Here is a 55,037-nt window from a genome sequence, read left to right as displayed (position 1 = left end):
CACAATGGGCGGCCAGACCCAACGCCGTAATCTCCGCGGCGGCCGGCTAGCTCGGTCGGCGTTGGTGGCGGTGCTGATCTCGGTCTCGGTCGCGGCCTGCGGCGGCAGTGGGACGGGCAGCAACGACTCCGCCGGCGCGCCGCCGCTGACGGTGCCGACCACGAGTGCGGTCAAGCCGTCCACACGCCACAGAGTCTCTGGCACAAGCGCCACGAACCTGACCGGGAGTTCGTCTACAACGCCCGCGGCGAGCGGGGCGCCGGCGACCACGACGCCAGCCGCCGGTGGCACGAGCGGCGGCTCGAGCGCCAGCTCCAGTGGCGTCAGCTCGAACGCCCCCGGCACGGCGGGCGCCGGTCAGGCCGGTCTGACCGCCGGCTCGTCGGGCGCCGGCACCGGCGCGGGCGGCGGGGCTGGCACGGGCGCGGGCGGCGGGGCCGGCACGAGCGCCGGTGGCGGCACCGGTGGGGGTGGTGCAGGGACCGGCGCCGGCACGGGGGCCGGCGCGCCATCAACCGGTGGCGGCGGCGCCAATACGACCAGCGCCCCTCCGACGGCGACCTCGACCACCGGTGGGGGAAGCCTCTAAACCCGCTCGGGTCCTAGCTGCCCGGCTGCCGCGACAGGGCCAATCGGGCCAGAAGGTCCTGAAGCATCCGGGCGGTGGCGCCCCAGATCACCGCGTCGCCGATGACGTAGCTGTCGGCTCTGATCGAGATGGGCCCGCGCCTGAGCGGCGAACGGCTGTGGACGCGCTCGAGCTCGCTGAGCTCGACCTCGAGCACCGACTCCACCTCGGCTGGATTGGCCCGGTACGCGAATGTCGCGGGGATCAGGCCGACGAACGGGTAGACGGCGTGATCTGATACCACCGTCGGGATCGGTTCGAGCGCGCCGAGGATCGCAACCTCGGACGCCGGCAGGCCGATCTCCTCGTACGCCTCCCTCAGTGCCGTAGCGATGAGGCTCGCGTCGCCCGGCTCACGCCGACCGCCTGGGAACGAGATCTCTCCGGCGTGGCGTGGCAGGTTGTGGTGGCGCCGTGTGAGCAGCGTGCTGAGTGTGCCGTCGCGTTCGCGCAGCGCCACCAGCACCGCCGCCTGGTGTGAGGCTGGCAGCTCGATCGCAGCGGCCTGATCGCTGGCGAGCAGCCTGTCGCTCAGCGCCGCGCGGACCGATGCGGCTGGTGTCCGATCCTGCAAGTCAATCGACAAGCGGATTGAACAGCAGGCCGGTTGGTACCTTCGGAAAGAAGTAGGTCGACTTGGGTGGCATGCTCTCACCGCTCATCGCCACGTCCCGGACCCTGGCCACCGGCACCGGCGCCATGAACAGCGCAACGTCGTAGGTGCCGGCCAGAACGAGCTCGGTGGCATGCTGCGCGTCGCGCGCGTAGCCCAGGCCCTCCAGGTGGTCTATCTGGTCGTCTGTCATGGCCAGCGCGCCCTTCAACAGCAGCGCCTCGGTGACAGCTGTGTCCAGCCGACGGTATGGCTCAGCGTGGCCCGCGAGGCTCGTGTCGGCGCTCGCCTGGCTCTTGAGCCGCAGGCGGTAGGGGCGCCGCTCGCGCGTGTCCAGGTAGCCGATGTCAACCGTGTCGTTGGTGTCGGGTGGCAGCTGGTCGAGTTCGTCAAGGGGCGCGACCTCAAAGTCGGCCTCGATCGTGGCGCGCAGGTTGCGCCACTTCTCTTCGGTCAGGTCGCCCAGTAGCCGGTGTGTCGGGAACACGGTCAGGCCGGGATCCTCGATGGCGACCAGGCACATCAGCACGTAGCGATGCGGTCCCTCGCCACCGATCTCATCGGCGTAGGCGCGCGCGGTTTCGTAGCGGTGGTGGCCGTCTGCGATCAGCAGCTCTGAGCCGGCTGTAGCTCTCTGAACGGCCTTGATGGCAAGTTCGTCGTCCACGCGCCAGATGCGGTTGACCGTGCCGTCCGGGTCGATGGTCTGGGCCCACGGTGCCCCTCGCGTACCGCCCTCAAGTGCCGTCCACGTCTGCTGCTCAGGGTCCGAGTACAGCGCGAAGATCGGCGAGAGGTTGGCTCTGGTTGCGCGTGTCAGGCGCAGGCGGTCATCCTTGGGGCCGGGATGCGTGCGCTCGTGGGGTCTGACCTTTCCCGGACCGTAGTCCTCGACTCGCACACGTGCCAGGAAGCCGCGGCGTGTTCTTGTCAGCCCATCCGGTCCCGTGTAATCCTGCTCGATTGGCCAGACTGCCTGCGTCTGGTCTCTGATCACGACACCTTCGGCACGCCACTGGTCAAGCATCGCTGCGGCGTGCGCGTACGGGTCGCTGCCGTCGATGGGCAGCGGCAGGTCGATCTCGACGACGTTGTAAGGCGAGCGCGCGATTAGATCGGCCCGACCCTCCGTATAGATCACGTCGTATGGCGGGGCGACGACGTCCTGCAGCCCTCCGGTTTTCTCCGGGTCGTAGTGGAGTGCACGCAGTGGCTCTACATCTGCCATCGGCTCGCAGGCTAGCGGGATCGGCATCAATCCGCCGACCACTAGACTGTCGTAGGGCATCGGGGCGTGGCGCAGCCTGGTAGCGCGCTCGCTTTGGGAGCGAGAGGTCCCGGGTTCAAATCCCGGCGCCCCGATCGGTTTGGGCGGGCATAATCAGGCGGTGCCCACCCGCCGTCAGCCCGCCAATGTAGGTAGGCGGCGGCAGTCCCGCTCTGAGGTGTTGCAGGAGCAGGACCCAGCGCTCCGACGCCGCCTCCATCGCGCGGTGGCGCTGGGCATCGGCGGTGTACTGGTGCTCGGCTGCGCCGCTCAGCTGGACCGCGGCGTCGCCGCGGCCAGGCTGTCGGTAACTTTGCCCAAGCGAGCCGTCGTGCCCGGTGGTTCGCTCCGGCTGCCATGGCCGAGCGGCGGCTCGGCGGCTGTGGCCGTGGAGGGGGTCGGAAGCCTTGGTGGGGTACGGGCCGATGCCGTGATGCCGCTGGCCAGCGTGACGAAGCTGGTCACCGCGCTGGTCGTGCTGGCGCATCATCCGCTCGCGCCCGGGCAGAGTGGGCCCGCGATCCACTTCACGGCGGCGGATGCCGAGGCCTACCGCACCGATCTCAAGCAGGACCAGTCGGTGCTCGCGGTGACCGCGGGTGAGACGCTCACCGAATTGCAGGCGCTTGAGGCCATGCTGATTCCCTCCGCTGACAATGTCGCGCGTGTGTTGGCACGCTGGACGGCCGGCAGCGAGCCAAGGTTCGTGGTGGAGATGAACCAGGAGGCTGCGAGGCTCGATTTGCGAGGCGTCCACTTCGTTGGGCCATCTGGCCTCAATCCAGGTAGCGTCGGAACGGCCGTGGCGATGGTCCGGCTGGGCGCTGCGGTGATGGCAAACCCCGTTTTGCGTCGCATCGTTGCAATGCCTTCGGTGACCTTGCCGGTGGCTGGCACGGTGACCAACTACGACTCGGTGCTGGGTCAACAGGGGATCGTGGGTGTCAAGACCGGCTCAACCAGTGCGGCTGGCGGCAACTTCGTCTTTGCCGCCATTCGCCGTCGCGGGGGCCGCAGGTTGACGATCATCGGTGCGATCCTGGGCGCTGGCGGCGTCGACCCGTTGCAGACGGCGCTTGACGAAGCAGTCGAGCTCGTCGCTGCGGCCACCGCCGCAGTGCGGCCGGTGGTGGTCCTGCCCGTCGGCAGCACCGTTGTCAGGATACGGGCCGGATGGGCTGCGTCAGTGACCGTCCATACCACCCGTGCCTTGCAGGTCATCGGTCTGCCCGGCCAGCGCCTTTCGCTGCGCGTCGTGCTCTCACGAGCCGGGCGCGTTGGCAGGACACGCGGGTTCAGCGCCGGTGAGCGGTTGGCCAGTGTCATGCTGAGCGATGGCCAGCAGCAGGCTTCGGTTGCGGCGGTGGCCGCGAGGCGCCTCGCGGGGCCCTCGCTGCTCTACCGGCTCACGCGCCTTTAGTGCACGTCAGCGCTCGTGCGATCTGCCGTGCGACCCGGCTTGCATCCTCGCCGGCCTGGACCTTGAGCGCGGCTTCGTCATCGTCGGGAGGCTCCAGGTCGCTGAGCTGCGAGTCGAGCAGCGACGCCGGCATGAAGTGGCCGGCGCGCTGGGCCAGCCGCCGCTCAAGCTCCGCTCTGGGCACATCCAGGTACACGAACAGCACCTGGCGGCGACGGAGTCGGTCGCGGTAGGCGCGCTTGAGCGCGGAGCAGGCGATGACACCATGGCGCTGGTTGGCTATCTCTGCGTCGATCCACCCGGCGATCTGGTCAAGCCATGGCCAGCGGTCGGCGTCGGTGAGCGGCACGCCCCTCGCCATCTTGGCGACGTTGCTGGGTGGATGAAAATCGTCGCCGTCCGCCAGATCCCAGCCGAGCTCCGACGCGAGCGCGCTGGCGACGGTGGACTTGCCCGCGCCGGAGACCCCCATCACGACCGCGACGGCAGCCGGCTCGTCGTTTGCTGCATGCGGCTGCTGGGCCATCGTTACCTCAGCCCAGCAGCCCCTGTGGCGGAAATGCCTCGCGCGCCAGGCTCAGGAACTCTGCGGCGGCTGGCGGTAGACGACGCCCGGACCGCCAGGCCAGGGTGATATCGCGCGTGAGTGGCGGCTCGACCAGGCGCGCGACCGCAATCGGGTCGTTGGTGCCAACACCGATCGCGTGTGACCTCGGCAGGATTGCGACTCCCAGGCCACGCCCGACGAGCCGGCGGATGCGACGAGTTTGGTTGGACTCCAGGAAGATGCGTGGGCTGAAGCCGGCCGTGGCGGCGGCGCCGACCAGTAGCTCGCGCAGCCGCGCGCCCTCGCGGTGGCTGATGAAATCCTCGTGCTCGAGGTCGATCATCCGGATCTCCGTCCGGCCCGCCAGCCGATGGTGTTCGGGCAGGACCACCACCAGCTCCTCGCTGAGAATCTGCTGGAGGGCCAGCCCATGGCTCTCGACCCGCTCTGTGACCGAGAGGAACGCCAGATCGACCGCGTCGATCCGGAGCATCTCGGCCAGGGCGTCGCTGTCGTCTTCGCGGATCGTCAGGTCGACCGCGGGGTGCAGCTGGTGAAAGCTCGCCAGCAGGGTAGTGATGTCGACGGGCCCCATCGTGTTCATAGCCCCGACCTTCACCTGGCCCGTCTGGATACCGCGCACCCGGTCTAGTTCCTGTCGCGCTGCCTCGAGCTCGGTGAGTACCCGTCGCGCGCGCGCCACAAGCAGGTTGCCGGCGTCGGTCACCGCTACGCGTCGTGTGGTTCGCTCAACCAGGGGCACGCCGACCTCCAGCTCGAGCTTCTGGATCTGTTGAGAGAGCGCTGGTTGAGCGATGTGTTCGCGCTCGGCGGCGCGTGTGAAGCTCTGTTCCTCGGCGAGCGCGACGAGATAGCGCAACTGGCGGACCTCCATAGTGCAAGCTTATATGTCTTTGACCGTTCTTGTCTTGGACTTCTGGACGCCCCGGGTGCATCATTCTTAGCGCAGCACCCTCTCCTCCCTCAGAGCGCGCTCCGTTCCGGCCTCATATCCCGCCGAACGGAGCGCTCTCACTTTAAGCAGCGGCTAAAACCCTGCAATTCAGCGAGCAACCTGTCAGGATGCTGCCGATGGCGCATACAAGCAGCACCGATGTCCAGGCCATGCCGCGGCGCGTCGACAAGCCATGGGGATACGAGATCTGGTGGGCAGTCACCGATCAGTATGTGGGGAAGATCCTCCACGTCAACAGGGGCCACCGGCTGTCGCTGCAGTACCACGAGCTCAAGGACGAAACGAGCTATGTCCTCTCGGGGAGGCTGATCCTGGTTCAGGGCGACTCTCCGGACTCGCTCAGCGAGCATGTCGTCAGCGTCGGTGACGTCTGGCGCAACCGGCCAGGGACGATCCATACCATCGAGGCGCTCGAGGACTCCGACGTGCTTGAGGCCTCGACGCCCCATCTCGAAGATGTCGTTCGCATCAGCGACAACTACGGTCGCGAGGGAACCAGCACGATCTGAGCGCCGCCCAAGTCATTGGGCGACAATTGCAGTTCGCGCGCTTGGCCCCCGTAGCTCAGTTGGATAGAGCGGCGGACTTCTAATCCGTAGGTCGCAGGTTCGAATCCTGCCGGGGGCGCTATAAAAGCCCTGGTAAATGGGCATTTAAGGCTCATCAAGATCGTGGCGACTTGGCGTTCTCAGCGAATGCAGCTGCGTCGCCATTCCGATCGCGAGCGGCCAGCGGCCCAAGCGTTGAAAGCGATTGTGATCGAGTGCCTCCGTTCCGCGCCCAGTGGGTGTCTCGGGCACGGGTTGGAGATACCTCGGCCGGCGAGAAGGTGAGGTTCGTAGGCGCGCGCGATCGGTTTGACTTGGTGTGTGCGTACATGTGGCGTACACTGCTGTTGATGACGGAAACGAAGAGTCAACGGATGCATCTGCGGGTCGCCGCCAGCGACGATGAGCTTTTCCGCAGCGCCGCTGCTGCCGCGCACGAGTCGCTCTCGGAATTTCTTGTTGAGAGCGGCCGCGAACGAGCGCAGCGAGTGTTGGCTGACCGCACCCGGTTTGTGCTGCCGGCCGCGCAGTGGCGGGCGTTCACAGACGCGCTGGACCGTCCAGCTCGTGTGGTTCCCGAGCTCGGCGAGCTCTTCCGGCTGCCGCGTCCGGAGTAGTGCCCCGCTTCGGCGACCCCGAGCCGCTCACCTCAGACCACGTTCTGGATGGTTTCGTGTGCGGACACCCATCGCTTGACCAGTGGTTGACCCGTCACGCGCTCCAGGCGGGCGCTGCCGGATCGGCCCGGACCTACGTCGTCCTCGACAGCGAACAACACCGTGTCGTCGGCTACCACGCGTTGACGGCCGCTGGCATTGAGCGCGAGGCGGCAATAACCCGCGTCATCAAGGGGATGCCGCGCTACCCCATTGCTGTCGTGCTGCTGGCTCGGCTCGCGGTCGACCTGGCTGTCACCGGCCGCGGTATCGGCGCATGGTTGCTGCGCGACGCGATGCTAAGGACACTGACCGCGGCAGAAACGATAGGTGTGTGCGCGATGCTGGTTCACGCACAAGACGAGAACGCCCGCCGGTTCTACCTAAAACACGGGCTTGAGCCCTCGCCCACCGACCCGTTGCATCTGATGGTCCTGCTCAAGGATCTCGCGGCCTCAATCAGCAGCAACAGCCGATAGCCCGGCTGACCCATCCGCAGCAGTGCCGCTCCCATCCGCCGCAAACGCGACAGCGGGCCAGGGCACTGGCGTGGAAGCGGTGGGTCGCGGTAGTATCCAAAGATGTCTTTGGATATGCATGCTGCTGGCAGTCCTGGGAACGATCCCCGGGAGTTAACCGACCCGCGCCAGATGCGGGCGCTGACGCATCCGCTGCGTCTGGCGTTGATCGAGCTTTTGTGGCGCGAGGGTACGATCAACGCGACTCAGGCCGCCGCCGAGCTTTGCGAGTCGCAGGCGAGCTGTTCGTTTCATCTGCGCCAGTTGGCGAAGTTCGGGTTCGTGCAGGAGGTCGATGGTGCGCGTGGGCGGGCGCGGCCGTGGCGGCTGTCGCGACGGGGTATGCGGGTCGCAAACGTGCAGGACGATCCCAGGACGGCGATCGCTTGGGCGGGCCTTGAGCGGCTCATGAACGATCGCCAGCTCGATCGCTACCGCGCGTGGCTTGAGGGTCGCTCGGGCTACCCGCGCGAGTGGCGCGAGGCCGCGTATCACAGCCACAGCATCGCGTGGCTGACCCCCGAGGAGCTCCACACGGTTGCCGACCAGATATCCGAGCTGCTTGCCGGCGTGTTTGCCGAGCGGCGCGATGACCGTGCTCTCCGTCCGCCGGGCGCGCTGCCGGTCGAGCTCTGGTCGATCGGATACCCCACAGCACCGGCCGCCGAGTAGGCCAGCTCCGACGCGCTGATGGCGGCGCTTCGTCACCTGAGCTTCCGGTTGCTGCTCGCCGGTGAGCTGATCTCGAACTTCGGTGACGGGATTTTCCTGGTAGCTCTGCCCTTGTTCGTGCTCGCACACCACGGTGGAGCGCTACGCCTCGGCACGGTGCTGGCCGCCTACGGGGTGCCGCGTACCGCGCTTTTGGTCCTCGGCGGGCACGCAAGCGACCGCTACCGGCCATGGACAGTGATGCTGGCCGCCAACTGCGCACGTGGTGTTGCCGTGGCCGCCTTCGCCGCAACAGCCGCGACCGGCACGGCCAGCGGCCTGGTTTTGATCGTGATCGCGGTCGTGCTTGGAGCCGGCGAGGGTACGTTCATCCCAGCATCGCAGGCGATCGTTCCGGCGCTGGTTGCAAGCGCTGAGCTGCAGGCCGCAAACGCGCTGATCTCCGGCACCACACAACTCAGCCAGCTCGCCGGCCCGGCGATCGGCGGTGTGCTCGTCGCGCTGCTCGGCCCGGCTGAGGGCTTCGCGATCGACGCCGCCACATTCGCGATCTCCGCGCTCACGCTCATCGGCGTTCGTAGCGACGCGCCCACGACACCCACCCCGAGCCCCACAGGCCCGGTGAGCGAGACGGTGACCGTGCGTGAGATGCTGGGCCAGCCGATCGTGGCACTGATGCTCACCACAGACGCGCTGATCAACCTCGGGTCAGCCGGCATGGGCAGGGTCGCTCTACCCGCGCTCGCAACGGGGCCGATGCATCTGCACGCCGCCGGCTACGGAGCACTCAGCGCCACCATGGGAGCCGGCCTATTGCTCGGAACGCTCATCGCCGCGAGCATCCCATCGGCCCGCAGACCGTTCCTGCTCGCAAGTCTCGTGCTCCTACCAGCCGCGCCACTGATCGCTGCGCTCCCGAACGGTGGCGGATTGTTCCCAACAGCCGTCATCCTGATGGCCGCGTTCGTGCTCATTGCGATCGGGAACCTGCAACTGATCACCGGCCTACAAAGGTGGGCACCACCCGAACTCCTCGGCCGCCTCACCGGTGTGCTGATGCTCGCCAGCGTGGGAATGATGCCTCTCTCGACCCTGGTCGCCGGCGTCGTAATCCACCTCACCGGCCCGCGAGCCTACTTCCCGCTCGACGCTGCCACCCTCGCAATCGCCGTCACCATCCAGCTCAGCTCGCCAACCTGGCGGCAATTCGATCCCACCAAACCAAGGCCGATCACGACCAGCACCTGACCGGCTTTGCTCTCGGCCCGCGCCCTGGGGCGGACCGGGTTTGACGGAGGCGCGGTTGGTAGGTTTTGGGGGGTTGGTGGTGGTCAACACAATCTCGTCACTGAGACCAGCTTGAGAGCTTTCGTCGGCTGGCTGGTCGGGCGCGCGCTCTCATCGACGTGTCCCGGGAAATGTCCCGAACTGTGCAGTTCTGACCTCGCGGAACTCAAGTGAGCTGCGCGAATCGGCCCGTAACTAGTGCAATTAGCCTGTAAATGGGCAACTTCTAATTCGTAGGTCGCAGGTTCGAATCCTGCCGGAGGCGTTACAAAAGCCCTGGTAATCCCGCATTTGGGCGCTGTAGGGGAAGCGCACCAGCTGCCTCAAGCGCCGACGAGATCAGCTCCGGGCAGCCGGTGGGCAGCTGAGATCTTGTCCCGGGCCTGCATGATCGCCGCCGCGGCGTCGCTGTTTGGCCCGTCGTCGAGCTCGTCGATGTCGTGCCCGTAGGCCCTAGAGAGCACCCCCACGGGCTCGTGCTCCAGTTGCCCCACGCGGTTCCGCTCCAAGCCGCGCCGGCCGGCCCGGGGAAGAGCAGCACATTTGAGAACGGAGCTCTGCGGCTGGCGCTCGTGCTGAGGTGCGACGTCGACTTTCCGCACATGCGCGGCGGGCGCTCATGGAGCGGTCCAGTGGCAATCTATAGGCATGCGGATCGCCATCGACTCGGCCGGTCGGCTCGTGGCTCCGAAGGCACTGCGTGACGAGCTGGGATCGACCGTGTCCGGCGGTGATAGCGCCGGACACGAGCGTCACCGTTCGGGCGGCCGTACCGTGGCACGTGGCCCACGAGTCCGCGTTCTCGGCGATGGCTGCCAATGAGTCGTCGCTGATCGCACGCGTCGCTTTTGAGACCACGGCTGCACTCAGCCGGATGCCGCACGGTCGCAGGGGCCTATCACGGCCAACAACTCCTCAGCGCCGACCGTCGTGCCGCGCACATATACGCTGCGCTCGGCATCGACGTTGTTTTTCTCGAGGCAACCTGAGGGTGTTGCGTGAGCGGGGGCTCACGAGGCAAGGAAGCGCTCGATGTCAGATGCTTCACGGTCAAGCATGGCGGTTGGTGCGGGTTGTGCGAACCATGCGGGCTGTGGACGGCCATTCTTGATCGACCAGGTGCCTGTCACGACTCCGTCGAGCAGTGCGATGGGTTTGAGCATCCCGCCACCCTTGAGGATGTGATGGTCGTGCGCGGCAGCAACGAACGGCTGGCGGGTCTTGTGTCCGAGCATGAGGGTGTCAAAGGCGGCCAGCAGCAGGCACGGCGGCGGGTCATGTGTGGGCCACGCGTCAATGTCGCGCTGCGGTCCGGCGGCGTCAAGCGCACGCCGCGCCCGCGTGATCGGCAGGGATGACCACTTCGCGAGGTCGGCCGCGTCGCACGGGCCGTAGCCTTGGCAGTAGCGGTCCGCGAGGATTGCGAGCGCCTCGTCGTGATCGACGCGCGGTGGAGGGTCGGCCGCGTGCAGCAGGCCGTCAATGTCGGTGACGATCAGACCTTGGGCCGAGAGCCATGGAACGAAGGTGTTGATGGGGCCCTGCTCGAGCGATGGGTGGCCGCGCTCGAGCAGGGCACGCAGCAGCGCCGCCCGGTCACGGGGCCGCTGCGCGCAGAGCTCAACGGCGTCGCGGCGCATGGCGTTGACCTCATCGACGAGGCCGAAGCGCTCAAAGCGCGCGCCGAACACACGCGCGTTGCGCTCGGCCAGCAGCGCGTGCAGCCAGGGACGGTCGGAGACGGCGATCAGGTGCACCGTGCCACGGACCGTCCAGGTGCGCAGCAGCGGTGCGGCGCGCACGTCGCCGCGAGTCAGGCCTGGCACACGCGAGCGCAACGCAAGCTGCGCAGCACGTAGATCCTGGGCCTGGACACCGATCACGGCGCGTGCCGCCTCCTCGGCACCGCTACATGCCGCTTGCGGTGTCAGCCGCTGTGCTGCAAGGCGGGCCCGCCGCAGACGCTCCTCATCGTCCATACGGCAAATCCTTGGGATCGTCACAGGAACTGTGTAGGCATCAGCGAAGGAGATCGCATGCCTACCACGACGAAGACCATGAGCAGTGATGTGTTGTTGGCCCAGCCCCCGTTCGGGGTGATGTCTCCCGCGCCTGGGTTGGGCGGGGAGGAGCGAAGCGACGAGCCGCCCAACCCAGGCGCGGCGCGGCCGGTGCCGGGGCTCGAGGAGGCGGTCGAGCGCGCGATCGCGCGTCGGCGGGTCCGTTGCGCGGTTGGGGGCGTTGAGGAGTCCTTGATCTCCGACGAGGTGATCGACGAGCTGCTGGCTGGCGCCAGGACCGAGGAGGAGATCCTTGGGTCAGGCGGGGTTCTTGGCCGGCTGACTAAACGGCTGGTGGAGCGTGCGATGAACGCGGAGCTGACCTGCCATGTCGGCTATGAGCCCCACCAGGAGCCCGCTGGCGGCGCGGCCAACCAGCGCAACGGGACGAGCGTAAAGACGCTCGTGAGCGATCACGGCAAGATCGTGATCGACGCGCCCAGGGACCGGGCAGGCACGTTTGAGCCGCAGATCGTCAAGAAGCGTCAGCGGCGCCTTGCCGGGATCGATCAGAAGATCCTCGCGCTCTACAGCCGTGGCCTGTCGACCCGTGACATCGAGGGCTACATGCAAGAGCTCTACGGCACGGGTGTGAGCCGTGAGCTGATAAGCCGCGTGACCGACCAGGTCGCAGACGACGTGCGTGAGTGGGCCAAACGGCCGCTTGAGACGATCTACCCCGTCGTGTTTTTGGACTGCATGGTGCTCAAGATCCGTGATGGTGGCAGCGTCGGGCACAAAGCGCTCTACATAGCGCTCGGGATCACCCTGGACGGCGACCGGGACGTGCTCGGCATGTGGTTTCAGGAGACGGAGGGCGCGAAGTTCTGGATGCAGGCGCTCAACGACCTGAAGACCCGTGGTGTGCGCGACATCCTGATCTGCTGTGTCGACGGGCTCACAGGGTTCCCTGAGGCGATCGAGGCGATCTTCCCGAAGACCACGGTCCAGACATGCATCGTGCACATGATCCGCTCAAGTCTCAAATACGTGCCCAGACGCGACCGTGAGCAAGTCGCCCGCGACCTCAAACCGATCTACACCGCGATCAACGCCGAGCAGGCATGGGCCGCACTGGAGGCCTTCGATGAGAAGTGGGGAGCGCGCTTCCCGATCATCACCCGGCAGTGGACCGCCGCCTGGGAGCACATCACACCGTTCCTCGCCTTCCCCGCCGAGGTCCGCCGGATCATCTACACCACCAACGCGATCGAGGCGCTCAACCGGCAGCTACGCAAAGCCATCAAAACCAAGGGCAGCTTCCCCAACGAGGACTCAGCCCGCAAGCTCGTCTACCTCTGCCTCCAGAACGCCGTCCCGCAATGGACCCGCTGCCGGAACTGGACAGCCGCGCTGCTAGCGCTCAAGATCCACTTCGGTGACCGGATCCCGGACGCAAGCTGACCACCACCCATTGACACGACGAGAGTAACTGTTAACCTGAAGAAACCACGCTTACACAGTTAACGTGACGCCCTCAAATCCTTGCACGCAAGCCGTCTGGCGGGAGAGGCGCAGGTCCCGGGGCTGGCCTGGGGCCTTGGCACGGGCGGCTGCGCGGACGCGCTTGGGCCGCTTTTCTCCGCACCGCTCTTGCTGCCGAAGCGTCGGCAAGAGCGAGCCGATTGCTGCGCAGATGGCAGCCCGGCTGTCCCGGCAGCCTCCGAAGGCGAACGCGATCGGGAGGCGGACGGAAGGGATCGTTGGGCAATCCCCACGCTGCGCGTTGCACCCAGCAGTGCGGTCAAGGCCAGCCTGGTCGCAGGGGCGAGATCTGTGAGCTGATCATCACCACCGGGCCACTGCAAGCCGCCGCTCTCACCGTGTTGGTAGCGGCAGCGGTGTTCCGCATCCCGGCGGCGTCAGCGTCATCTCGCGCGGCCGCTTTCGACACCGTCGACAGAGCCGGGGTGCGGGCTCATTCGGCTGAGGATCAAGTGTGCGGCGGCGAGCCCTCAAAGTCCCAGGTCGCTGAGCCCCGGATGGTCGGCCGGCCGGGGGCTGCCGGACGGCCAATGGAATTGGCGTTCCGCCTCGTCGATCGCCAGGTCGTTGATGCTGGCGTGCCGCACGGCCATCAGGCCGTCCGCATCGAACAGCCAGTTCTCATTGCCGTAGGAGCGCCACCACTGTCCGCTGTCCGAGTGCCACTCGTATGCGAAGCGCACAGCCAGCCGATCGCCCGTGTGGGCCCACAGCTCTTTGATCAGGCGATAGTCGTGCTCCCGCGCCCACTTGTCGGCCAGGAATGCGACGATCTCTGCGCGCCCGTTGATGAAGGTTGACCGGTTGCGCCAGCGACTGTCGGACGTGTAGGCCAAAGACACCCGCTCGGGATCGCGGCTGTTCCAGGCATCTTCAGCGGCCCGCACCTTGCGCACGGCGCTGTCGTGGTCGAATGGTGGAAGCGGCGGCCTGCTCATATGAGTTCCTCTGGTTGAATCCTCAATTTCGGCCCAACCGCAAGGCGCGAACAGCGGGACGGGCATTGCGTTGCAAACCCGATCCGGTGCGGACCCAGATCATCAGATGCCAGGCGGCAGATCTGGCGCACCGCTTTGGTTGTGTGTCCGCGTCTTCGGGCCGGATTTCGCGTATCACGGTGAGGATCGTGCGAGCCTAAATGCGCCCGAAGAGCCTGTCAATAGCGGCTGCTAGAGGCCGCCGCGCAAAGTTACGTCAGCCTCGAGCCGGGCGGTCTGCAAATGGGCACGGGTGGTTTCGAACCACCGACCTCTCGCGTGTGAAGCGAGCGCTCTCCCGCTGAGCTACGCGCCCTATGTCCTGCAGATGCTCGGTTTTGGCCCTCTGCTCGCCACCCGGGAGGAGCTCTGTGCGCATCCCTGGATACCGCCCCACGTAGTCACCGGTTGACGTTTCCCGTGGGGTGCAGCTGGGTCAGGAGCATGACTTTAGCGTGGCTGCCTGTGTGCTGAAACCTCGTCGACACCTGTCTAGCCGCGCGCATCGGATTGCCTCTGTGTCCAATGGTCAGCTGCTTCCCCTTGGCTCCGCCGTAGGCCGAGGGCCGCGCGGCGTTACGGGCGCCGCTCGCTTGCGATCTTTCCCGTACGGTGCCGTACGCTTTCGGTGTCATTGTGACCATGGGCACCGTCAAGGCCGATGAGGTCCGGATCCCGAAATCCGTTCGTGATGCGGTGTCTCGCCACGAGCGGGTGCTTGTCCTGAGCCGCGACCATCCGGTGCTGGCGATCGTTCATCTGGACGATGCTCCGGGGTTGCCGGCACCGCGTCGCGTGCCCGTGCGTGAGCTTGGGTTGAGGCTTGCGTCGTTGCCGGTGGCGGACGAGGAGTTTGCTGCGGACATGGCTGAAGTGCTTGGGCTGGCTGGTGAGGCGCCCGAGGATCCGTGGGGACAGTCCTAGACACGACGGTGTTCGTGGATCTTGAGCGCCAGGCGCACGCGACGCTGCGCGCTGACGTCGGTGTGCTGCTGGCTGAGCGTCTCGCACAGGCGGTCGGCGAGGATGAGGAGGTCGCGATCGCGACGATCACCGCCAGCGAGTTGCTGCACGGTGTGCATCGCGCATCCGCTGAGCACCGGGGTCGCCGGCAGGCGTTTGTCGAGACGATCCTGTCGGTCATCCCCGCGCTTCCGTTCGACCTTGTCACTGCGCGCGTGCATGCACGCCTGTGGGCGGAGCTTGCGGCCGCCGGGAGCGATGTCGGCGCGCACGCTCGTGTTGTCGCGGCGACAGCGATGAGCTCCGGGTGGTCGGTTGCGACAGGCAACCTTCGCCAATTCCATCAGATCGCTGGTCTGCGGGTCATCGAGTTCACGTGACCATGCCCGATGAGCCCGCTGGTTGACTGACCGCTCGACGTGGGCGACCCCGATCGCCAGTCGCGACTCTGGACGCAGTCCGCGGATGACCAAGCGATCTGGGGTAGCCGGTATCTTCAGTGTGCGGCCTCCCGGTCCGATAAGTGCCAAAGGGCGTATACATGTCTTCTGCCAGGCAAACTGCAAGCCGTGACTCGCTGGGCTGGGGGGCTAGCTCCCGTGGTCGCAAGCCGCGCGCGGCCCCGCCGCGGGCGGCTCGTGAGCTCACGGATCTGGCCGCTGGCGGAACGGCGGGCGAGTTCGATCTGGTGGGGTCGGCGGATCAGCTGGCCGCTCGACTCGATGTGGCACGCAGGAGCTTCCCTGAGGATCCAGAGGGGGCGCTCGCGATCACGATCGCCGCTTGCGAGTGGGCTGATGGCAACCAGGCGGCGACGCTGATCGCGCGCGGGCGCACGATTGAAGGCCACATACATCTGCACCGCGGCGACACCCGCAGGGCCATGGCCCGTGCGCTCGAGGCTGAGCGGTTGCTCGACGACGTGGACGAGTACAGCGCGGTCGCTGGGTGTGAGCTCGCCGCTCTGCAGGCGCAGGTGGCGTTCTTCACGGGGGCCTACGCACAGGCACTCGCCGGCGCCGAGCGCGCGATCGGCCTGGCGGACGCCTGCGGTGAGCCGGATCTGCGCATCTTCGCCCGGCGCTGCGCCACGCTTGTGCTCGGCAACGTTGCGGTGGAAGGATTCGATAGACGCCTTGACGAGACGCTCGAGCTCGCGCGTGCGTCCGGGAACCTCTGGGAGCAGGCGCTCACCCACAACGACATCGCCGTGCATCACGAGAGCAACGGTCGTGTGCAGCAGGCGCGCCGGTCGATCGAACTCGCCCTGGAGCTCGCCCAGCAGTCGCAGCCCAACGCCTTTGCGCTGGCGGTCATCCACGCCACGCGTGCCGAGATCGAGCTGCGCGCCGATGATCCGGCGCGGGCGCTCGCTGAGGCCAGCCGCTCGCTGGCGCTGATCGCCGCGGTTGAGCGGCCAAACCCATATCTGCTTGGCGCGACCGTCCGTGCCGAAGTGGTCGCCCGCATGCAACTCGGGCAGTACGAGCACGCCCGCCAAGCCGGTGAGGGCGCGCTCACGTTGCTTGGCGAGCGCATGCCCCACACCCGCAGCATGATCCTCGCCGCCGTGGCCGCCGCGCTGCGTGAGGCCGGTCAGCCCGAGCAGGCCTATGAGATGCTGCTGCGCTCAGCGGAGCTTGAGCGTGAGGCGTTCACGGAGATCACCGAGTTGCGGATCGGTCTCGAGCGTGCCGTTGCCCAGGCCAGCCGTGCCAGCTGCGAAAGCCGCGCCCTGGCCGAAAAGAATCGTGAGCTGGCCAGGGCGCACGCGGAGCTTGAGCGCCGCGCCGGCCAGCTCGAGCAGCTGCAGGAGCAGCTGCTGGACCAGGCCGATCGCGATTGGCTGACGGGGGTTCACAACAGGCGTTTTCTCGCCCGCAAGCTGGCCGGGCCCGCGGGTGACGATGCGGCGACGCTGCTCAGCGTCGCGGTCGTAGACCTCGACCACTTCAAGGAGGTCAACGACCGTCACGGTCACAGCGTCGGTGACCGCGTGCTGGTTCGCGCCGCGGACCTCATGTGCGGCGTGCTGCGCACCAGCGACACGGTTGTGCGCAGCGGTGGGGAGGAGTTTCTGGTGTTGATGCCGTTGACCGACCCGGACGCTGCGGTCCAGTGCGCGGAGCGCATACGCATCGCGATCGCGCGGGAGCCGTGGTCGCAGATCGCCGCCGGGCTCACGCTGACGGCGAGCGTTGGTGTGGCCACGTCGGCAGGCGCCGACGACCTCGACCAGCTCATCAGGCTGGCTGATGCTCGCCTGTATGCGGCCAAGCACGGCGGCCGCGACCGCGTCGTCGCCGCCTGAGCGCCGCCAGCCAGACTCATCGCCTGTCAGCGCGTGGGCCGCGGCAGCTTCTTGCCGGGGTTGAAGAGGCCCTTGGGGTCAAGTGCCTGCTTGACGTGCTCGTGTGCCTGGACGGCCGCCTCTGACCACTGGCCGAGCAGCTGGCCTGCCTTCAGCAGACCCAGCCCATGCTCTCCGCTCACGCTCCCACCGAGCGCTCGCGCGAGCTCGAAGAGTTCCAGTGCCGCAGCCTGGACGCGCTCGGCGGTCGCCGTGTCAGCCGGGTTGTACATGAACGTCGCGTGCAGGTTGCCGTCACCGGCGTGGCCCCAGGATGTCGTATCCAGGCGGTGGCGAGCGCCGATCTCAAGGACCCGTTCGATCGCCTCGCCCAGCCGGTCGAGCGGCACGACGATGTCCTCGGAGAGCTTCTCGCCGAGCGCGGCCCGCGCCGCCAGCGACACGCCGCCGCGCCAGCGCCACAGTTGGGCCGGCGCGCAGCTGAAGGCACCTTCGCCGAGCGCCTCGAGCAGCGCGCTGCGCTCGGCTTCGGACTCCGCTTCGCAGATCACCAGAAACCGCGGCGGCGTGTCCAGAAACGGCGGTGGCGCGAGCTGCAGGCAGCGTCCCTCCAGGTACTCGAGCGTCGCCGGGACAACCCCGCTGGCGAGCACGGTCGCGACCGCGTCGACGCCAGCGGCGATCGAGTCGAAGCCGGCCAGCACCGCAGTCGCCTGCGACGGTGCGGGCATCAGCGCCAGCCACGCCGCGGTGATGATGCCAAGTGTGCCCTCGCTGCCGATCAGCAGCCCGCGCAGGTCGTACCCGGCCACGTCCTTGCGCACCGGGCCGCCGAAGCGCACGAGCTCGCCGGGCGCGATCACCGCCTCGACGCCCATAACCCAGCGCGAGGTCACACCGTACTTGAAGGTGTGCGGCCCGCCCGCGTTGGTCGCCAGGTTGCCGCCGATCTGTGACTGCTCGGGTGCGCCCGGGTCGGGTGGGAAGTAGAGCCCGTTCTCGCGTGCGAGTCGCTGCACGGTTGCGGTTCTGACGCCCGCCTCGACCTCCATGCGCCACAGCAGTGGGTCCAGCGAACGCACCCGGTTCACGCGCTCCAGCGAGATCGCCAAGCCCGGGCCTTGGAATACTGGCACGACACCACCGCTGTAGCCGCTGCAGCCACCGACCGGCAGGATCGCGACGTCATGTGCGTAAGCCCAGGCCACCAGCGCGCGCACCTGCTCGGCGTCCGCGGGCCGGGCGAGCACCGGCGCCACCCCGACCAGCCCGCTCATGTCTGTGATCGGCACGTCCTGCTCGACGTGCGCGCCGCCGACGATCCTCGCTGCTGCGCCCACCAGGTCCATGGATGGGTTATATCGCCGCACCGAGATCTCCTCGCCGCTGGCCCGCTGGCCAGCGGCGCTGCTGTAGCGCCCCCGGCTGCTAGAGCCGCACGATGTTCGACGCCGCGTCCAGGTGGCGGGTGACGCCGCGCAGGTCCACGAACAACGCTGCCTCCCGCGCGATCCGCTCGTGGTCGATGCCCGGGTGGGCGGTCACGAGCACAACCGCGTCGGCGCCGTCGGTCGCCTCCGCCAGCGGCAGGCTGCGCAGCCCGCACTCCTGAAGCGCCGGCACGAACGGGTCGTGATAGACAAGCGCCGCTCCGCGCCGCTCCAGCACCTCGATGATCCGCAGTGCCGGCGACTCGCGCATGTCGCCGATCCCGCCCTTGTAGGCGACGCCGAGCAGCGCGATCTTCGAGCCCCTGATCGGCTTTGACATGTCGTTGAGCGCCAGCTCGATGCGCTCGACGCAGTAATGCGGCATCTGCTGGTTGATCTTGCCGGCGAGCTCGATGAACTCGGTCGACATCTGGAACTCGCGCGCCCGCCACGTCAGGTAGAAGGGATCGACGGGCAGGCAGTGGCCGCCCATGCCGGGTCCCGGCTCGAAGCGCATGAAACCGTAGGGTTTGGTGGCTGCTGCGTCCACCACCTCCCAGATGTCGATGCCCATCCGCTCGGCGACCATCGCCAGCTCGTTGACCAGGGCGATGTTGACCGAGCGGAAGATGTTCTCGAGCAGCTTGGTCAGCTCCGCCGCCTCGGGTGTCGACACCCGCTGGATGTGTTTGCAGACGCGACCGTAGAGCTCGGCGGCCCGCTCGGTGCAGGCGGCCGTGATCCCGCCCACGACCTTGGGCGTGTTCTCGAGCGTGAAGTCGGTGCGGCCGGGATCGACACGCTCTGGCGAGAAGGCGACGTTCAGGTTCTCGCCCACGCGCAGCTTGCCGCCGCGTTCAAGGGCCGGCACGAGCAGCCCGCGGGTGGTGCCCGGATAGGTGGTCGACTCGAGCACCACCAGCTGCCCCTCCCGCACCACCTCGGCGAGCCCTGCCGCGGAGGCCTCGAGCGGTGTGAGGTCGGGTTCGCGGTTTGCGTTCAGCGGTGTGGGCACGCAGATGACGATCGCCTCCGCCTCTGCGAGGGCAGCGTAGTCCGTGGACGGGCGCAGTTTTGGTAGCACCGAGCCCAAAAGCTCCGACGGGATGTCCTCGACGTAGGACTCGCCCCTGGCGACCGCATCGACCTTGGCGCTGTCCGTGTCGACCGCGATCACTTCCTCGCCGGCCTGCGCGAACGCGACCACCAGCGGCAGACCGACATACCCGAGACCCACGACTCCGATTGACATGGCTGTCAGAGTATCGGCGCCCAAGATAAAAGCTCCACTCGTGGGTCGCGCCGCACGCCGCGCCGCTCAGGCTCTAGCATCGTGGGTGGATCGTGCTAGGCGGGGCGCTAGCGGTGCCCTGTAACCCGCAAGCCGCTTCAAGCGGGGCTGAATTCCCCCCCGAGGGGTGGACGTCCACGGAAAGCATCCCGCGCGTGGCGGTGATGGTCCGGTCCCAAAGCGATGCAGGCCCGTGAACCAGGTCAGGTCCGGAAGGAAGCAGCCTTAAGCGGTCACCCGCAGGCGCATAGGGGGTGCCAGACCGGAGTCACGCTCAGGAACGCCCCGGGGGCCAACACCACAGAGGGGGGTGCACGATCCACTCCGGGGCGCTCACGCCAAGGACGCGCGAAGGCCCTGGCGAGCCGCTTCAGTCAAGCCTCTCGAGCACGAACACCGGGATCAGCCGCTCGGTCCGCTCCTGATACTCGGCGTACGGCGGAAAGGCCGCGACCGCGCGCGTCCACCACAGTGAGCGCTCCTCGCCGCTGATCTCCCTCGCCACGCGGTCGCTGCGCTCGGGCCCGTCCCAGACCTCAACCTGCGGGTTGGCCCGCAGGTTCGCGACCCAGGCCGGGTTCTTCGGAGCGCCGCCCTTGGAGCCGACCGCCAGGTAGGTCCCGTCGTGCTCGACCCGCATCAGCGGTGTGCGGTGCAGCTCGCCACTGCGCGCGCCGCGGTTGACAACGATCACCACCGGCAGCCCACTGTCAGACAGCGTCGTGCCCTCGGTGCCCCCGGAGCGCTCCCAGCGCTCGATCTGCTCGCGTACCCAGTCGGCGGGGTCGGGCGGTGCAAAACGTCCTTCAAGCGGCATGCGCTGATCCTACAGGCCGGCGCCGTCGGCTCGGCGCGCAGGCGGCGCCGTGGACGCGCGCACAACCAAGCTGGTGGCCAGGTCGAAGCGCTGGTTGAGCGGGGCGTCCGGGTCCTCGCTCATGCGGATCAGCATGCGTGCGGCGGTCTCCGCCATCTCGCCCAGAGGCTGGCGGATCGTGGTCAGCGGCGGCCCGACCCAGCGGGCGAAGCGCAGGTCGTCGTAGCCCACGACCGAGAGATCCTCGGGCACTCGCACGCCGCGCGGCCGTGCCGCCTCATACACACCCAGCGCCTGCAGGTCGCTGCCGGCGAAGATCGCGGTCGGTGGGTCCGGAAGATCGAGCAGCTCTGACGCGCCGCGGCGGCCACCGTCGACGTGGAAGTCGCCGACGCGGACGAGCTCCGCGTCAAAGCTGACACCGGCGCGTTCGAGCGCCGAGCGGTAGCCATCGACGCGCGCCACCGAGCAGAGCATGTCGTCGGGGCCGCTGATCATGCCAATGCGCCGGTGGCCGAGCGAGAGCAGGTGCTGGGCGGCCGCGAAGCCGCCGGCCCAGTTGGCTGAGCCGATCGAGGCGACGTCTGGCTCCGGCTCGTCGGCCGGATCGACCACCACAAAGTTCACGCCGCGGCTGCGCAGCTTGTGCTTGGTCTGCGGGTCGAGGTCCGAGAAGACCAGGATGACGCCGATCGGCCGCCGGCTCAGAACGCCGTCGATCCAGGCGTGGCCGGGGCTGTGACGGTCGCCGCTCTCGGTCACGATCAGGCTGATGCCGGCCTGCCTGGCGACCCGCTCGACACCGCGGATGATCTCGATCGCCCACTCGCTCTCGAGCTCGTGGAAGAGCAGCTCGACCATCCTTGCGCTGCCGCTGGCGACAGCGGTGGCGCGCCTCAGGTAGCCGTGGCTGTGCAGCAGCTTCTCGACCCGCGCGCGGGTCAGCTCTGAGACGTCGGAGCGGCCGTTTAGGACTTTCGAAACGGTTGCGAGAGACAGACCCGCCTCCGTGGCGATGTCTGCCAGTGTCACGCGCCGCTGAACGGCGGCGATTGGATCCGTCTGATCGGCTCTGTCGGTGGTGCTGGACACGTCTTCTAGCTCTCCTCAACCTCTCCTCAACCAGATCTTTGCAGTTCTCAGCTTGACAGACCGCACCGTCGATCGCTAGCCTCGCCACGGCGACGTAGTTTCGTTAAATACGTCGAAACTTTCGGAGAGGAGATGCATCTCAAATGGTAATTTCCCGTCAACGGCTGTGGCACGGCGCCGCAGTGAGTGGTGCGGCGCTGCTGGCTGGCGTGGCCGTGTCCGCCTGCGGCGCGAGCGCCAGCGCCAAAACGACGATCAAGGCCAAGGCTGCCTCGGCACGCCCCGCTGGCAAGATCACCGTGCTGGTCTACGGTGACGCCCAGAACTCGGTCGAGAAGTGGGAGGTCGCGCAGTACAACAAGACCCCCGAGGGCCACAAGGTCAAGGCGGTCTTCGAGTCGATCCCCGGGGCTGACTACCAGACCAAGCTGCAGACGATCATGAGCACGAGCAGCGCTCCCGACATCTTCTTCAACTGGGGTGGCGGCTCGATCGAACAGTTCCAGAAGGCGGGCCTGTTGATGCCACTGAACGGCATGATGAAGGCCAACCCGAAGCTCAAGACGAGCTTCCTGCCGTCGATCCTCAACGCGGCGAAGATCGGCAAGAACTACTACGGCATCCCGATGCGCGGAACCCAGCCGGTCGTCCTCTTCTACGACAAGGCGCTGCTCCGCAAGGACGGCGTGCCGGTGCCAAAGACCTGGGCGCAGCTGCTCTCAGACGCCAAGACCCTCAAGCGCAAGGGCGTCTCGGTGCCGATCGCCGACGGTGGTGGCGACCAATGGCCGACGCAGATGTGGTTTGAGTACGTGTACGACCGCATCGCCGGTCCGAGCCTGGTCACCGATGGCCTGGCCGGCAACCGCAAGGTCTGGGCCTCGGCCGCCAGCAGGAAAGCGCTCGCCTACATCAAGCAGCTCGTGCAGTCAGGCGCCTTTGGGCCTGCCAAGAGCTGGGATTCGGTCAAGTTCACCTCCGGCCAGACCGCCCAGATGATGGTCAACGGCATCTCCGCCTTCGAGCTCATGGGCTCGTGGGATTACTCGACGATCCAGAGCCAGGGTTCGACGGCGACGGGCACCAACCCGCCCAACGGTCCTGGCGCGGCGTTCGTGAAGGACGGCAAGCTGGGCTGGACGGCGTTCCCGTCGATCCCCGGCGGCAAGGGCAACAGCGCGGACCTGGCCGGCAACACCGAGAACTACTACTCGGTGCTGGCCAAGACGCGTTACCCGCAGGCGGTTGCCGACTTCCTGAAGATCATGTACACGCCGGCGTTCGTCAAGAACGAGCTTGCGCTCGGCAACCTGACCACCACCAAGAACACCCCGAAGCTGATCAGCGGCCCGTCCGCCGGCTGGCTGAGGTGGCAGTACGAGCTCGTCAACCACGCGCCGCACTTCCAGCTCTCCTGGGATCAGGCCTACCCGCAGACCGACACCAACACGATCCACACGGCCGTCGCCAACTACTTCGACGACCTGAACGCAAACCAGTTCATCAAGGCGATGGAGAGCCTGCGGCCAGCCGCCTAGCGGATCCGCAGGAACCTCACGGCAGGGCTGGAAAGCCACGAGCATGACCACGCTCACGCCAAGTGGGCGAACCGGAAGGAACTCGGGCGGCGCGCGCATCGGCCGCCCGAGCTTCCTCTGGTCGATGCCCGCGATCACCTTCTTCGCGCTGTTCGCGATCGTGCCGCTCGGCGTGGTCGCCTGGCTGTCCTTCACCTCCTGGGACGCGATCGGCTCGCCGCACTGGGTTGGCACGGCGAACTGGTCGGCGATGTTCTCCGACCCAATCTTCCTGAAGAGCTTTCGCATCACCGCGCTGCTGACGGCGCTGGGGATCGTCACCCAGACGCCCGTGAGCCTGCTGATTGGCGTCTGGGCAGCGGGCCCGCAGCGCAACCGCGGGATCCTCTCGGCGCTCTACTTCATCCCGCTGCTGATGTCATCACTGGCCATCTCCGTGGTCTGGGTTTCACTGCTGAACCCGTACTTCGGGCTGCCACACGAGCTGCACGCCGTGTTCGGTGGGGGCCTGTTCAACGACGGCTTTCTGTTCTCCAGCCCGACGACGGCGATCGGCGTGCTCACCTTCGTCGGCATGTGGCAATGGACGCCGTTCCACACGCTGATCTATCAGGGCGGCGCCCGTGCGATCCCCGACGTGCTCTACCAGGCAGCGGCCATCGACGGGGCCGGGCGCGTGCGTCAGTTCTTCTACATCACGCTGCCGCAGCTGCGCAACACGATGATGACCTCGATCGTGCTGATGCTCGTCGGAGGGCTGACCACGTTCGACACGATCCTCGTGCTAACCCAGGGTCAGCCGGGAACCTCGACCACGTCGGCCGCCTACTACATGTACACCAAGGCGTTTCAGAGCTTTCAGTTCGGCAACGCCAGCGTGATCGCCGTCGTTTTGGCGGTGTTCACGACACTGGTCTCGCTGGTTGTTGTACGCGTCTCCGGCTGGGACAAGATGCGCAGCACGCAGGAGGGGGTCTAGGTGGCGGCTGTGGCCAGCGCCGGCGGTCCGGAGGAGCTCGCGGGCGCGCTCATGACCCCGGAGCAGCCGCGTGCGCACTGGCGTCGCTCGCACACCGTTGCGCGTCCCAACTACATCGCCGGCGTGTTCGCGCTCGTCTGGCTGGTGATCGTGCTCGCGCCGGTGTACGTGCTCGTCAAGGGCTCGCTGCAGAACCAGGCGCAGTACACGGCCTCCGGTCCGCTGTCGGTGCCGGGTCAGTTGACCACGGCCAACTTTGCGCTCGTCTTCCAGCAGGGCTTCCTGCACTTCTTCCTGAACACGGCGATCATCACGGTCGCCGTGGTGGCGATCGTCGTGGTGCTGGTGCCGCCGCTCGCCTTTGCGATCGTCCGCAACCGCAGCGCCGTCGTGACCGTCGTCTTCAGGGTGATCCTGCTCGGTCTGGCGGTGCCCATCGTCGCGGTGATCGTCCCGATCTTCTACCTGATCTCCAAGGCCGGCTTCTACGACACGCTGCCGGCGGTGATCCTGCCGACCGCCGCCTTCAGCATCCCGCTCTCAACGGTCGTGATGACCGGCAGCATGCGCGATATCACGACCGACATGTACGAGGCGATGGCGATTGACGGCGCCTCCAGCTGGCGCATCTTCCGCAGCCTCGTGCTGCCGCTCTCGCGTGGCGGCCTGGCAACCGTGATCATCTTCTCGGCGCTGAACGCCTGGAACGGGTTTCTCTTCCCGCTGATCCTGACGCAGTCGGCGAGCGTTCGCGTCTTCACGCTGGGGCTCTACGACTTCACGACTGCAAACGCCGTGGACGCACCGGCGGTGTGCGCGGCGGTGGTGCTTTCGGTCGTACCGATCCTGGTCGTCTATCTGCTCGCGCGCCGCGCCCTGATCCGCGGCCTCATGGGCGTCGGAGGCAAGTGATGGCAACCGATTCGACGCCACGCGAGGCGCCGGCGCTCTGGCACGACGCGACGCTCCCGGCGGCCGACCGAGTGCAGGCACTGATCGACGCGATGAGCCCGCGTGAGAAGCTCGCCCAGCTCTATGGGATCTGGGTCGGCGCCTCGCCGGTCGGTGGCGACGTGGCCCCCTTTCAGCACGAGCTCACCGACGGCGTCGACTTTGACGCGGCCATTACCCACGGCCTCGGCCAGCTGACCCGTCCATTCGGCTCGGCGCCGGTGGACCCGGCGGTCGGCGCCCTGTCACTGGCCCGCACCCAGCGTCGGATCGTCGAGTCGGGCCGGCACGGCATCCCGGCGCTCGCTCACGAAGAGTGTCTGGCCGGCTTCACCGCCTGGGGCGCGACCGCCTACCCGGTACCGCTGGCGTGGGGTGCCAGCTTCAACCCCGCGCTGATCGAGGAGATGGCCGGGCGGATCGGTGAGAGCATGCGCGCGGTCGGCGTCCACCAGGGACTCGCGCCGGTCCTCGACGTCACCCGCGACCCGCGCTGGGGAAGGACCGAGGAGACGATCGGCGAGGACCCCTACCTGGTGGGAACGATCGCCACCGCCTACGTGCGCGGACTCGAGGGTGCCGGTGTGATCGCCACGCTCAAGCACTTCATCGGCTACTCGGCCTCGCGCGCGGCCCGCAACCTGGCGCCGGTGTCGATGGGGCCACGGGAGTTCGCGGACGTGATGGCGCTCCCGTTTGAGATGGCCGTTCGTGAGTCCGGCGTGCGCAGTGTGATGAGCGCCTACACCGACGTGGACGGCGTGCCGGCAGCCGCCAATCACGCGCTTTTGACGGGCCTGCTGCGCGACACCTGGGGGTTCACCGGCACGGTCGTGGCGGACTACTTTGGCGTCACGTTCCTGCGCACGCTGCACGCGCTGGCGGCAAGCGACGGGGACGCGGCCGTGCAGGCGCTGAGCGCTGGCCTGGATGTGGAGCTGCCGACCGTCAACGCCTACGGTGAGGCGCTGCTCGAGGAGCTCGAGGCCGGTCGCGTCGAGATGTGCGTGATCGACACGGCACTGCGGCGGGTGCTGGCACAGAAGCTCGAACTCGGTCTGCTTGACCCCGACTGGGATCCGCTGCCAGAGGGCTTCACGGAGGCCGACCTCACCGACGTGGAGTCCGCGCGCGGGCGCATCACGCTCGACAGCGACGAGGACCGTGCGCTGGCCCGCCGCGTGGCCGAGCAGTCGGTGGTGCTGCTGCGCAACAACGGCACGCTGCCGCTCGAGCGCGCTGAGCGACGTCGGATTCTGGTCGTTGGTCCGACCGCCAACGACCCGGTCACGATGCTCGGCTGCTACTCGTTCCCCGGGCACGTCGGCTCGCTGCACCCCGATGTGCCGCTCGGGATCGCGATCCCGACCGTGCTCGATGCGATCCGGACCGAGTTCCCGGCGGCCGCGGTCACGCACATGCGCGCGGTCAGCGTCGACGGCGATGACAGTGCCGGCATCCCGCCGGCAGCAGACGCCGCCCGCCAGGCCGACCTCGTGATCGCGGTGCTCGGAGATCGCGCCGGGCTGTTCGGGCGCGGGACATCGGGCGAGGGCTGCGATGTGGGGGCCATGCGCCTGCCGGGACGCCAGCAGGAGTTGCTCGAGGCGCTGCTTGACAGCGGCACGCCGGTCGTCGCGGTGCTCGTCGAAGGACGGCCCTACGCGCTCGGCAGTGCCCCGCGCCGCGCCGCCGCGATCCTCGCCGCGTTCTTCCCCGGCGAGGAGGGGGCGAGCGCCATCGCGGGGGTGCTTAGCGGCCGCGTCGAGCCCTCCGGGCGCCTGCCGGTCAGCGTGCCGGTGACCCCTGATGGGCAGCCCTACACCTACCTCGGTGCAGCGCTGGCCCAGCGCAGCGACACATCGAGTCTGGACCCGACCCCCTGCTACCCGTTCGGCCACGGGCTCTCCTACAGCGAGTACGAGTGGGGCGAGCTGACGGTGCCGGTTCAGAGCGCCTCGACAGAAGGCACGCTGGCGGTGTCGCTGACGGTCCGAAACACCGGCCAGCGGGCCGGTGTTGAGGTGATCCAGCTCTACCTGCATGACCCGGTCGCCTCGGTGGTGCGGCCGGTGAACAGGCTGATCGGCTACGCCCGCGTCCCGCTGGACGCGGGCGAGAGTGTGCGCGTGCGCTTCGACGTGCCGGCCGACGTGGCCGCCTTCACCGGTGTGGATGGGCGCAAGGTGGTGGAGCCCGGCGTGCTCGAACTGCGGCTCGGAGCCTCGAGTGCCGACATCCGTCTGGCGGCGGTGGTGCAGCTGACCGGGCAGCGTAGATTCGTGGACCACACGCGCAGGCTGCACTGCGATGTACAGGAGGAGAGGATGGTATGGCGACCGTAGTTTTCGACCACGCGACGCGGGTCTACCCGGGGGCGGCGGAGCCCGCCGTCAACGAGCTTGACCTGCGGATCGCCGACGGCGAGTTTCTGGTGCTCGTGGGGCCGTCGGGGTGCGGCAAATCGACCTCGCTGAGAATGCTCGCCGGGCTCGAGGACGTGAGCTCAGGTCGCATCCTGATCGGCGAGCGCGACGTGACCTACATGGCGCCCAAGGACCGTGATATCGCCATGGTGTTTCAGAACTACGCGCTCTACCCGCACATGTCGGTCGCCGAGAACATGGGCTTCGCGCTCAAGATCGCGGGTGTCGGCAAACAGGAGCGGGCCGCCCGCGTGCTGGAGGCGGCGAAGCTGCTCGACCTCGAGCCGCTGCTGGATCGCAAGCCCAAGGCGCTGTCGGGCGGGCAGCGCCAGCGTGTGGCGATGGGACGCGCGATCGTGCGCGACCCGCAGGTGTTCCTGATGGACGAGCCGCTCTCCAACCTCGACGCCAAGCTACGGGTGCAGACCCGCTCGCAGATCAGCTCGCTGACGCGGCGACTGGGCGTGACGACCGTCTACGTCACCCACGACCAGGTGGAGGCGCTGACCATGGGCGACCGCATCGCCGTCATGCGCGGCGGCGTGCTGCAGCAGATCGGCCCCCCGCGCGAGCTCTACAGCGCCCCGCGGAACGTCTTCGTGGCCGGTTTCATCGGCAGTCCGGCGATGAATCTGTTCCCCGCCAGGGCGGTGGAGGGCGGCGTGCAGATCGGTGCGACGGTGGTGGCGGTGGAGCGCGCCGCGCTGGCTCAGGCCGGAGGCGAGGTGACGGTTGGGGTGCGGCCCGAGGACCTCGTGCTCAGCGTCGAGGGGGTGACCGTTACGGTCGACCTCGTGGAGGAGCTGGGAGCCGACGGCTACCTTTACGCGCACACTGAGGCCGACGGCCGCCGCCTGGACCTCGTCACCCGTGTGGCTGGCGGCGAGTACCCACGGCCGGGGGAGAGCGTCACGCTCGCGGCCAGACCGGATCGGCTGCATGTCTTCCACCCCCAGACCGGTGAGCGGCTGAACGGGCCGGTGGGAGCCGCCGCCGCGCCTGCGCCGGCAGCTCTCGCCACCGGCTGAGGCTCCGGCCGCTCGGTGCGCTGCTCAGTCCTGCGTCAGCAGACGCGCGACGTCAAGCGCCGTGTGCTGGGCCTTCACGTGCTCGCGCGGCTGCAGCCAGGCCTCGGGGTCTGCGGCGCCGCCATCGCTGGTGTAGACGTGCCGGTAGGCCAGGCGGCGCAGCTGTTCGAGCACGGCGTCGTTGTAGGTGCCGTAGGCGATCGCCAGCGTGTCGACCGTGGTCCCGGTGAGCTCCTCGAGCAGTCTGCGGCCCTGGGTGATCTCGTGCTCGAGCCTAGCGGGGTCGAGCTTGGTCAGATCAAGATGGGCCAGTCCGTGGTTGCCGATCCGCATACCGGCGCTGACCAGCTCACGCAGGTCGTGGCGGTCGATGAAGCCCGGCTGCCCCAGGCGGCCGGCGTTGATGAAGAAGGTTGCGCTCAGTCCGTGCTCGCGCAGGGCCGGCAGGACCACGGCGATGTCCGACCAGTTCCCGTCGTCGAAGCTGAGGCTCACGTCGCTGCGGCGCACGCATGCCTCGAGCGTGGCCTGGAAGAGTTTGGGGCTGACCCAGTAGTCGCGCTCGCCCACGCCGAAGTCACGCCCGATCGGGTGGCCGATCCCGTGAAAGCCGAGGTTGACGAGCTGTGTGCGCATCGGTTGCAGCGATGTTCGCAGGTGCGCGACCACCTAGACTGAATAGCTCTGTGTCAGCAGGTCCTTCGCTCTACCGCCGCCACCGGCCACGTACCTTCGCCGACGTGGTCGGCCAGGAGCATGTGGTGCGCACACTGTCGCACGCGGTGGCGCGCGACCAGGTGCACCACGCCTACCTGTTCGTGGGCTCGCGCGGCACCGGCAAGACCAGCATGGCCAAGATTCTCGCGGCCTGCCTGAACTGTGTTGAGGGCCCCACGGTGAGCCCGTGTGGGCGCTGTGAAGCGTGCGTCGCGATCGCCTCCGCCACCTCGCTGGACGTGATCGAGATGGACGCGGCGTCCAACAACTCGGTTGACGACATCCGCGAGCTGCGTGAGACCGTCGCCTATGCGCCGGTCTCCGGCCGCCACAAGGTCTACATCCTGGACGAGGCGCACATGCTTTCCACGCAGGCCTGGAACGCGTTCCTGAAGACGCTCGAGGAGCCGCCGCCGCGTACCGTCTTCGTCCTGGCGACGACCGAGGCTCAGAAGGTGCTGCCGACCGTAGTCGACCGCTGCCACCGCTTCGACTTCGGTCGGCCAACCGCGGCGCAGGTGGCGACCGTCGTGCGGCGGGTCGCCGCGGCTGAGGCGATCAAAATCGACGATGGCGCCGTTGGGCTGATCGCGCGCCATGCGACCGGATCCTTCCGCGACGCGCTCGGCACGCTCGAGCAGCTCGTGACCTATGCGGGCGACGCGGAGATCGCCACCGAGGACGTGCTCGCCGTGCTCGGTGTCGCCGACGGCGAGCAGCTGTTCGCGGCCGTCGACGCGGTGGCCGCCCGCGATCCGGCTGGGGCGCTGCGCGCGGCGGCTGCGCTTGCCGCCACGGGTCGCGATCCTGGGCAGATGCTGCGCGACCTGGAGGCGCACGCGCGCGAGCTCTTGACAGCGCAGGTGCTCGGTGAGGTCGCGCCCGAGCTGCGGCTCACCCCTGAACACGACCAACGGCTGCTTGAGCAGGCGGGCGCGCTCGCGCCCTCGGATGCCGTGCGGCTGCTCGATCTGCTTGCGGATGCGTTGCAGGCGAGCGCGGGTGGTGCCCAGCCGCGTGTGCAGCTGGAGCTGGCGCTCGTGCGCGCAGCGGCGCCTGAGATGGACCCCTCGATGCGTGCTCTGCTGGCGCGCATCGAGGACCTGGAACGTGGTCGCCCGCAGCCCATACGACAGGACGTCCCGCCCCCGGCCACGCCGGTGACGGCGCTGCCTGACCCGAGCCCCACGCCGGTGACGGCGCTGCGCGGCGCCAGTCCGGTCACGGAGCCGGAGCGCCCAGCGCCCGGCCGTGACGAGATGACGCTCGCCGACATGCAGCGCCTATGGCCGGCGGTGGTGGACCTGGTCAAGGGTGCGAACGCGATGTTGGGCGTGCTGCTCGATTCCGCCAGCCCGGCTTCGCTCAGCGACCGGGAGCTGGTCCTGAGCTTCCCTGCCGAGGCGGCCTTCTACAAGCGCAAGGCGGAACAGGACGACTACCGGCGGAGCACCGCGGAGGCGGTACGCAACGTCACCGGCCGAACCCTCAGCCTGAGCTTCGAGCTTGCTGAGGGCTCGCTTCCGGCGGAGCCCACCGACCTGCCCGCACCAGCTGAAACGCTGAGCGGCGACGAGCTTGTGGCGCGCCTGGTCGCTGACTTCGACGCCGAGGAGATCGTTGACCACGACCAAGAGGGGGAGCACTGATGCCCCAGCCGGGAATGCCCAACATGCAGCAGATGATGAAGCAGGTGCAGAAGATGCAGGCCGACATGGCCAAAGCTCAGGAGGAGCTGAAGTCGGAGGTCGTCGAGGCGGCCGCGGGCGGTGGTGCGGTGAAGGTCGAGGTGAGCGGCGAGCTCGTATTTCGCTCGATCACGATCGCGCCGGAGGCGATCGACCCCGACGACCCGGAGATGCTCTCAGACCTCGTGCTGGCCGCTGTCAACCAGGGCATAGAGGCCGCGCAGGAGCTTGCGGCTCGCAAGCTCGGCGCCGCGACCGGCGGTCTGGCCGGGCCTGGCGGGCTCGGCGGCCTGGGGATCCCCGGCTTCTGAGAGCCGGCGAGCCAGGAAGCGGCGGCTGAGCGCGGTGAACACCTACGCACCTGCACTGCAACGGCTGATCGCCGAGCTGTCAAAGCTGCCCGGCGTCGGCGGACGCACCGCTCAGCGGCTCGCCTTCCACCTGCTGCGCGCCAGCGAGGAGGACGCGCTGGCGCTCGCCGACGCGATCCGTGAGGTCAAGTCGCGGATTGGTTTCTGCGAGATCTGCTTCAACCTCGCCGAGGGGCCGCGCTGCCGGATCTGCGCCGACGAGCGCCGTGAAGGTGACGTGATCTGCGTGGTTGAGGAGCCGGTCGATGTGATCTCGATCGAGCGCACCCACGAGTTTCGCGGCCGCTACCACGTGCTCGGTGGGGCGCTTTCGCCGATCGACGGGATCGACCCGGAGGATCTGCGGATCGAGCAGCTCTACGCGCGTCTGCGCGATGGCGAGGTCCGTGAGGTGGTGATCGCCACCAACCCGACAACCACCGGGGAGGCGACGGCGTTGCACATCGCCGCCGGCATCCGCCAGCTCGCGCCCGCGACGGCGGTGACGCGGCTGGCCTCGGGCCTGCCGGTTGGCTCCGACCTCGAGTACGCCGACGAGCTCACGCTCGGCCGCGCGTTCTCCGGCCGCCGGGCGCTCTAGACCGTGTCGCGCCAGCAGCCGGCGCCAGGGTTCGCGGCCAGCGGGCCGCGAACCTCCTAATCTGCCAGTTGATGCTTGGCCAACCGACGATCGTGATGAAGTTCGGCGGCACCTCGGTGGCCGACGCCGAGCGGATCAAGCTTGCGGCCCGCCGGATCGTCGCCCAGCGCGAGTCAGGAAAGCGCGTGGTCGCGGTGTTGTCGGCGCGCGGTCATACGACCGACGAGCTGATCCGGGCCGCGGAGGAGGTCTCTGCCAACCCGGACCCGCGGGAGCTGGACATGCTGCTCTCCACCGGCGAGCGGATCTCCTGCGCGCTGTGTGCGATGGCGATCAACGACCTCGGCCACCGGGCGATCAGCCTGACCGGTTCGCAGGCGGGGATCGTGACCGACACCTCGCACACCAAGGCGCGCATCCTGGACGTGCGCGCGGATCGCATCGTGCAGGCGCTGGACGAGGACATGATCGTGCTTGTCGCCGGCTTTCAGGGTGTCTCGACCAGCCGCGATGTGACGACGCTCGGTCGTGGCGGCTCCGACACCACCGCGGTTGCCGTCGCAGCCGCGCTCGGGGCGGAGGTGTGCGAGATCTACACCGATGTCAGCGGTGTGTTCAGCGCCGACCCGAGGCTCGTGCCCAACGCCCGCAAGCTGCCGCTGGTCAGCTTCGAGGAGATGCTCGAGATGGCCGCCTCCGGCGCCAAGGTGCTGCAGCTGCGCTCGGTCGAGTACGCGCGCACGCACGGCGTCAGGATCCACTGCCGCTCAAGTTTTGAGGATGGTCCCGGTACCGTTGTGATTGGAGAAGAAGAGACGATGGAGCACCCGCTGATCACCGCTGTGACGCACTCCACCGAGGAGGCTCGGATCACGGTTGTCGGCGTGCCCGACCGCCCCGGTGCCGCTGCGGAGATCTTCGAGGCGCTGGCTGCTGCCAACGTCAACGTGGACACGATCGTGCAGAATGAGCCCCGCACCGACGGCTTTGACGCAGAGGTCTCGTTCACCTGCGCCACCGATGATCTGCGCGGCGCGGAGGCAGCGCTGGCCGGTGTCATCGCCGGCTTTCCCGGGGCGCGCCTGGAGAACGATCCAGAGGTCGGCAAGGTTTCGATCATCGGGGCTGGCATGCGCTCGCATCCGGGCGTGGCCGCCAAGGTCTTCCGCGTGCTGGCCGACGAGGAGATCAACATCGAGCTGATCAACACCTCGCCGATCAAGATCACCTGCCTGATCCGCGCAGCCTCCGTGACACGCGCGGTGCGCGCGCTGCACGACGCCTTCGGCCTGGGTGAGGGTGACATTCGGGCCGAGGGTGGCCTCGGGGGCGAGCCGCGATGAGCGCCGTCCGGCGGATCGCCGTGGTCGGTGCCACCGGCGCCGTGGGCACGGTGATGCTGCGCTGCCTGGCTGAGCGCGGGCTGGATCGGGAGAGCGAGATCGTGCTGTTCGCCAGCGAGCGTTCGGCGGGCCGCGTGATCGATGGCCGCACCGTGCGCGCGCTCGATGAGCACGCCGACCTGTCCGGGATCGACATCGCGCTGTTCTCGGCGGGCGCCGGCACCTCCAGGGTGTGGGCGCCACGCTTTGTGCAGGCGGGCGCCACGGTGATCGACAACTCCTCGGCGTTTCGCCGTGACCCGGAGGTGCCTCTGGTCGTGGCGGAGGTCAACCCGCATGCGCTGCACCTCGGCGAGGAGGATCGGCCGAGGCTGATCGCCAACCCGAACTGCTCCACGATGCAGCTGATGGTGGCGCTCGCGCCGATTCACCGCGAGGCCGGGATCGCGCGCCTGATCGTCTCCACCTACCAGTCGGTTTCGGGTACCGGCCAGCGCGCGCTCGATGAGCTCGACGCGCAGGCGCGCGCCTCACTGGAGGGCGAGCCGGCCCCGGCCCCGCAGATCTATCCGGAGCAGATTGCGTTCAACGTGATCGGCGCCGCCGGCAGCTTCGCCGACGGTGACGACCACACCGACGAGGAGCGCAAGATGATGTTCGAGACCTGCAAGATCCTCGAGGACGAGCAGATCGCGGTGGCCGTCACCTGCGTGCGCGTGCCGGTGCGTATCGGCCATTCGGAGGCCGTCAACATCGAGACCCGTGCGCACCTGCCACTGGAGCGCGCCCGCGAGCTGTTGGCCGCGGCGCCCGGCGTGATCCTTGAGGATGTGCCCTCGCCGCTGCGCAGCGAGGGCCGAGATGAGGTCTTTGTCGGGCGCCTGCGCTTGGACCGAACGCACCCCAACGGGCTGGCGATGTTCGTGGTGGCTGACAACCTGCGCAAGGGCGCGGCAACCAACGCCGTGCAGATCGCCGAGCTGCTGCTGGCCGAGGCCGGCAGCGGGCGCCGCGCGCCCACCGCGGCGCTGTAGGGCCAGCGAGCACCGCTCTCGCGGGCCGGCTTGCCCGGCGCGGGCCTCCGCGGGCCGGACGCTGTGACCGCCCGGCGGTGTGTGTGGCGCGGCCGTGACCGCCGCGCGGTGTGTGTGGGGCGGCCGTGAGCGCCGCGCGGTGTGTGTGGCGCGGCCGTGACCGCCGCGCGGCCCCAATGCTTCGCGCCTGCCGGCAAATTGTGCATCTGGGGTGACTGGAGCGCGCAGGATGCACAAAGCTCGTCGCCGCCCAGAGGTTTGGGGGGCAGCGGCAGGTGCCGGGCCCTCACCGCCCCACGGCGGGCCTAGCGAGCGGCCGGCGCGGCCGTCAACGTCTGCATGACCCTGCGCACCTGATCGAGCGTGAGCACGCCGGTGAGCGTGTCATCGGCGTCGGTGGCGATCACCGCGCCCAGGCGCCCCAGCGAGTCGAGTGCGAGTACCTCGGTCAGCGGGCGATCCTCGCCGATCGCCAGGCGTTCGCTGCCGGGCTCGAGTATCGATCCCACCGTCGCCTCGCCCTCTCCGGCCCTCACCAGCTCGTCGGCGCGGTTGCGCCGGGCGATCCCAATGAAGTGCCCGTCGCCGTCGATCACCGGCAGCCAGTCGCGTTGGTAGCGCAGGAACACCTCATCGTAGGCCTGCTCGACGGTGCTCGTGCCGTGTACGACAACCGGCTCGTGGTCCATTACGTCGGATACGCGCACGCCACTGACCCGGCTGACCTGGGCCGTGCCGGCGAGCGCCACACGCGCTGACTGCCAGAGCATGAACGCCAGGAACATCAGCCAGATGCCCACGAAGCTGCCGCTGTTGAGCGTGAGGAAGAGGCCCAGGCCGCCGAGCAGCACGCCGAAGCCCTCGCCCAGACGCGCTGCCATGCGGGTGCCTCGCAGCTTGTCGCCGGTGACCCGCCAGACCACGGCGCGGGCGATGCGGCCGCCGTCCAGGGGGTAGGCAGGAACCAGGTTGAAGATCAGGATCAGGACGTTCATCGCCAGCAGCCAGCTCAGCGCCAGGAGGACCGGTGTGATCTGGATGTTGCCGTTCAGCAAGATCGCGTCCAGCAGTCGGTGGCTGCCAACGAGTGCCAGGTCAAGGCCAAGGCAGACCAGCACGAACAGCAGCGTGCCGAGCGGACCTGCGGCGGCGATGCGGAACTCCTCGCCCGGCGTCTGCGAGTCGCGGCTCATGAAGGTGGTGCCGCCGAACAGGAAGAGCTCGATCCGCTGCACCGCGATCCCCTCGCGCCGGGCGGCGAGCGCATGGCCGAGCTCGTGCACGATCAGTGAGCCGTAGAACAGCAGCACCGTCGCGACGGTGGTCATGTAGGCGACGGTGCTGGAGGAGCGCAGCGTGCTCTGAAATGAGCCCGAGAGCAGGAAGATCAGCAAGAACAGCATGACGAACCAGGTCATGTCGACGCCGATGCGGATGCCCGAGACGGTCATCAGGCGAAGCGATCTGGTCCCGCGGAACATGCTGCAATGGTGGCATAGGCCGGTCTCCTCTACTGAAAGGTGTCTGATGCAGCACGCGACAGAGCAGCTCCGGGAGCGTCTGGCCGAGATCTCGGACCTGGAGCGCATCCGTCAAGTCCTGAACTGGGAGCAGAGCACCATGATGCCGCCACGCGGCGCTCCGGCCCGTGCGCGCCAGCTCGCCACGCTCGCCAACATCACGCATGAGCGCTTCGTCGCGGCCGAGACCGGTGAGCTGATCGCCGCCGCCGAGCAGGAGCTGACCGGCCTCGGGCTACCTGCCGACTCGCTCACCGTGCGCCTGGTGGCTCAGGCGCGCCGCCTCTACGACAAGGGCGCGCATGTACCCGCGGAACTCGTCAAAGCGCGGGCGCAGGCCGCCGCAGATGGCTACCGCGCGTGGCTCGCCGCACGGGCCGCGGATGACTTCTCCGCCTACGCGCCGGCGCTTGAGCGGAACTTTGATCTGGCACGCGAGTATGCGAGCTGCTTTGACGCGCAGGCGGACCTCTACGACGCGGTGCTCGACGACTACATGCCTGGCATGACCGACGCGACCGTCAGCGTGCTGTTCGACGAGCTGCGCGGCGAGCTTGTACCGCTCGTCGACGCGCTCGCGGGCCGGCCGATCGACACCGCCGTACAGCGGGCTCGCTACAGCATCGCCGCGCAACGCGGTCTCGTCGCCGAGGTGCTCGGTTGGCTGGGCTTCGATGCCTCAAGCTGGAGGCTCGACGACACCGCTCACCCTTTTCAGACGAGCTTCTCGGTGAGCGACATCCGGCTGACGACCCGCTTTGAGGCCGACTACTTCCCGGGGGCGCTCTATGGGGCGATGCATGAATGCGGTCACGGGCTCTACGAGGCCGGCATCGCTCCCGAGCTCGAGCGCACGCCGCTGGGCCAGATCTACTCGCTGGCGATGAACGAGTCACAGAGTCGTCTTTGGGAGAACATGGTCGGTCGCAGCCGCGCGTTCTGCGATGCGCTCGCGCCAGTCCTGGCGGGCCACTCCGAGGGCGCACTGGATGGCCTCGACGGTGCCAGCCTGTTTCGTGCGGTGAACGCGGTGCAACCTTCGCTGATCCGCATCGAGGCCGACGAGACGACCTACGGTCTGCACGTGGTCCTGCGTCACGAGCTCGAGCGGGCGCTGATGAGCGGCGAGTTGGAGGTGAGCGACCTGCCAGAGGCCTGGAACAGCCGGATGCGTGACTACCTCGGCGTAACGGTGCGCTCGGATGTCCAAGGCGTTATGCAGGATGTTCACTGGAGCGAGGGGTTGATCGGCTATTTCCCCTCATACGCGATCGGCAACCTGATCGCCGGCCAGCTCTGGGAGCGCATCGCCGCTGCTCTGCCGGACCTGGACGCTCAGTTGCGCCGGCACGATCTGAGGCCGCTGCGCGAGTGGCCGACCGAGCACATCTACAGGCACGGCTCGGCCTTCAGCGACGCGGAACTGCTCTCGCGTCTGGTCGGTGCGCCATTGCAGGTCGCGCCGTTCGTGCGCTACCTGCGCGGCAAGCTCGGCGACGTGTACGGCATCGAGTTGGCGTAGGCTGAGGTGAAGCTTCTAGGCCATCACGACACTTGGAGAGAAGATGAGTAAGACACCAGTCAAGGTTGCCGTAACCGGCGCCGCCGGGCAGATCGGCTACGCGCTTGTGTTCCGCATCGCGAGCGGGGCACTGCTGGGTTCGCAGACACCAGTGATCCTGTCCCTGCTCGAGGTGCCGGCGGCGGTACGCGCTGCTGAGGGCACGGCGATGGAGCTTGACGACTGCGCCTTCCCGCTGCTTGCCGGGATCGAGATCAGCGACGATCCCAACCGCGCCTTTGACAACGCCAGCGTGGCGCTGCTGGTCGGGGCCCGTCCGCGCAGTGCCGGCATGGAGCGCAGCGACCTGCTCGAGGCCAACGGCGGCATCTTCGGGCCGCAGGGTGCCGCACTGAACGCGCATGCCGCATCTGACATCAGGGTGCTGGTGGTCGGTAATCCAGCCAACACCAACGCGCTGATCGCCCAGCACCATGCCCCCGACATCCCGGCGCGACGGTTCACCGCAATGACCCGCCTGGATCACAACCGCGCGATCGCGCAGCTCGCCAAACGTACAGGCGCTGCTGTCGCTGATGTGACGAATGTCACGATCTGGGGCAACCACTCGGCGACACAGTACCCGGACATCTACCACGCCAAGATCGCTGGCGCGAGCGCTGTCGAGCGGGTGTCCGATCAGGGGTGGATCGAGAGCGATTTCATTCCCACGGTGCAGAAGCGCGGCGCTGCGATCATCGACGCGCGTGGTGCGTCAAGCGCGGCGTCGGCTGCTAACGCCGCGATCGATCATGTTCACGACTGGCTGCTGGGCACGCCTGCGGGCGACTGGGTATCGATGTCGGTCCCCTCGGACGGCTCCTACGGTGTCGAGGAGGGGCTGATCTCGAGCTTTCCAGTGACCTGTAAGGACGGTGAGTACGAGATTGTCACGGGCCTGGAGGTCAGTGATTTCTCGCGCGAGCGAATCGATGCGACGGTGCGGGAGCTCGCCGGCGAGCGTGATGCCGTACGCGAATTGGGGCTGATCTGAGCCGACCTCAGAACCGCAGCCTGCGGTGAGCTCGGTTTCGCGGGCGGCGTGTGAGGCTCTCACGCCGCCCGCAACCGGGTGTTTGACAGATGCGCGCCGCGTGCGCGAGTGAGTGCACGCGGGCCATCTACGTCAGCTGCTACGGCGCTGCCTGCCCTTACGCCTGCTCGCCGCTCTGCGCAGCTGGGTGCCAGCCCTGGCCCTCGCGCGTGATGAGGCCCTCGCTGATCAGCTTGGGCATGACGCGATACAGGTAGTTGGGTTCGATTCCCATGGTCGTGGCGATCTCGGGAATAGTCACGCCCGGCTGCTTGCGCACGAGCTCGAGCGCCTGTGCCGCACGCGTGTTTCCGGCGCGTCGGCCGCGCGGGCGACCCGGCCGGCCAGCGGCCCGGCCCGCACGCCGGCGGGGGCCACCTGTTGCAGCGCGCGCGGGTGCCGGCTTGGCGGTGGCGACGCGAGCCGAGCTGCCGACCAGCGCCACGCGGGCGGCGAGCAGGCGGCTCTCTTCTTCCTTGAGTTCCTTCAGGCGGTTGTCTATGTCTTGCACAGCCGAATCGATGAAGCCGGCCATATGGTCTCCTTTAAGTCATGTGACGACGCGGTTGCGTCGGCACTGTAACCATAACCGATCGTCACGAGGCTTCGATTACACCTTTGAGCCGCAGCAGTGACTCGTAGGCTTCGCGCTCCGGTACCTGCCCGATCAGCACGCGTGAAGCGACGCCGCCGAGCGGACCTCCAGGAGGGTGGAACTCGTTGATGTACTCAAACCTAGTACCACCGTCGGTCGTGGGGGTCAGGGCGTACGAGATGAGCGCCCGAGACAGCGCCGGGCCGCGGCCGTGCCACTCCGCATGTCGTGGCGGCTCGACGGCCTCGAGCGTCCAGTGCACCTTGAATGGCACCCCAAGGATCTGCAGAACCTGGTCCATCTGAGCGCCGCGCTTGGCCGGGTCCTCGGATCTGAGCTTAACCGAGCGATGGATCGTTACCCAGTCGGCCAACCGATTGGGGTCCATGACTGTTCGCCAGACGCGCTCCGGTGGCGCAGCGATCTCGATCTCGACGTGGACGGGGTTCATCTCAAGCGGTTGCCCGGTCCCTTGACACTAGCGTCCGCCGAGCGGCTCAGTCAGTTCCCAATCACGCAGGGCCCGCTCGATCGCCGCATCGAGTCTGTGTGGTCGTAACCCCAGAACGTCCATGGCGAGGTCCTGGCTTGGCAGCAGGTCGGTCGTGAGCCCTTGCATCAGCGCCTCGATCAGCGCCGCATCCTCCGAGGCGATCGCGGCCGACAGTCTGCTAGCGATGGCCGTCAGTGTTACCCCCGGCAGGCTCACGGCCGGGCGGTCCAGCAGCAGCTCGTCACGGATACGCTCGATCAACTCGCGATAGGTGACCTGGTCGGGCCCGACCAGGTCCAGTGAGCGACCGGCGGTCGCGCTTGGCTGCACACATGCACTCAGCGTCTGCACGACATCACGCTGGTCAACCGGCATCGTGCGATAACGGCCCCAGTCTGGGATGAGCAGAACTGGCATTCGTTCCACCAGCCGGACCAGCAGCCGAAAGGAGCGCGAGCGCGGTCCGATCACGATTGAGGCCCGTAGCGCTGTCGACTCAGGCAGTGCTTCAAGCAGCAGCCGTTCGACCGCGAGCCTGCTCGCGAGGTGGTCGGAGAGAGGGCCGTCCGGGATAAGCCCGCCGAGGTAGACGACGCGCTGTACGCCGGCCCGCACCGCGGCGGCAGCGAAGTTCTCGGCGCCACGGCGCTCGCGGGCAGGGAAGCTCTGGTCCTGCCCGGCGATTGCGGGCGCGCGCTCCATCGAATGAATCAGGTAATACGCCAGGTCCACGCCCTCAAGCGCCGCTTCCAAGCCCGCGCCCGAGACGGCGTCGCCGGCGTGGATCTGGATCGGGCCGGAGAGCTGCGCGAGCGAGGGACTGTGCGGATTTCTGGTCAGGGCGTGAAGTTCGTGCCCTTCGCGCAGCAGCTCGGGTGCTAGCGCGCCGCCGATCGCGCCAGTGATACCGGTGATGAGAATGCGCATCGCCGACTGAAAGCTACGGAAACTGCGGCCCTTTCTCCTCGGACGTCAACGAATAGCCGCAAATAGCAGGGAAAACGGTATTCACGAAAGTGTTTGCGTTTTCCGGAATTCGTGCTGGCGCCAGCGCCGCTTACGCGCTTTGATGACACGGGTCTTAGCGCCGGGGGGCGCTGGGCCGAGGTTCACGACAGAAGAGGTGTCTGGTTTATGGCTGCAAGTCGTACCCGTGCCGGGCGAGTGTCCTGCGATGGCTGTTTCTTCAGGCTGAACATGCTCTGCGCAGTCAGCGACTCGAGTCCCTGCGCGACCTTCCGGCCCAACCGGCCAGAGGGCCTCAGGCCACCCAGCCAGCTGCGCCTGACCTTCCGCAAGGAGCGCCAGCTGCAGGTCGCATGGTCGTTCCCGCCGCCCAGCGAGCAACTGGTCCTGCACGCCTGAGGGGCGCGGCTCGGCGGTGGCTGGCGGCGCGCCTGCCGGTGCATCGACTAGCCTGCGCCGGGGATGGAATTGACCGTGGTCGGCAAGTCGCCGGCGATGCCGGATGCGGGCGGGGCTCAGAGCGGGTATCTCGTCGCCGACGGCGCCTTCAAGCTGTTGGTCGAATGCGGCGGCGGCGTGGTCGCCAAGTTGCGCCAGTTCACCGATCTGGCTTCGATCGATGCCGTGCTGCTTAGCCATCCTCACGCGGACCATGCCATGGACCTGCTGCCACTGGGCTTTGCTCTCGCCCACGGGCTTGGACTGGCGAGCCCCGCACGGCCGCCGCTGTGGGTTCCACCCGGCGCGGCCGCCGTACTGAACGACTTCTCACGTGCGCTCGGCATGGGCTCGCAGATCGACGACGCGTTTACCGTGCGCGAGTACGACCCGAACCTGCCGCTGCGGATCGGGCCGTTGACCGTGAGCTTTGCCGAGGTGCCCCACTACGTGCGCGCTTGGGCCTGCGACATCCGTGCCGACGACGGTGGACGGCTCACCTTTGGCGCCGACTGCGGGCCAAACGGAGCACTCGTCGAACTGTCTCGTGACACGCCGATGCTCATGCTCGAGGCGACCGAGGGTCCGGGACCGCACCGCGGTCAGCACGTTCGCGGCCACCTGACCGCGGCTGAGGCCGGGGAGCTCGCGCAGGCGGCGGGCGCCCGGACGCTGCTTTTGACCCACTACTCCGACCTGCACGATCCACGCGCCCTGCTCACGGCCGCGCGCACCGGCTTCGCCGGTCGGCTGGAGCTCGCCGGCGAACTCCAGCACTATCGCCTGTGAGCGCTGTCTGGCGTCTATGCTCGGAAGTCCGAGCCCGAGACCACTACCGAGGGGAGAACCAATGCTCAGACGACGGTCACGCTCAGCCAAGGCAGAGCCCAAGCCGACAGGCAAGGCGGATCGGGAGCCAAAGCGCAAGAAGCGACGAGTCTCAAGGCTTTTCTCGCTCGTGATCCTCGGCGCTGCGGCCACACTTGCAGCGTCTGAGAGCGCGCGCAGCAAGGTGCTCGACGCGCTTTTCGGATCCGAGGAAGAGTTCAAGTACACGCCCCCGTCGGGGACCGATGGCAACGGCGCCGGTGCTTGAGCACGCCGCTGGGAAGGATCTGCAGCCAGTGGGCGTCCTGTTCTGTTGAGAACTGAAGCCTGCGCCTGGGGCGTAAGCGAGCTCGGCCTCAGCACCGCCGGCGGGACATCAGCAGAACATGCCCGAAGACAACCACTCCCCTGACAGCTCGACGCTGGCGCGCGCGGCGCGGGTTCGCGATCTCCTGCACGCCGCCGCTGCCCAGGAGCGGGCTCCTCAGCGTCTGCGCGAGCGCGTCGCGCAACTCGACGCCGGACGCAGCTCGGTGCGCGGCCGGCGCCGGCCGCGGCTGGGGGGGCTCAGTGTCGGCACGGCGCTCGTCGCGGCGCTGGCCGCGGTTGCCGTGGTCGCGGCGAGCGGCCCGGGAGCACCATCGCTGGCGCAGGCGGCCACGCTCGCGCAACGCGCCCCAGACGCGCCAGGGCCGAGCCCTGTGCCCGGCTCACCCTACTGGCTCAACGCCCGCGTGGGCGGCCTCAGCTTTCCCAACTGGCGGCCCTACGGTGGCTGGCGCAGCGTCGGTGAACGCCGTGACAGGCTCGGTGACCGCACCGCGACCACCGTTTACTACAGCGCCCGCGGCCGCCGCATCGCCTACTCGATCGTCTCAGCGCCCGAGCTGCCGGCGGCGGTTGCCGCGGGTGGCACAGGCCACATCACGCTCTGGCAGCACGGTCGGGCGACCGTCGTTTGGAACGAGCACGGTCACACGTGCCTGCTGTCGGCTGCTGATGTGAGTCCGCGCCAGCTCTGGCGGCTTGCCTCGCGCGGACGCTCAAGCGGCGCAGAGGCCTAGAGTCCGAGCGCGTCCGCAACGCGGCCTCGGGCCCGGTGCACGCGGGTGGTGAGCGTGGCCTCGCGCACGCGCAGTGCGCGCGAGGCCTCGCGATAGCTGAGGCCCATCACATCGACGGCGACGAGCGCGTCGCGGAAGGGATCGGGCAGCGCGGCGATCGCCGCGTACAGCTCGCCCGCCTCGATGCTCGCCTCCGGTGAAGGCGCGGAGCGGTCCTCGATGGCGCTCAGGTCATCTGGCAGCGGCGTTGTCAGCGGCCGGCGCGCCGCTGCGCGACGGCCGCTCACAAACGTGTTGCGCAGGACGCGCAAGAGGTAGCCGAGGTCATCGGAGTTGCGCACCAGGCGCGGCTTGACGAGCACTCTGGCGAACGTCTCCTGGACGAGGTCCTCGGCCTCCTCGCGTGAGCCGCACATGCTCCAGGCGGCTCGGTAGAGGCGGTCGATGTGATCGCCGAGCGAAGCAGGGTCCAGTTGGTGCTCGTCTGGCATGTCGCGCCAGCATAAGCTTCTGGCCGTGCGCGGGGCGCGGGAAGGAAAGGCCGTGCGCGGGCGTCCTTGGTAGCGACCGGCAAATAACCGAGGAGGAACGACAGTGTTGAAGTCAAGGATCGCGCTGGCCGCTGTCGCCGCTGCGGCGATCGGCGGTGGCGTGGCCGCGGTGGCGGTGCCGAGTGCCGGAGCAGCGACCGCGCATCACGCGCCGCGCAGGAAGGCTGGGCGCAAGGCGAGCGGCCCCGCACTGACCGTCAAGCTGGCGAAGGTGCACGTGGTTGCCGGCTCCGGCACCACGGTGCGCTGGGTGCTCGTCGATGCGGCCGGTAAGGCCGTTTACATGCTCACCGGCGATACCCCGTCGCACCCCAAGTGCACGAGCACGACCTGCCACTCCGCCTGGCCGGCGCTGACCACCAAGGCCAAGAGGCTCACGGCGGGCAAGGGCGTGAAGGGCAGGCTGGGGGTCTGGCATCACGGCAAGATCAGCCAGGTGACGTTGAACGGCCACCCGCTCTACACCTTCGCCGCAGACAGCGTCGGGACAGCCTCGGGCGAGGGAATCGTCAACTTCGGCGGTACCTGGGAGCTGTTTGCCGCCAGCGGCAAGCCGATGCCCAAGACCGCGGGCAAGACAAGCTCAACCAGCAAGAGCGGCGGCTGGTAGGTGTCTGACGGCCGGCCGGCGTGGGTCAGGTCACGCCGGCCGGGTGCCGTCGCTAGGGCTTGGGCGAGCGCCAGGGAGCGCGCAGCCGCCGGTCCAGCTCGCTGGCCAGAGCATCGATCGCGATCCGCTCCTGGGCGAGACTGTCCCGGTCGCGGATGGTGACGGTCCGGTCATCGAGCGACTGGTGGTCGATCGTCACCGACCAGGGCGTGCCGATCTCGTCCTGCCGGCGGTAGCGGCGGCCGATCGCGCCGCCCTCGTCGTACTCGACCTGCATGCGCTCGCGCAGCAGGTCCACCACCTCGCGCGCAAGCTCCGGCTGTCCGTCCTTCTTGACCAACGGCAACACGGCTGCCTTCACAGGCGCCAGCAGCGGGTGCAGGCGCAGCACCGTCCGGGTGTCGCCGTCGATCTCGTCCTCGTCGTAGGCGTCGCAGAGGAACGCGAGCGTCGCACGGTCAGCCCCGGCGGCCGGCTCGATCACGTAGGGGAAATAGCGCTCACCCGTGGCGGTATCGACGTACTCCAGGTTCTGGTGTGAGTACTCGGCGTGCTGGGTGAGATCAAAGTTGCCGCGGTTGGCGATCCCCTCAAGCTCCTGCCAGCCGATCGGGTACAGGTACTCGACGTCACTGGTGGCGCTTGAGTAGTGCGAGAGCTCTGAGGCGTCGTGGGCGCGCAGCCGCAGATGGTCGGGGCGGATGCCGAGCTTGACGTACCAGTCGTAGCGGGCCTGTTTCCAGTACTCGTACCACCTATCCGCCTGGTCCGGTGGCACGAAGAACTCCATCTCCATCTGCTCGAACTCGCGCATGCGAAAGACGAAGTTGCCGGGTGTGATCTCGTTGCGAAAGCTCTTGCCGACTTGGGCGATCCCAAACGGCGGCTTCTTGCGGGCGAACTGCAGGTAGTGACGGAAGTTCAGGAAGATCCCCTGGGCCGTCTCCGGCCGCAGATAAACCGTCGCCCCCTCATCCTGGACGGGGCCGACCGTGGTCTTGAACATCAGGTTGAAGTTGCGCGCCTCGGTGAGGTCGCAGTCGGGACCCTGTCCCGGATGCAGCGACGGCTTGCGGCCGCAGCGCGCGTCCTCGAGCTTGTCGGCACGGAAGCGCAGTTTGCAGGTGCGGCAGTCAACCAGCGGGTCTGTGAAGCCGGCGATGTGGCCGCTGGCCTCCCAGGTCCGGGGGTGCTGGATGATGGCCGAGTCGAGCGCGACCACGTCGTCGCGTTCGCGCAGCAGCGCGTGCCACCAGCGGTCCTTCACGTTGTTCTTGAGCAGCACGCCGTAATGCCCGTAGTCGTAGCTCGAGCCGATCCCGCCGTAGATCTCGCTGGAGGGGAAGATGAAGCCGCGCCGCTTGCACAGCGCGACGACCTTCTCCATCGTCACCGCTTCGTCTGTCATTGCGCCGGATCCTAGCGGTGGGGTGCCGGTTGTCCGCCTTCTGACCGCGACGAGTTGCCCATCCGTCGAGCGTTGGCACTCGCAGCCCTAGAGTGCCAAAATGATGTCCGACCACGAAGCTATAGTTTGAGAGCGATGCCGATCTACGAATACAAGTGCGATAAGGGCCACGTCTTTGACGTGATGCAGAGCTTCAGCGACGAGCCGCTGCGCACCTGCCAGATCTGCGGTGCGCCGGTCAAGAAGGTGCTCCACCCGGTGGCGGTGCACTTCAAGGGCTCGGGCTTTCACAACACCGACTACGGCACCCGCCGTCGCCCACGCGATGGCAAGGAGAGCGGCGAGGGGTCGGCGGCGAGCACCGACGGCGCCAAGACCGATGGCGCCAAGACCGACTCCGCCGCAAAGACCGACTCCGCCAAGGCATCCTCCTCAGACGGCAAGGCCGCGGCAGCCTGAGCGCGCCCGCGGCGGCGCCGCGGGCGCGTCTTAACGCGACGTGAGCGCCCGCGCCCTGCCGTATGACCGGTTGTGCGTTTGAACATCGCCGCCGTGTGTGGTATAAGGCGGGTTGTGGCGGAGGTTCGGGTAGGGAGTGCTGTGCGCAGGTGGCGGTTGCCGTTGTCGCTGCTGATTGCTGCTCTGGCTTGGCTTGCGTTCATGGCTCCTGCGGCGCTTGCCCAAACGCCGCCGTCGCCGACGACGCAGGCGGCCACCGGCGTCACCGCCGTGCAGGCGACGCTCAACGGCACCTCGACGGGGGACAGCGGCTACTACTGCTCGTTCGTGGTCGGCGAGCTCTCAACTGGCGATATCCCATACCTGCTGAACCAGTATCCAGCTCAGCCCTGCGGCAGCAGCTACTCGGTGACCGTCAATGACTTCTTCTTCGGACCGGGTGAGTCGTTGAACTACGCGGCGGTCGTGTGTGCGGCCACCACGACCTCGGGCGGCGCGACGTTTTGCGCCCGGAACAGCGCGACCGGCGCCTACTGGAGCGCCATCGACCCGTGCTACACGAACCACTACCCCTACTCGCTGGTCGGCTGCCCGGAGTTCACCACCCAGAGCATCGGCACCACAACCTCCGCTGCGACCCAGATCACCGGCGCGGGCGCGGTGCTCAACGGCTCGCTGCAGCTCAACGGCGATACCTGCAACGACGTGGAGTACCAGTTCGTCTACTCGACAGACTCGCAGCTCAGCGCCTCCAGCTCGACCACGGCGCAGGGCCTCTATAACGCAACCCCGCCGTTCGCGCAGTGCCCCTCGAGCTCGAGCACGCCGTCTGCGCCGATCGCGGTCAGCGCGGCGGTGGGCAACCTGCCGTCGGGCACGACGATCTACTATCGCCTCGACGCGATCACCGAAGGGGTATCGGGAAACCAACCCCCGGTGACGTTCGCCGGACCGATTGAGAGCTTCCGCACCGGTGGCTACGTCACCGACCAGGCCGCCACCTCGATCACCGCGAGCAGCGCCCAGATCAATGCCGACGTGGCCGCTGGCAACGACGGCTACACGTACTCGTGGCTGTACTCGGCCTCTGACGCGACCAGCAGCGCGGGCGCGCTTGATTCCAACGCGAGCTCCGTGTCTGGCGGCACTGTCGGCGCGGACGTCAACCAGAACGTGAGCTTCGCGCTGTCGGGGCTCACGGCCAGCACCACCTACTACTACCAGGTGGTGGCCCACGACACCACCACCGGCAGCTACGTCTACGGGCTGCCGACGGCGTTCACGACGCTGCCGTTCGGCTGCTCGAGCGGCCAGACCGCCTACACCAACCAGTCGCTCGGATCGACCGGCTTTGACGTCAACGGCTGTGTGAGCGGCAGCGGGCCCTGGACGGTCTACGGCACCGCCGTGATCAATGGGCTCACCTTCGACGGCGGCAGCGGCGCGACGGTCACGATCGACCCCACGAGCAGCCAGCTGTCGATCTCCACGGGCTACACGATCGACCTCGGCACCGCGACCCTCTACAACACCAGCAGCGCCGCGCTCAGCAACGTCAGCTTCACCACCAGCGGCGGCACCTCGACCTTTGACCTGCCGCAGGTCACCAGCGGCGCAAAGCTGTTCTCATTGACGATCGGCGGCACCACCAGCGTCGCCGCCGCGGCCAGCGGCGGCGCGACCGTGACGATCAACGCGCTGGGCATGCCGATCGTGTTCAGTGGCATCACCGCCCAGGCGACCGTGAGTGTCAACCAGGATGGCTCGCTGAGCTCGGTCACGGCGCAGCTCGGCAACTCGACGATCGGCGCGCTGACGCTGCCCGGCGCGCAGCTCAGCTACAGCGCGAGCACGAACGAGTGGACCGGTACCGTCAACCTGCAGATCCCCTACATCAACTCAAGCGGGCTGCAGGGCGCGGGCTTCTCGGCGACGCTGGTGATCGAGAACGGACAGCTGAACGGGATCGGCGGCTCGCTCACGATCCCGAACGGCGTTCCGCTCGGCGAGACCGTCTTCATCACCTCGATCAGCTTCAACACGATCTTCAACCCGGTGACGATCGAGGGCTCGCTCGGAGGCTCAGTCGGTCCGACCGAGGACGGCGTGCAGCTGTTCGGCTTCAACACCGGCTTCTATATGGGATTCAACCAAGACCAGACGCTGACCGGGCTGCCGGGCATAGCCAACAACACGGTGGTCTACGTCCCGTTTACGCTCGGGCTCAATGGCCAGCTCAGCCTGTTCGGCATCCTCAACCTGGCGTCCGCCAACCTCGAGGTCTACGACCTGCCCAAGGCGCCGCTGGTCGCCTTCACCGCCCAGATCGGCCAGCCGATCGACTGGAGCTGCGGCAGCTTCGGCGGCAGCATAGGCGTCGACTCCGGGATCAACATCGCTGGCGACGCGACTGCCGGTGGCTTCAACCTGCTGGGCAAGGGCTACATCACCTTCCAGCTCTGCAATGTGTTCAACGGCGGCCTGACCGTCCACACGCTCATCTCCAGTACCGGCGGCGCATTCTGCGCCAGCGTGCTCAACAACTCAGTTGGCCTCGGGTTCTACTGGCCCACGTCACTGAGCTCACTCAGCGACATCGGCAAGAACCTGCAGCTGTACCTGACGGGCGGCTGCAACGTCGGCAACTACGTGGCCAACCTCACGCTCGCCGCCTCCGGCGGTGCGCGTGGCAGGGTGCTGTTGCCACCGGGCTTGCCGTTCGCGGTCATGCGTGTGCGTGGCGTGGGCGGCGCACCCTACGTGAACGTCTTCGGCCCTGGTGGCCTGCGAATCCACACAAACGGGATCAAGGGCGCGCTCGCCCGCGGACACCTGGTGATCCCCGACCCGGCCCGCGACACGACCTACGTTGAGATCGCGCGGCCGCGAGCGGGCGTCTACCGAGTGGTCCCTGAGCGGGGATCGGTGCCGATCAAGGTGCTCGCGGTCGCCCACGGCGAGCGTCCGCCGCGGGTCCTGGGACGGTTGCGGCGCGAGCGTCACGGGCGCATGCATGTCTTCTTCAGCGCCCGGCCGCTGCCGCACCAGACGCTGGTCGTTCAGGAAATCGGCGCCGGCGGCAGCCGTCAGCTGCTGCGCACCAGTCGCTCACGCGGCTCGTTCACCTACCTCCCGCGGCCCGGTCTGGCGGGGGAGCGTGTCGTGCAGGTGCTGACCTACGAGTACGGGCGCCTCAGCCACGTCTTCCAGATCGGCAGGTTCCGTGGTCAGATGATCCCGGCCCCGGCACGGCCGACGCATCTCACGCTGCGGCGGCGTGGCATCAGGGCGTTTGTGCGCTGGCGTCCCGTGCGGGGAGCCACGCGCGGGTACCGCGTCGTGGTGATCGCGCTCGGCAGCCACCGCATGTTCTTCACGCGCCGCGCGCTGCTGGTCGTCGGTCGTGGGATCCCGGGCAGGGGACCGGTGGCCGTGGTCGTCACCGCGGTCAACGCTCTTGGCCGCGGCAGCCGCCCAGCACGGGCGTTCCTGCGCTGAGCGCTTGGCTTCCTGTGCGCGCGGCGAGCGCTGCCGTCGGCACCCGTCAGCGGCCGGTGAGCAGCTGGCGGACCTTCGCCGCGTCAACCGCGCGGTTGGTGATCACCACGTCGGCGCCGTTGTAGGTGCCAAACGAGCCGCCGAGGATCTGTGGCTTTGACGAGCCGCCCATCTCCGCGGCCGCAAACAACTGCATCAGGTCGAGTGGGCCCATGTCGGTCTGCAGCGCCTTGGGCGCATCCCAGGCGGCCCAGGGCAGATGGATGAAGGCGTGCAGCGAGAACATCTGGCGCTTGACCGCGTTCATGATCACCTGCTGCATCTCCTCGCGGTTGAAGTCGGTGTAGGCGGGGTCACAGGGCATGTGGCGCACGCGCGCGAGCGTCATCGCCTGATCCGCGGTCAGGTGGTGCACCCCGGCGCTCAGGTTGAGCGTGTAGCCGCCGTTGGCGGTGCCGCCGGAGATCGTCGCGCACATGTGCGGCGTGCGCACCGTGACGCCTCCGATGTCCGAGATGAACTTCACGAAGTTCCCGAAGTCGATCACGATCATGTGGTTGATGCGCACGCCGGTCAGGTGCTCGACGATCCGGATCGTCTCCTGCGGCCCGCCACAGGACCAGGCGGCGTTGATCTTCTGCATGCCACAGCCGGGGATGTTCACCAGCGTGTCACGCGGCACCGAGAGCTTGCGCGAAACGCCGCCACCCACCCGCCAGATCATGAGCGTGTCGGTGTTGGCGTAGCGCTCGTTGTAGTTGGAGCCCGGCTCGCGTGAGCTGTAACCGGTCCGTGGGCGCACATCCAGCCCGACGACAAGAATGTTGTTTGGGGTGACAAGCATCGGCCCGGCGCTGGTCAGCGCCGCCCTGGTCGCCCTGCCTCCCGGCAGGCTGCCCGGGTCGCCTGAGGCGCTGACCAAGAACAGCACGGCTGAGAGCACCACCCACAGCACACAGAAGCTGACGAGGTAACGCAGCAGGCGGATGGGGTGTAGCCGCGGGCGACGAGACGGGCGCAGGCCCGGGATCCGGCGCAGGCCGCGCGGTCGCGTGGGCCCAGCGGCCTGCCCAGGCCCCGACTCGCGCCGACGCCGACGGCTGGGGCGCTCGCCGGGTGGGGGGTCGCGGGGTGGCTGGCGGCGCGAACGCTCAGCCGCGCGCGCACCGAGCTCGGGATCGGTTTCGCCACGCAGCCGCGCGAGCAGGCTGCGCCCACGCGCGCGGTACACGGTGTAGGTGGGCCGTGGGTCACGTTGGTCGTCGGGGTCACGCGGGTTGGTCATCGCACGGTCGGCATTCGCTTCGGGAATTACGCTGCTTATAGTGGCGGAGTGGCGACTGAGCAACTGGTGATAGGCGTTGACATCGGCGGCAGCAAGCTGGCCGCCGGTCTGGTGGATGATCGCCTGAGGATCATCAAGCGCCTGCAACGTTCGATGCGCGGCCAGGACACAGCGGCGCTGCTTGACACCGTCGCGGGCGCGGTGGCGGAGCTGGTCAGTACGGCGCCACGCGAGGTTGCTGCGGTCGGGTTCGGGATCCCGTCCCTGATCGACAGGCGTAGCGCTGCCTCGCTGATGGCCGTCAACCTGCCACTCAAGGATGTCCGCTTTGGCGCGCTGATGTCCGAGCGCCTTGGCCTGCCCGTCTTTGTCGACAACGACGGTAACCTCGCGGCCCTGGCCGAGCACCGCGCGGGCGCCGGGGTTGGCAGCGATCACATGGTCCTGATCGGCCTCGGTTCCGGGATCTCCAGTGGTCTGATTCTCGGTGGCGAGCTCTACCGCGGCGCGATCGGCGCCGGTGCCGAGCTTGGGCACATGGTCATAGACCTGAACGGTCCCCCTTGCCAGGGCAACTGTCCCAACCATGGCTGCTTCGAGTCGCTTGCCTCCGGCACCGCGCTCGCGCGCGAAGCGCGTGCGGCGGCCGCCGCCGCGCCGGACACCGCGCTTGGCCGGGCGCTGCGCGACGGGCGAGAGCTGGACGGCCCGCTGGTCACCGAGCTAGCCTACGACGGTGACCGGGCGGCGCGTGGGGTGATCGAGCTGATCGGTGTGCGCGTGGGCGTGGCGATCGCCAACATCGTCAACATCTTCAACCCGCAGCTGGTGGTGGTCGGCGGCGGCGTCATGGGGGCCGGCGAGATGCTGCTTGAGCCCGCTCGCGCTGAGCTCGCCCGGCGCGCGCTGCCGCCGCTATGCAAGCTCGTGCGCGTTGAGGCCGCCGCCTTCGCGCATGAGGCCGGCATGGTCGGGGCCGCGGTGCTGGCGCTCGACGGGCTGGCGGCCAGAGAGGTGCGGCTGTGAAGCCACCCGGTCGGCTGATCGTCTGCCCGACACCGATCGGCAACCTTGAGGACATCACGCTGCGGGTGCTGGCCGCGCTGCGCGAGGCGGACGTGATCGCCTGCGAGGACACGCGTCGCACCGGGTCGCTGCTGAAGAGCTACGGCGTGTCGGCCAGGCTGCTCAGCTACCACGACCAGAACGAGCGTGCACGGACCGCCGAGCTGGTCAAGCGGATGCGCGCCGGTGAGGTCGTCGCGCTGGTCTCCGACGCCGGCATGCCGCTGGTCTCAGACCCGGGTTTCGTGCTGGTCCGCGGCTGCGTCGCCGCGGGGCTTGCGGTGGAGGTGCTGCCGGGACCGTCGGCGGCGCTGGCGGCGCTGGTCGCAAGCGCACTGCCGGCAGACCACTGGCGCTTCGCCGGCTTTTTGCCACGCAAGCGGGCGGAGCTTGCCAGCGCCTTTGCCGGCAGCGAGACGCTGGTGGCGTTCGAATCCCCGCGTCGAGTCGCGGCGACGCTCGCCGTGTTGGCCGAGATCGACCCGCAGCGACCGGTGGCCGTCTGTCGCGAGCTCACCAAGATCCACGAGGAGGTCGTGCGTGGCAGCGCGGCCGAGCTGGCCGCCCGCTACTCGCAGCAGCCGCCGCGCGGCGAGGTGGTGCTTGTCGTCGGGCCGGGCCCCGCGACCAGCGAGGCTGACAGCGAGCGCGCGCTTTTGGCCGTACGACGGCTGGTGGCCGCAGGCGCCAAGCCACGGACCGCGACCGCCGTCGTCTCAGAGCTCACCGGCACCAGCGCCAACGCGCTGTACCGGGCGCTGACCGCCTAGAGTCCGGGCCATGACGTTCTACGTCACCACCCCGATCTACTACGTCAACGCGCAGCCACACCTGGGCCACGCCTACACCTCGATCGCCGCTGACGTCCTGGCCCGCCACCACCGGCGCCGCGGCGACGACACGTTCTTTCTCACCGGGACCGACGAGCACGGCGAGCCGGTCGCCGACGCGGCCCGCGCCCAGGGTCTTGAGCCGCGTGCGTGGGCGGACCTGAACGCAGCCAAATTCAAGGCGCTGCTGCCGGCGATCGGAGTTGAGCCCGACTTCTTCATACGCACCACCGACCCTGAGCACAAGCGGCGCGTGCAGCAGGTGCTCCAGCGCGTCCACGACAACGGTCACGTCTACAAGGGCATCTACGAAGGCTGGTACTGCCCGCGCTGCGCCGACTTCAAGACCGAGGCCGAGATCGGCCCCGGCAACCGCTGCCCGATCCATGAGATCGAGCTCACGCGCGAACGTGAGGAGAACTGGTTCTTCCGCCTGTCCGCGTTTCAGGAGCGGCTCGAGCGGCTGTTCGCCGAGCAGCCGGACTTCGTACGCCCGACGCGCGCCCGCAACGAGGCGCAGGCGTTCATCGCCCAGGGGCTGCAGGACATCTCGCTCTCCCGCGCGCGCCTTCAGTGGGGGGTGGAGGTCCCCTGGGATCCGGGCCATGTCTTCTACGTGTGGTTCGACGCGCTTTTGAACTACTACACCGCGCTTGGCTACGCTCGCCCGGGTGAGGACCTGACCGCACGCTACTGGCCCGCGCAGCTGCACCTGGTCGGCAAGGAGATCCTCAAGTTCCACACGATCTACTGGCCGGCGATGCTCTGGGCAGCGGACCTCGAGATCCCCGAGCACGTCTTCGTGCACGGGTTTCTGCAGGGCTCAGACGGCCGCAAGATGTCAAAGTCGCTGGGCAACGGGCTCGATCCGTTCGAGGTGCTTGAGCGCTTCGGTGTCGATGCGCTGCGCTTCTACCTCTTCCGCGACGTGACCTTCGGCGCCGACGGCAACGTCGGCATGGAGGCGGTCGCGGTGCGCTACGACTCCGAGCTGGCCAACGAGTACGGCAACCTCGTGTCGCGTACGCTCGCGATGATCGCCCGCTACCGCGACGGCGCGCTGCCCGAGGCCGGCCACGACGCCACGCTCGATCCAGAGCTTGCGAGCCTTGCAGGCGAGGTGGCAGCCGCCTTCGACGCCGTTGATCTGAGCGGCGCACTGGAGCTGATCTGGCAGCGCGTGCGCCGGCTCAACCGCTACGTCGAGGAGCGCAAGCCCTGGGAGCTAGCGCGCGACGCTGATCGGTCGGGTGAGCTGGACACGGCACTGGTGACCCTGCATCACGGACTGGACGTGGTCACGGCGGAGCTTGCCCCCTACATGCCCGCCACCTGTGCGCTCGTGCGCTCAGCGCTTGAGGCGGTGCCGATCGAGCCGATCCCGCCACTGTTCCCGAAGCGTGATCGATAGTCACACGCACCTCGCAAGCTGCCAGCAGCCCGAGGCCGAGCTCGTCGCGGCCGCGGCCGCCGTCGGCGTGAGCCGCATCGTCACGGTCGGGACCGATGCAGAGAGCTGCCGGCTCGCGCTCGCGGCCGCGGAACGCCACCCGGAGGTCTACGCCGCCTGCGGCCTTCACCCCAACGAGGCCGCCGGCTGCCAGGAGGCCGACCTGGAGTTGATCGCGCAGCTCGCCAGGCACCCGCGCTGCGTCGCGATCGGTGAGACCGGCCTTGACTACTACCACGAGCACGCGCCGCACTCCGACCAGCAGCGCGCCTTCAGAGCACAGATCGAGATCGCGCGTGAGCTTCAAAAGCCGGTCGTGATCCATACCCGCGAGGCGGCGGATGACACGCTGGCGACCCTCGCCGAGCATGCCGACGGGGTGAAGGTGATCCTGCACTGTTTCTCGATGCCCGAGCGCATCGAGGAGTGCCTCGAGCGTCCGGACTGGTTCATCTCCTTTGCCGGCAACATCACCTACCCCGCAAACGCCGCGTTGCGCACCGCGATGCTGACGGTCCCCGCGGGCCGGCTGCTGGTGGAGACCGACGCGCCCTACCTGACCCCGGTGCCGCTGCGCGGCAGCCGCAACGTGCCTGCCAACGTGGTGCACACTGCCGCCGCGATCGCGCTCGAACGCCGGATCGCATACGCGCAGTTGGAGCGGGAGGTGGAGGCCGCGGCCGCGGCCGCGTTCTCTTGGTGAGGCTGGGTCAGAACTTCCTCGTTGACCGCAACCTGCTCGATGTGATCGAGCGGCTGGCGGAGCTGCGTGACAGCGATGTGGTGCTCGAGGTGGGGGGCGGGCCCGGCCTGCTCTCGCAGCGGCTGGCGCAGCGCGTCGGCCACCTGCACGTCGTCGAGCTCGACGCGAGCCTGGAGGCCAACCTGCGCGGTGTGTTGGCCGCACACGAGCATGTATCGATCCACATCGCCGACGCGCTCGATCTCGATCTGCGCGCGCTTGTGCCAGCGCCGAGCAAGGTCGTGGCCAACCTGCCCTACGGTGTGGCGGCGACCGTGATCCTGCGCACCATCAGCGAGCTTGAGAGCGTCGAACGCTGGGTGGTGATGGTGCAGCGTGAGGTCGGTGAGCGCTTCGCCGCCGCCCCCGGTAGCCAGGCCTACGGCGTGCCGTCCGTGCTCGCTCAGCTCGAGTGCGAGGTCAGGGTG

Annotated in this window: 54 protein-coding genes, 3 tRNA genes and 1 other RNA gene (1 of these 58 cut by a window edge); 38 read left to right on the top strand and 20 right to left on the bottom strand. The window is 68.1% G+C overall.

The genetic code is table 11. The features are described 5' to 3' along the window. The first annotated feature begins 64 nt into the window (after window positions 1–64). Window positions 65–589: a hypothetical protein gene (locus M3M54_RS07035; protein WP_249021467.1), complete on the top strand. Its 525-nt coding sequence runs from the start codon at window positions 65–67 to the stop codon at window positions 587–589. Window positions 590–602: 13 nt separating this feature from the next. Here the strand turns inward: M3M54_RS07035 and M3M54_RS07030 are convergent, their stop codons facing one another. Both M3M54_RS07030 and M3M54_RS07025 read right to left on the bottom strand, forming a co-directional pair. Then, a complete protein-coding gene (locus tag M3M54_RS07030; RefSeq protein WP_249021466.1) occupies window positions 603–1,202 on the bottom strand; it encodes a CoA pyrophosphatase in 600 nt (199 codons plus the stop codon). 1 nt (window position 1,203) lies between these two features. Then, a complete protein-coding gene (locus M3M54_RS07025; protein ID WP_249021465.1) occupies window positions 1,204–2,469 on the bottom strand; it encodes a DUF1015 domain-containing protein in 1,266 nt (421 codons plus the stop codon). Window positions 2,470–2,529: 60 nt separating this feature from the next. On the opposite strand from M3M54_RS07025, the gene M3M54_RS07020 reads away from it, so the two are divergent. After that, a tRNA-Pro gene (locus tag M3M54_RS07020) sits at window positions 2,530–2,603 on the top strand. Window positions 2,604–2,629: 26 nt separating this feature from the next. Next, window positions 2,630–3,928 carry a D-alanyl-D-alanine carboxypeptidase family protein gene (locus M3M54_RS07015; protein WP_249021464.1) on the top strand — a complete coding sequence of 433 codons (1,299 nt, stop codon included), beginning with the start codon at window positions 2,630–2,632 and terminating at the stop codon, window positions 3,926–3,928. Here the strand turns inward: M3M54_RS07015 and M3M54_RS07010 are convergent. Together M3M54_RS07010 and M3M54_RS07005 are read right to left on the bottom strand one after the other, a co-directional pair. Continuing rightward, window positions 3,915–4,454 (bottom strand): gluconokinase, encoded by a 540-nt coding sequence (locus tag M3M54_RS07010; RefSeq protein ID WP_249021463.1) that lies wholly within the window; start codon window positions 4,452–4,454, stop codon window positions 3,915–3,917. The two genes, M3M54_RS07015 and M3M54_RS07010, sit on opposite strands and share 14 nt — an antisense overlap. Window positions 4,455–4,461: 7 nt before the next feature. Further along, entirely contained in the window at window positions 4,462–5,370 is a 909-nt protein-coding gene (locus M3M54_RS07005; protein ID WP_249021462.1) for a LysR family transcriptional regulator, read from the bottom strand. A gap of 197 nt (window positions 5,371–5,567) precedes the next feature. Here M3M54_RS07005 and M3M54_RS07000 point away from each other — a divergent pair, with 197 nt between their 5' ends. From M3M54_RS07000 to M3M54_RS06975, 6 genes are all read left to right on the top strand, one after another. Beyond that, window positions 5,568–5,960, top strand: coding sequence for a cupin domain-containing protein (locus tag M3M54_RS07000; RefSeq protein WP_249021461.1), 393 nt, complete (start codon window positions 5,568–5,570; stop codon window positions 5,958–5,960). Between the two features lie 44 nt (window positions 5,961–6,004). Then, window positions 6,005–6,078 (top strand) — tRNA-Arg (locus tag M3M54_RS06995). A gap of 271 nt (window positions 6,079–6,349) precedes the next feature. Beyond that, complete coding sequence (locus M3M54_RS06990; RefSeq protein ID WP_249021460.1) at window positions 6,350–6,616, top strand: DUF1778 domain-containing protein; 267 nt, start codon at window positions 6,350–6,352, stop codon at window positions 6,614–6,616. Window positions 6,617–6,702: 86 nt separating this feature from the next. Beyond that, window positions 6,703–7,134, top strand: coding sequence for a GNAT family N-acetyltransferase (locus M3M54_RS06985; RefSeq protein WP_249021459.1), 432 nt, complete (start codon window positions 6,703–6,705; stop codon window positions 7,132–7,134). A gap of 171 nt (window positions 7,135–7,305) precedes the next feature. Continuing rightward, the gene (locus M3M54_RS06980; protein WP_249021458.1) at window positions 7,306–7,845 is read left to right on the top strand and encodes a helix-turn-helix transcriptional regulator; all 540 of its coding nucleotides are present in this window, start codon (window positions 7,306–7,308) and stop codon (window positions 7,843–7,845) included. An 18-nt stretch (window positions 7,846–7,863) separates the two neighbouring features. Next, window positions 7,864–9,093, top strand: coding sequence for an MFS transporter (locus M3M54_RS06975; protein WP_249021457.1), 1,230 nt, complete (start codon window positions 7,864–7,866; stop codon window positions 9,091–9,093). Between the two features lie 362 nt (window positions 9,094–9,455). Here the strand turns inward: M3M54_RS06975 and M3M54_RS06970 are convergent, their stop codons facing one another. Both M3M54_RS06970 and M3M54_RS06965 read right to left on the bottom strand, forming a co-directional pair. Then, window positions 9,456–9,626 carry a hypothetical protein gene (locus tag M3M54_RS06970; protein ID WP_249021456.1) on the bottom strand — a complete coding sequence of 57 codons (171 nt, stop codon included), beginning with the start codon at window positions 9,624–9,626 and terminating at the stop codon, window positions 9,456–9,458. A gap of 516 nt (window positions 9,627–10,142) precedes the next feature. Continuing rightward, window positions 10,143–11,111 carry a DNA glycosylase AlkZ-like family protein gene (locus M3M54_RS06965; protein WP_249021455.1) on the bottom strand — a complete coding sequence of 323 codons (969 nt, stop codon included), beginning with the start codon at window positions 11,109–11,111 and terminating at the stop codon, window positions 10,143–10,145. Between the two features lie 57 nt (window positions 11,112–11,168). On the opposite strand from M3M54_RS06965, the gene M3M54_RS06960 reads away from it, so the two are divergent. After that, window positions 11,169–12,596 (top strand): IS256 family transposase, encoded by a 1,428-nt coding sequence (locus M3M54_RS06960; RefSeq protein ID WP_249019252.1) that lies wholly within the window; start codon window positions 11,169–11,171, stop codon window positions 12,594–12,596. Window positions 12,597–13,147: 551 nt separating this feature from the next. Here M3M54_RS06960 and M3M54_RS06955 read toward each other — a convergent pair. Both M3M54_RS06955 and M3M54_RS06950 read right to left on the bottom strand, forming a co-directional pair. Further along, complete coding sequence (locus tag M3M54_RS06955; protein ID WP_249021454.1) at window positions 13,148–13,615, bottom strand: nuclear transport factor 2 family protein; 468 nt, start codon at window positions 13,613–13,615, stop codon at window positions 13,148–13,150. Window positions 13,616–13,898: 283 nt separating this feature from the next. After that, window positions 13,899–13,970: transfer RNA gene (locus M3M54_RS06950), tRNA-Val, on the bottom strand. Between the two features lie 326 nt (window positions 13,971–14,296). On the opposite strand from M3M54_RS06950, the gene M3M54_RS06945 reads away from it, so the two are divergent. From M3M54_RS06945 to M3M54_RS06935, 3 genes are all read left to right on the top strand, one after another. Then, entirely contained in the window at window positions 14,297–14,578 is a 282-nt protein-coding gene (locus tag M3M54_RS06945) for a hypothetical protein (protein ID WP_249021453.1), read from the top strand. Then, window positions 14,563–14,997, top strand: coding sequence for a PIN domain-containing protein (locus tag M3M54_RS06940; RefSeq protein ID WP_249021452.1), 435 nt, complete (start codon window positions 14,563–14,565; stop codon window positions 14,995–14,997). Before M3M54_RS06945 ends, M3M54_RS06940 begins: the two co-directional genes overlap by 16 nt. 161 nt (window positions 14,998–15,158) lie before the next feature. After that, complete coding sequence (locus tag M3M54_RS06935; RefSeq protein WP_249021451.1) at window positions 15,159–16,928, top strand: diguanylate cyclase; 1,770 nt, start codon at window positions 15,159–15,161, stop codon at window positions 16,926–16,928. Between the two features lie 26 nt (window positions 16,929–16,954). On the opposite strand, the gene M3M54_RS06930 is transcribed toward M3M54_RS06935, so the two are convergent. Then, window positions 16,955–18,277, bottom strand: a complete 1,323-nt coding sequence (locus M3M54_RS06930) for an FAD-binding oxidoreductase (protein WP_249021450.1) — start codon at window positions 18,275–18,277, stop codon at window positions 16,955–16,957. A gap of 79 nt (window positions 18,278–18,356) precedes the next feature. Continuing rightward, window positions 18,357–19,610, bottom strand: a complete 1,254-nt coding sequence (locus M3M54_RS06925) for a nucleotide sugar dehydrogenase (RefSeq protein WP_249021449.1) — start codon at window positions 19,608–19,610, stop codon at window positions 18,357–18,359. Window positions 19,611–19,700: 90 nt separating this feature from the next. On the opposite strand from M3M54_RS06925, the gene ffs reads away from it, so the two are divergent. After that, window positions 19,701–19,967, top strand: an RNA gene (gene ffs, locus M3M54_RS06920) — signal recognition particle sRNA large type. A gap of 52 nt (window positions 19,968–20,019) precedes the next feature. Here the strand turns inward: ffs and M3M54_RS06915 are convergent. Together M3M54_RS06915 and M3M54_RS06910 are read right to left on the bottom strand one after the other, a co-directional pair. Next, window positions 20,020–20,466 (bottom strand): nitroreductase family deazaflavin-dependent oxidoreductase, encoded by a 447-nt coding sequence (locus M3M54_RS06915; protein ID WP_249021448.1) that lies wholly within the window; start codon window positions 20,464–20,466, stop codon window positions 20,020–20,022. A gap of 9 nt (window positions 20,467–20,475) precedes the next feature. After that, window positions 20,476–21,558, bottom strand: a complete 1,083-nt coding sequence (locus M3M54_RS06910; protein ID WP_249021447.1) for a LacI family DNA-binding transcriptional regulator — start codon at window positions 21,556–21,558, stop codon at window positions 20,476–20,478. Window positions 21,559–21,701: 143 nt separating this feature from the next. On the opposite strand from M3M54_RS06910, the gene M3M54_RS06905 reads away from it, so the two are divergent. From M3M54_RS06905 to M3M54_RS06885, 5 genes are read left to right on the top strand one after another with little or no spacing between them, the layout of a single operon-like run. Continuing rightward, a complete protein-coding gene (locus M3M54_RS06905; RefSeq protein ID WP_249021446.1) occupies window positions 21,702–23,096 on the top strand; it encodes an ABC transporter substrate-binding protein in 1,395 nt (464 codons plus the stop codon). A 43-nt stretch (window positions 23,097–23,139) separates the two neighbouring features. Then, window positions 23,140–24,075: a carbohydrate ABC transporter permease gene (locus M3M54_RS06900; protein WP_249021445.1), complete on the top strand. Its 936-nt coding sequence runs from the start codon at window positions 23,140–23,142 to the stop codon at window positions 24,073–24,075. 51 nt (window positions 24,076–24,126) lie between these two features. After that, window positions 24,127–24,987 (top strand): carbohydrate ABC transporter permease, encoded by an 861-nt coding sequence (locus M3M54_RS06895; protein WP_371878652.1) that lies wholly within the window; start codon window positions 24,127–24,129, stop codon window positions 24,985–24,987. After that, window positions 24,987–27,371 (top strand): beta-glucosidase, encoded by a 2,385-nt coding sequence (locus M3M54_RS06890; protein WP_249021443.1) that lies wholly within the window; start codon window positions 24,987–24,989, stop codon window positions 27,369–27,371. Before M3M54_RS06895 ends, M3M54_RS06890 begins: the two co-directional genes overlap by 1 nt. Continuing rightward, window positions 27,359–28,480 carry an ABC transporter ATP-binding protein gene (locus M3M54_RS06885; RefSeq protein WP_249021442.1) on the top strand — a complete coding sequence of 374 codons (1,122 nt, stop codon included), beginning with the start codon at window positions 27,359–27,361 and terminating at the stop codon, window positions 28,478–28,480. The genes M3M54_RS06890 and M3M54_RS06885 overlap by 13 nt, the downstream gene beginning before the upstream one ends. Window positions 28,481–28,504: 24 nt before the next feature. Here the strand turns inward: M3M54_RS06885 and M3M54_RS06880 are convergent, their stop codons facing one another. After that, complete coding sequence (locus M3M54_RS06880) at window positions 28,505–29,116, bottom strand: polysaccharide deacetylase family protein (protein ID WP_249021441.1); 612 nt, start codon at window positions 29,114–29,116, stop codon at window positions 28,505–28,507. Between the two features lie 50 nt (window positions 29,117–29,166). On the opposite strand from M3M54_RS06880, the gene dnaX reads away from it, so the two are divergent. From dnaX to M3M54_RS06855, 5 genes are all read left to right on the top strand, one after another. Then, window positions 29,167–30,846: a DNA polymerase III subunit gamma/tau gene (gene dnaX, locus M3M54_RS06875; protein WP_249021440.1), complete on the top strand. Its 1,680-nt coding sequence runs from the start codon at window positions 29,167–29,169 to the stop codon at window positions 30,844–30,846. Beyond that, entirely contained in the window at window positions 30,846–31,196 is a 351-nt protein-coding gene (locus M3M54_RS06870; RefSeq protein ID WP_249021439.1) for a YbaB/EbfC family nucleoid-associated protein, read from the top strand. The genes dnaX and M3M54_RS06870 overlap by 1 nt, the downstream gene beginning before the upstream one ends. Before the next feature lie 34 nt (window positions 31,197–31,230). Then, the gene (recR, locus tag M3M54_RS06865; protein WP_249021438.1) at window positions 31,231–31,836 is read left to right on the top strand and encodes a recombination mediator RecR; all 606 of its coding nucleotides are present in this window, start codon (window positions 31,231–31,233) and stop codon (window positions 31,834–31,836) included. 71 nt (window positions 31,837–31,907) lie between these two features. After that, window positions 31,908–33,179 (top strand): aspartate kinase, encoded by a 1,272-nt coding sequence (locus M3M54_RS06860; protein WP_249021437.1) that lies wholly within the window; start codon window positions 31,908–31,910, stop codon window positions 33,177–33,179. Next, window positions 33,176–34,213: an aspartate-semialdehyde dehydrogenase gene (locus tag M3M54_RS06855; protein WP_249021436.1), complete on the top strand. Its 1,038-nt coding sequence runs from the start codon at window positions 33,176–33,178 to the stop codon at window positions 34,211–34,213. Before M3M54_RS06860 ends, M3M54_RS06855 begins: the two co-directional genes overlap by 4 nt. Window positions 34,214–34,518: 305 nt before the next feature. Here M3M54_RS06855 and M3M54_RS06850 read toward each other — a convergent pair whose 3' ends face one another. After that, a complete protein-coding gene (locus M3M54_RS06850) occupies window positions 34,519–35,664 on the bottom strand; it encodes a M50 family metallopeptidase (protein ID WP_249021435.1) in 1,146 nt (381 codons plus the stop codon). 76 nt (window positions 35,665–35,740) lie between these two features. Between M3M54_RS06850 and M3M54_RS06845 the strand changes: the two genes are divergently transcribed. Together M3M54_RS06845 and M3M54_RS06840 are read left to right on the top strand one after the other, a co-directional pair. Beyond that, complete coding sequence (locus M3M54_RS06845; RefSeq protein WP_249021434.1) at window positions 35,741–37,255, top strand: carboxypeptidase M32; 1,515 nt, start codon at window positions 35,741–35,743, stop codon at window positions 37,253–37,255. 43 nt (window positions 37,256–37,298) lie between these two features. Next, window positions 37,299–38,288 carry a malate dehydrogenase gene (locus M3M54_RS06840; RefSeq protein ID WP_249021433.1) on the top strand — a complete coding sequence of 330 codons (990 nt, stop codon included), beginning with the start codon at window positions 37,299–37,301 and terminating at the stop codon, window positions 38,286–38,288. Between the two features lie 157 nt (window positions 38,289–38,445). On the opposite strand, the gene M3M54_RS06835 is transcribed toward M3M54_RS06840, so the two are convergent. The 3 genes from M3M54_RS06835 to M3M54_RS06825 all read right to left on the bottom strand — a co-directional run bounded on the left by M3M54_RS06835 (window position 38,446) and on the right by M3M54_RS06825 (window position 40,342). Beyond that, complete coding sequence (locus M3M54_RS06835; RefSeq protein WP_249021432.1) at window positions 38,446–38,862, bottom strand: winged helix-turn-helix transcriptional regulator; 417 nt, start codon at window positions 38,860–38,862, stop codon at window positions 38,446–38,448. Window positions 38,863–38,923: 61 nt separating this feature from the next. Next, the gene (locus M3M54_RS06830; protein WP_249021431.1) at window positions 38,924–39,373 is read right to left on the bottom strand and encodes an SRPBCC family protein; all 450 of its coding nucleotides are present in this window, start codon (window positions 39,371–39,373) and stop codon (window positions 38,924–38,926) included. Window positions 39,374–39,400: 27 nt separating this feature from the next. Next, window positions 39,401–40,342, bottom strand: coding sequence for an NmrA family NAD(P)-binding protein (locus tag M3M54_RS06825; protein WP_249021430.1), 942 nt, complete (start codon window positions 40,340–40,342; stop codon window positions 39,401–39,403). Window positions 40,343–40,549: 207 nt separating this feature from the next. Between M3M54_RS06825 and M3M54_RS06820 the strand changes: the two genes are divergently transcribed. From M3M54_RS06820 to M3M54_RS06805, 4 genes are all read left to right on the top strand, one after another. Continuing rightward, on the top strand, window positions 40,550–40,780 hold the full coding sequence (locus tag M3M54_RS06820; protein ID WP_249021429.1) for a hypothetical protein: 231 nt from the start codon (window positions 40,550–40,552) through the stop codon (window positions 40,778–40,780). 63 nt (window positions 40,781–40,843) lie between these two features. After that, window positions 40,844–41,608 (top strand): MBL fold metallo-hydrolase, encoded by a 765-nt coding sequence (locus tag M3M54_RS06815; protein ID WP_249021428.1) that lies wholly within the window; start codon window positions 40,844–40,846, stop codon window positions 41,606–41,608. Window positions 41,609–41,669: 61 nt separating this feature from the next. Then, a complete protein-coding gene (locus M3M54_RS06810; protein ID WP_249021427.1) occupies window positions 41,670–41,915 on the top strand; it encodes a hypothetical protein in 246 nt (81 codons plus the stop codon). A 118-nt stretch (window positions 41,916–42,033) separates the two neighbouring features. Further along, on the top strand, window positions 42,034–42,711 hold the full coding sequence (locus M3M54_RS06805; protein ID WP_249021426.1) for a hypothetical protein: 678 nt from the start codon (window positions 42,034–42,036) through the stop codon (window positions 42,709–42,711). Here M3M54_RS06805 and M3M54_RS06800 read toward each other — a convergent pair. After that, window positions 42,708–43,202 (bottom strand): RNA polymerase sigma factor, encoded by a 495-nt coding sequence (locus M3M54_RS06800; RefSeq protein WP_249021425.1) that lies wholly within the window; start codon window positions 43,200–43,202, stop codon window positions 42,708–42,710. The genes M3M54_RS06805 and M3M54_RS06800 overlap by 4 nt on opposite strands. Before the next feature lie 106 nt (window positions 43,203–43,308). Here M3M54_RS06800 and M3M54_RS06795 point away from each other — a divergent pair, with 106 nt between their 5' ends. Further along, the gene (locus M3M54_RS06795; RefSeq protein WP_249021424.1) at window positions 43,309–43,872 is read left to right on the top strand and encodes a hypothetical protein; all 564 of its coding nucleotides are present in this window, start codon (window positions 43,309–43,311) and stop codon (window positions 43,870–43,872) included. Between the two features lie 52 nt (window positions 43,873–43,924). Here M3M54_RS06795 and M3M54_RS06790 read toward each other — a convergent pair whose 3' ends face one another. After that, window positions 43,925–45,280, bottom strand: a complete 1,356-nt coding sequence (locus M3M54_RS06790; protein ID WP_249021423.1) for a glycine--tRNA ligase — start codon at window positions 45,278–45,280, stop codon at window positions 43,925–43,927. A gap of 135 nt (window positions 45,281–45,415) precedes the next feature. On the opposite strand from M3M54_RS06790, the gene M3M54_RS06785 reads away from it, so the two are divergent. Then, complete coding sequence (locus M3M54_RS06785) at window positions 45,416–45,739, top strand: FmdB family zinc ribbon protein (RefSeq protein ID WP_249021422.1); 324 nt, start codon at window positions 45,416–45,418, stop codon at window positions 45,737–45,739. Window positions 45,740–45,901: 162 nt separating this feature from the next. Continuing rightward, on the top strand, window positions 45,902–49,237 hold the full coding sequence (locus tag M3M54_RS06780) for a hypothetical protein (RefSeq protein WP_249021421.1): 3,336 nt from the start codon (window positions 45,902–45,904) through the stop codon (window positions 49,235–49,237). Window positions 49,238–49,283: 46 nt separating this feature from the next. On the opposite strand, the gene M3M54_RS06775 is transcribed toward M3M54_RS06780, so the two are convergent. Continuing rightward, window positions 49,284–50,522, bottom strand: a complete 1,239-nt coding sequence (locus tag M3M54_RS06775; protein ID WP_249021420.1) for an LCP family protein — start codon at window positions 50,520–50,522, stop codon at window positions 49,284–49,286. 48 nt (window positions 50,523–50,570) lie between these two features. On the opposite strand from M3M54_RS06775, the gene M3M54_RS06770 reads away from it, so the two are divergent. The 5 genes in view from M3M54_RS06770 to rsmA are tightly spaced (at most 10 nt apart) and all read left to right on the top strand, a layout consistent with a single transcriptional unit that may run on beyond the window. Continuing rightward, window positions 50,571–51,548, top strand: a complete 978-nt coding sequence (locus M3M54_RS06770; protein WP_249021419.1) for an ROK family protein — start codon at window positions 50,571–50,573, stop codon at window positions 51,546–51,548. Beyond that, window positions 51,545–52,357, top strand: a complete 813-nt coding sequence (gene rsmI / locus M3M54_RS06765; RefSeq protein ID WP_249021418.1) for a 16S rRNA (cytidine(1402)-2'-O)-methyltransferase — start codon at window positions 51,545–51,547, stop codon at window positions 52,355–52,357. The genes M3M54_RS06770 and rsmI overlap by 4 nt, the downstream gene beginning before the upstream one ends. A 10-nt stretch (window positions 52,358–52,367) precedes the next feature. Further along, complete coding sequence (locus tag M3M54_RS06760) at window positions 52,368–53,828, top strand: class I tRNA ligase family protein (protein ID WP_249021417.1); 1,461 nt, start codon at window positions 52,368–52,370, stop codon at window positions 53,826–53,828. Further along, window positions 53,818–54,570 (top strand): TatD family hydrolase, encoded by a 753-nt coding sequence (locus M3M54_RS06755; RefSeq protein ID WP_249021416.1) that lies wholly within the window; start codon window positions 53,818–53,820, stop codon window positions 54,568–54,570. The genes M3M54_RS06760 and M3M54_RS06755 overlap by 11 nt, the downstream gene beginning before the upstream one ends. Next, window positions 54,567–55,037 carry the 5' portion of a 16S rRNA (adenine(1518)-N(6)/adenine(1519)-N(6))-dimethyltransferase RsmA gene (gene rsmA / locus M3M54_RS06750; protein WP_249021415.1) on the top strand. The gene runs 291 nt beyond the window's last position, so only the first 471 of its 762 coding nucleotides appear in the window; the start codon lies at window positions 54,567–54,569; the stop codon falls past the right edge of the window. Before M3M54_RS06755 ends, rsmA begins: the two co-directional genes overlap by 4 nt.

Source organism: Conexibacter sp. S30A1 (assembly GCF_023330665.1).
In the GTDB taxonomy this organism is placed as follows: Bacteria; Actinomycetota; Thermoleophilia; order Solirubrobacterales; family Solirubrobacteraceae; genus Palsa-465.
This window is presented reverse-complemented; position numbering and strand designations above follow the sequence as displayed.

What these genes read in the sequence shown, in the direction of transcription:
- M3M54_RS07025 (WP_249021465.1), bottom strand. Translation starts at nt 2,469, where the DNA reads ATGGCAGATGTAGAGCCACTGCGTGCACTCCACTACGACCCGGAGAAA.
- M3M54_RS07010 (WP_249021463.1), bottom strand. Translation starts at nt 4,454, where the DNA reads ATGGCCCAGCAGCCGCATGCAGCAAACGACGAGCCGGCTGCCGTCGCG.
- M3M54_RS07005 (WP_249021462.1), bottom strand. Translation starts at nt 5,370, where the DNA reads ATGGAGGTCCGCCAGTTGCGCTATCTCGTCGCGCTCGCCGAGGAACAG.
- M3M54_RS07000 (WP_249021461.1), top strand. Translation starts at nt 5,568, where the DNA reads ATGGCGCATACAAGCAGCACCGATGTCCAGGCCATGCCGCGGCGCGTC.
- M3M54_RS06990 (WP_249021460.1), top strand. Translation starts at nt 6,350, where the DNA reads ATGACGGAAACGAAGAGTCAACGGATGCATCTGCGGGTCGCCGCCAGC.
- M3M54_RS06980 (WP_249021458.1), top strand. Translation starts at nt 7,306, where the DNA reads ATGCGGGCGCTGACGCATCCGCTGCGTCTGGCGTTGATCGAGCTTTTG.
- M3M54_RS06975 (WP_249021457.1), top strand. Translation starts at nt 7,864, where the DNA reads ATGGCGGCGCTTCGTCACCTGAGCTTCCGGTTGCTGCTCGCCGGTGAG.
- M3M54_RS06965 (WP_249021455.1), bottom strand. Translation starts at nt 11,111, where the DNA reads ATGGACGATGAGGAGCGTCTGCGGCGGGCCCGCCTTGCAGCACAGCGG.
- M3M54_RS06960 (WP_249019252.1), top strand. Translation starts at nt 11,169, where the DNA reads ATGCCTACCACGACGAAGACCATGAGCAGTGATGTGTTGTTGGCCCAG.
- M3M54_RS06955 (WP_249021454.1), bottom strand. Translation starts at nt 13,615, where the DNA reads ATGAGCAGGCCGCCGCTTCCACCATTCGACCACGACAGCGCCGTGCGC.
- M3M54_RS06945 (WP_249021453.1), top strand. Translation starts at nt 14,297, where the DNA reads ATGGGCACCGTCAAGGCCGATGAGGTCCGGATCCCGAAATCCGTTCGT.
- M3M54_RS06935 (WP_249021451.1), top strand. Translation starts at nt 15,159, where the DNA reads ATGTCTTCTGCCAGGCAAACTGCAAGCCGTGACTCGCTGGGCTGGGGG.
- M3M54_RS06930 (WP_249021450.1), bottom strand. Translation starts at nt 18,277, where the DNA reads ATGGACCTGGTGGGCGCAGCAGCGAGGATCGTCGGCGGCGCGCACGTC.
- M3M54_RS06925 (WP_249021449.1), bottom strand. Translation starts at nt 19,610, where the DNA reads ATGTCAATCGGAGTCGTGGGTCTCGGGTATGTCGGTCTGCCGCTGGTG.
- M3M54_RS06915 (WP_249021448.1), bottom strand. Translation starts at nt 20,466, where the DNA reads ATGCCGCTTGAAGGACGTTTTGCACCGCCCGACCCCGCCGACTGGGTA.
- M3M54_RS06905 (WP_249021446.1), top strand. Translation starts at nt 21,702, where the DNA reads ATGGTAATTTCCCGTCAACGGCTGTGGCACGGCGCCGCAGTGAGTGGT.
- M3M54_RS06900 (WP_249021445.1), top strand. Translation starts at nt 23,140, where the DNA reads ATGACCACGCTCACGCCAAGTGGGCGAACCGGAAGGAACTCGGGCGGC.
- M3M54_RS06895 (WP_371878652.1), top strand. Translation starts at nt 24,127, where the DNA reads ATGACCCCGGAGCAGCCGCGTGCGCACTGGCGTCGCTCGCACACCGTT.
- M3M54_RS06890 (WP_249021443.1), top strand. Translation starts at nt 24,987, where the DNA reads ATGGCAACCGATTCGACGCCACGCGAGGCGCCGGCGCTCTGGCACGAC.
- M3M54_RS06885 (WP_249021442.1), top strand. Translation starts at nt 27,359, where the DNA reads ATGGCGACCGTAGTTTTCGACCACGCGACGCGGGTCTACCCGGGGGCG.
- M3M54_RS06880 (WP_249021441.1), bottom strand. Translation starts at nt 29,116, where the DNA reads ATGCGCACACAGCTCGTCAACCTCGGCTTTCACGGGATCGGCCACCCG.
- M3M54_RS06870 (WP_249021439.1), top strand. Translation starts at nt 30,846, where the DNA reads ATGCCCCAGCCGGGAATGCCCAACATGCAGCAGATGATGAAGCAGGTG.
- M3M54_RS06860 (WP_249021437.1), top strand. Translation starts at nt 31,908, where the DNA reads ATGCTTGGCCAACCGACGATCGTGATGAAGTTCGGCGGCACCTCGGTG.
- M3M54_RS06855 (WP_249021436.1), top strand. Translation starts at nt 33,176, where the DNA reads ATGAGCGCCGTCCGGCGGATCGCCGTGGTCGGTGCCACCGGCGCCGTG.
- M3M54_RS06850 (WP_249021435.1), bottom strand. Translation starts at nt 35,664, where the DNA reads ATGACCGTCTCGGGCATCCGCATCGGCGTCGACATGACCTGGTTCGTC.
- M3M54_RS06845 (WP_249021434.1), top strand. Translation starts at nt 35,741, where the DNA reads ATGCAGCACGCGACAGAGCAGCTCCGGGAGCGTCTGGCCGAGATCTCG.
- M3M54_RS06840 (WP_249021433.1), top strand. Translation starts at nt 37,299, where the DNA reads ATGAGTAAGACACCAGTCAAGGTTGCCGTAACCGGCGCCGCCGGGCAG.
- M3M54_RS06835 (WP_249021432.1), bottom strand. Translation starts at nt 38,862, where the DNA reads ATGGCCGGCTTCATCGATTCGGCTGTGCAAGACATAGACAACCGCCTG.
- M3M54_RS06830 (WP_249021431.1), bottom strand. Translation starts at nt 39,373, where the DNA reads ATGAACCCCGTCCACGTCGAGATCGAGATCGCTGCGCCACCGGAGCGC.
- M3M54_RS06825 (WP_249021430.1), bottom strand. Translation starts at nt 40,342, where the DNA reads ATGCGCATTCTCATCACCGGTATCACTGGCGCGATCGGCGGCGCGCTA.
- M3M54_RS06820 (WP_249021429.1), top strand. Translation starts at nt 40,550, where the DNA reads ATGGCTGCAAGTCGTACCCGTGCCGGGCGAGTGTCCTGCGATGGCTGT.
- M3M54_RS06815 (WP_249021428.1), top strand. Translation starts at nt 40,844, where the DNA reads ATGGAATTGACCGTGGTCGGCAAGTCGCCGGCGATGCCGGATGCGGGC.
- M3M54_RS06810 (WP_249021427.1), top strand. Translation starts at nt 41,670, where the DNA reads ATGCTCAGACGACGGTCACGCTCAGCCAAGGCAGAGCCCAAGCCGACA.
- M3M54_RS06805 (WP_249021426.1), top strand. Translation starts at nt 42,034, where the DNA reads ATGCCCGAAGACAACCACTCCCCTGACAGCTCGACGCTGGCGCGCGCG.
- M3M54_RS06800 (WP_249021425.1), bottom strand. Translation starts at nt 43,202, where the DNA reads ATGCCAGACGAGCACCAACTGGACCCTGCTTCGCTCGGCGATCACATC.
- M3M54_RS06790 (WP_249021423.1), bottom strand. Translation starts at nt 45,280, where the DNA reads ATGACAGACGAAGCGGTGACGATGGAGAAGGTCGTCGCGCTGTGCAAG.
- M3M54_RS06785 (WP_249021422.1), top strand. Translation starts at nt 45,416, where the DNA reads ATGCCGATCTACGAATACAAGTGCGATAAGGGCCACGTCTTTGACGTG.
- M3M54_RS06775 (WP_249021420.1), bottom strand. Translation starts at nt 50,522, where the DNA reads ATGACCAACCCGCGTGACCCCGACGACCAACGTGACCCACGGCCCACC.
- M3M54_RS06760 (WP_249021417.1), top strand. Translation starts at nt 52,368, where the DNA reads ATGACGTTCTACGTCACCACCCCGATCTACTACGTCAACGCGCAGCCA.